39 protein-coding genes and 1 tRNA gene (1 of these 40 only partly in view) are annotated in these 57,671 nt (G+C 53.4%); 10 read left to right on the forward strand and 30 right to left on the reverse strand.

What is annotated here, in order from left to right:
- A protein-coding gene (locus tag LVD12_RS13970; RefSeq protein ID WP_237068346.1) for a hypothetical protein crosses the window boundary here: on the forward strand, nt 1-1,003 show its 3' portion. 488 nt of this gene lie to the left of the window's left edge; only the last 1,003 of its 1,491 coding nucleotides appear in the window; the start codon falls outside the window, past its left edge; the stop codon is at nt 1,001-1,003.
- A 153-nt stretch (nt 1,004-1,156) separates the two neighbouring features.
- On the opposite strand, the gene LVD12_RS16135 is transcribed toward LVD12_RS13970, so the two are convergent.
- Nucleotides 1,157-1,285, reverse strand: a complete 129-nt coding sequence (locus LVD12_RS16135) for a hypothetical protein (protein ID WP_255771929.1) — start codon at nt 1,283-1,285, stop codon at nt 1,157-1,159.
- Between the two features lie 55 nt (nt 1,286-1,340).
- Entirely contained in the window at nt 1,341-2,375 is a 1,035-nt protein-coding gene (locus tag LVD12_RS13975; RefSeq protein ID WP_237068347.1) for an isoaspartyl peptidase/L-asparaginase family protein, read from the reverse strand.
- Nucleotides 2,376-2,648: 273 nt separating this feature from the next.
- Between LVD12_RS13975 and LVD12_RS13980 the strand changes: the two genes are divergently transcribed.
- Nucleotides 2,649-3,326 (forward strand): type 1 glutamine amidotransferase domain-containing protein, encoded by a 678-nt coding sequence (locus tag LVD12_RS13980; RefSeq protein ID WP_237068348.1) that lies wholly within the window; start codon nt 2,649-2,651, stop codon nt 3,324-3,326.
- A gap of 42 nt (nt 3,327-3,368) precedes the next feature.
- Here the strand turns inward: LVD12_RS13980 and LVD12_RS13985 are convergent, their stop codons facing one another.
- The 12 genes from LVD12_RS13985 to katG form a co-directional block, all read right to left on the reverse strand.
- Complete coding sequence (locus LVD12_RS13985) at nt 3,369-4,202, reverse strand: endonuclease (RefSeq protein ID WP_237068349.1); 834 nt, start codon at nt 4,200-4,202, stop codon at nt 3,369-3,371.
- 605 nt (nt 4,203-4,807) lie between these two features.
- Entirely contained in the window at nt 4,808-5,833 is a 1,026-nt protein-coding gene (locus LVD12_RS13990) for a lipid A deacylase LpxR family protein (protein ID WP_369413391.1), read from the reverse strand.
- A gap of 146 nt (nt 5,834-5,979) precedes the next feature.
- The gene (locus tag LVD12_RS13995; RefSeq protein WP_237068351.1) at nt 5,980-7,260 is read right to left on the reverse strand and encodes a Y-family DNA polymerase; all 1,281 of its coding nucleotides are present in this window, start codon (nt 7,258-7,260) and stop codon (nt 5,980-5,982) included.
- Nucleotides 7,257-7,922, reverse strand: a complete 666-nt coding sequence (locus LVD12_RS16315) for a LexA family protein (RefSeq protein WP_439651347.1) — start codon at nt 7,920-7,922, stop codon at nt 7,257-7,259. The genes LVD12_RS13995 and LVD12_RS16315 overlap by 4 nt, the downstream gene beginning before the upstream one ends.
- 682 nt (nt 7,923-8,604) lie before the next feature.
- Complete coding sequence (locus tag LVD12_RS14005; protein ID WP_237068352.1) at nt 8,605-9,981, reverse strand: patatin-like phospholipase family protein; 1,377 nt, start codon at nt 9,979-9,981, stop codon at nt 8,605-8,607.
- 185 nt (nt 9,982-10,166) lie between these two features.
- On the reverse strand, nt 10,167-10,601 hold the full coding sequence (locus tag LVD12_RS14010; protein ID WP_237068353.1) for a potassium channel family protein: 435 nt from the start codon (nt 10,599-10,601) through the stop codon (nt 10,167-10,169).
- Between the two features lie 44 nt (nt 10,602-10,645).
- Nucleotides 10,646-12,166 (reverse strand): efflux transporter outer membrane subunit, encoded by a 1,521-nt coding sequence (locus LVD12_RS14015; RefSeq protein ID WP_255771931.1) that lies wholly within the window; start codon nt 12,164-12,166, stop codon nt 10,646-10,648.
- The gene (locus LVD12_RS14020) at nt 12,144-13,265 is read right to left on the reverse strand and encodes an HlyD family secretion protein (RefSeq protein WP_237068355.1); all 1,122 of its coding nucleotides are present in this window, start codon (nt 13,263-13,265) and stop codon (nt 12,144-12,146) included. The genes LVD12_RS14015 and LVD12_RS14020 overlap by 23 nt, the downstream gene beginning before the upstream one ends.
- Nucleotides 13,266-13,268: 3 nt before the next feature.
- On the reverse strand, nt 13,269-13,481 hold the full coding sequence (locus LVD12_RS16285; protein ID WP_369413392.1) for a DUF1656 domain-containing protein: 213 nt from the start codon (nt 13,479-13,481) through the stop codon (nt 13,269-13,271).
- Nucleotides 13,482-13,488: 7 nt separating this feature from the next.
- Nucleotides 13,489-15,723, reverse strand: a complete 2,235-nt coding sequence (locus LVD12_RS14025) for an FUSC family protein (protein WP_237068438.1) — start codon at nt 15,721-15,723, stop codon at nt 13,489-13,491.
- Nucleotides 15,724-15,811: 88 nt separating this feature from the next.
- Nucleotides 15,812-17,014, reverse strand: coding sequence for a cation:proton antiporter (locus tag LVD12_RS14030; protein WP_237068356.1), 1,203 nt, complete (start codon nt 17,012-17,014; stop codon nt 15,812-15,814).
- A gap of 302 nt (nt 17,015-17,316) precedes the next feature.
- Nucleotides 17,317-19,539, reverse strand: a complete 2,223-nt coding sequence (gene katG / locus LVD12_RS14035; RefSeq protein ID WP_237068357.1) for a catalase/peroxidase HPI — start codon at nt 19,537-19,539, stop codon at nt 17,317-17,319.
- A 469-nt stretch (nt 19,540-20,008) separates the two neighbouring features.
- Between katG and LVD12_RS14040 the strand changes: the two genes are divergently transcribed.
- The gene (locus LVD12_RS14040; RefSeq protein ID WP_237068358.1) at nt 20,009-21,184 is read left to right on the forward strand and encodes an efflux RND transporter periplasmic adaptor subunit; all 1,176 of its coding nucleotides are present in this window, start codon (nt 20,009-20,011) and stop codon (nt 21,182-21,184) included.
- A gap of 12 nt (nt 21,185-21,196) precedes the next feature.
- Nucleotides 21,197-24,334, forward strand: coding sequence for an efflux RND transporter permease subunit (locus LVD12_RS14045; RefSeq protein WP_237068359.1), 3,138 nt, complete (start codon nt 21,197-21,199; stop codon nt 24,332-24,334).
- 98 nt (nt 24,335-24,432) lie between these two features.
- Here LVD12_RS14045 and LVD12_RS14050 read toward each other — a convergent pair whose 3' ends face one another.
- Both LVD12_RS14050 and LVD12_RS14055 read right to left on the reverse strand, forming a co-directional pair.
- The gene (locus tag LVD12_RS14050) at nt 24,433-25,434 is read right to left on the reverse strand and encodes a M14 family metallopeptidase (RefSeq protein WP_237068360.1); all 1,002 of its coding nucleotides are present in this window, start codon (nt 25,432-25,434) and stop codon (nt 24,433-24,435) included.
- On the reverse strand, nt 25,424-26,869 hold the full coding sequence (locus LVD12_RS14055) for a glutamate-cysteine ligase family protein (RefSeq protein ID WP_237068361.1): 1,446 nt from the start codon (nt 26,867-26,869) through the stop codon (nt 25,424-25,426). The genes LVD12_RS14050 and LVD12_RS14055 overlap by 11 nt, the downstream gene beginning before the upstream one ends.
- Nucleotides 26,870-27,124: 255 nt before the next feature.
- Here LVD12_RS14055 and LVD12_RS14060 point away from each other — a divergent pair, with 255 nt between their 5' ends.
- Both LVD12_RS14060 and LVD12_RS14065 read left to right on the forward strand, forming a co-directional pair.
- On the forward strand, nt 27,125-27,421 hold the full coding sequence (locus LVD12_RS14060; RefSeq protein ID WP_237068362.1) for a hypothetical protein: 297 nt from the start codon (nt 27,125-27,127) through the stop codon (nt 27,419-27,421).
- A gap of 614 nt (nt 27,422-28,035) precedes the next feature.
- Nucleotides 28,036-29,310: a tyrosine-type recombinase/integrase gene (locus tag LVD12_RS14065; protein WP_237068363.1), complete on the forward strand. Its 1,275-nt coding sequence runs from the start codon at nt 28,036-28,038 to the stop codon at nt 29,308-29,310.
- A 330-nt stretch (nt 29,311-29,640) separates the two neighbouring features.
- Here LVD12_RS14065 and LVD12_RS14070 read toward each other — a convergent pair whose 3' ends face one another.
- Entirely contained in the window at nt 29,641-30,144 is a 504-nt protein-coding gene (locus LVD12_RS14070) for a hypothetical protein (RefSeq protein WP_237068364.1), read from the reverse strand.
- A 1,017-nt stretch (nt 30,145-31,161) separates the two neighbouring features.
- On the opposite strand from LVD12_RS14070, the gene LVD12_RS14075 reads away from it, so the two are divergent.
- From LVD12_RS14075 to LVD12_RS14090, 4 genes are all read left to right on the forward strand, one after another.
- Nucleotides 31,162-31,356: a hypothetical protein gene (locus LVD12_RS14075; RefSeq protein WP_237068365.1), complete on the forward strand. Its 195-nt coding sequence runs from the start codon at nt 31,162-31,164 to the stop codon at nt 31,354-31,356.
- 5 nt (nt 31,357-31,361) lie between these two features.
- Nucleotides 31,362-31,631, forward strand: coding sequence for a hypothetical protein (locus tag LVD12_RS14080; protein WP_237068366.1), 270 nt, complete (start codon nt 31,362-31,364; stop codon nt 31,629-31,631).
- Nucleotides 31,594-31,863 (forward strand): hypothetical protein, encoded by a 270-nt coding sequence (locus tag LVD12_RS14085; protein WP_237068367.1) that lies wholly within the window; start codon nt 31,594-31,596, stop codon nt 31,861-31,863. Before LVD12_RS14080 ends, LVD12_RS14085 begins: the two co-directional genes overlap by 38 nt.
- 651 nt (nt 31,864-32,514) lie before the next feature.
- A complete protein-coding gene (locus LVD12_RS14090) occupies nt 32,515-34,314 on the forward strand; it encodes an AIPR family protein (protein WP_237068368.1) in 1,800 nt (599 codons plus the stop codon).
- A 285-nt stretch (nt 34,315-34,599) separates the two neighbouring features.
- On the opposite strand, the gene LVD12_RS14095 is transcribed toward LVD12_RS14090, so the two are convergent.
- The 13 genes from LVD12_RS14095 to LVD12_RS14150 form a co-directional block, all read right to left on the reverse strand.
- On the reverse strand, nt 34,600-40,044 hold the full coding sequence (locus LVD12_RS14095) for a PDDEXK-like endonuclease domain-containing protein (RefSeq protein WP_237068369.1): 5,445 nt from the start codon (nt 40,042-40,044) through the stop codon (nt 34,600-34,602).
- A 367-nt stretch (nt 40,045-40,411) separates the two neighbouring features.
- On the reverse strand, nt 40,412-43,864 hold the full coding sequence (locus LVD12_RS14100; protein ID WP_237068370.1) for a TM0106 family RecB-like putative nuclease: 3,453 nt from the start codon (nt 43,862-43,864) through the stop codon (nt 40,412-40,414).
- 143 nt (nt 43,865-44,007) lie between these two features.
- Nucleotides 44,008-46,257 carry a VIT and vWA domain-containing protein gene (locus LVD12_RS14105; RefSeq protein WP_237068371.1) on the reverse strand — a complete coding sequence of 750 codons (2,250 nt, stop codon included), beginning with the start codon at nt 46,255-46,257 and terminating at the stop codon, nt 44,008-44,010.
- Complete coding sequence (locus LVD12_RS14110; protein WP_237068372.1) at nt 46,254-46,664, reverse strand: MerR family transcriptional regulator; 411 nt, start codon at nt 46,662-46,664, stop codon at nt 46,254-46,256. The genes LVD12_RS14105 and LVD12_RS14110 overlap by 4 nt, the downstream gene beginning before the upstream one ends.
- A gap of 617 nt (nt 46,665-47,281) precedes the next feature.
- On the reverse strand, nt 47,282-50,047 hold the full coding sequence (locus tag LVD12_RS14115) for a UvrD-helicase domain-containing protein (RefSeq protein ID WP_237068373.1): 2,766 nt from the start codon (nt 50,045-50,047) through the stop codon (nt 47,282-47,284).
- 69 nt (nt 50,048-50,116) lie between these two features.
- Nucleotides 50,117-51,058, reverse strand: coding sequence for a COG2958 family protein (locus tag LVD12_RS14120; protein ID WP_237068374.1), 942 nt, complete (start codon nt 51,056-51,058; stop codon nt 50,117-50,119).
- A gap of 48 nt (nt 51,059-51,106) precedes the next feature.
- Complete coding sequence (locus LVD12_RS16290) at nt 51,107-51,952, reverse strand: HNH endonuclease (protein WP_237068375.1); 846 nt, start codon at nt 51,950-51,952, stop codon at nt 51,107-51,109.
- The gene (locus LVD12_RS14130; RefSeq protein WP_237068376.1) at nt 51,949-52,365 is read right to left on the reverse strand and encodes an NUDIX domain-containing protein; all 417 of its coding nucleotides are present in this window, start codon (nt 52,363-52,365) and stop codon (nt 51,949-51,951) included. The genes LVD12_RS16290 and LVD12_RS14130 overlap by 4 nt, the downstream gene beginning before the upstream one ends.
- 735 nt (nt 52,366-53,100) lie before the next feature.
- Nucleotides 53,101-55,458 (reverse strand): DUF3987 domain-containing protein, encoded by a 2,358-nt coding sequence (locus LVD12_RS14135; protein ID WP_237068377.1) that lies wholly within the window; start codon nt 55,456-55,458, stop codon nt 53,101-53,103.
- Nucleotides 55,455-55,664 (reverse strand): helix-turn-helix transcriptional regulator, encoded by a 210-nt coding sequence (locus LVD12_RS16295; RefSeq protein WP_369413393.1) that lies wholly within the window; start codon nt 55,662-55,664, stop codon nt 55,455-55,457. Before LVD12_RS16295 ends, LVD12_RS14135 begins: the two co-directional genes overlap by 4 nt.
- 104 nt (nt 55,665-55,768) lie before the next feature.
- Complete coding sequence (locus LVD12_RS14140) at nt 55,769-56,131, reverse strand: hypothetical protein (protein WP_237068378.1); 363 nt, start codon at nt 56,129-56,131, stop codon at nt 55,769-55,771.
- 663 nt (nt 56,132-56,794) lie between these two features.
- Nucleotides 56,795-56,882, reverse strand: a tRNA-Ser gene (locus LVD12_RS14145).
- Between the two features lie 150 nt (nt 56,883-57,032).
- Nucleotides 57,033-57,599: a nitroreductase family protein gene (locus LVD12_RS14150; protein WP_237068379.1), complete on the reverse strand. Its 567-nt coding sequence runs from the start codon at nt 57,597-57,599 to the stop codon at nt 57,033-57,035.
- Nucleotides 57,600-57,671: the final 72 nt, after the last annotated feature.

Raw genomic sequence — 57,671 nt, forward strand, 5'->3', positions numbered from 1 at the left:
GAAGTTCCAGTACCGTTTTTACACCTGGACCAGTAACTCCAACCAGGGGGAATCCGCCCAGGTGGTGGTGGCCGGCAAATTGTCTTATCTGTTTGATGAGCACTTCAATTTTGGCGCGGGTATTGATGCGCTCCCCACCACCCGCACCACTAACGGCACCTTCCCCACCTGGTTCCGCACCGACCACCGCACCATTGCCGATGAATTCTTCCGGGGCTCCTACACCACAGGCTTGTTTGCCTGGGGGGATATCACCGAGAAGTCTGACTACCGCATCATGCTCGGCAACAATCTGAGCCAACTCGGTGTCAGCGCCAACGAATTGGATGATGACTTCGGCACTGTATCCGCTGCTGCCTGGTGGATGCCCACAACCGGCGAGTACGGACCGGGTAACGGGTTTGGCGACTACGAGTTCCATACCGAGCCCGCCACGCTGTTCGGAATTCATTACACCCGCAGCCGCGAGGACGCCCAGGGCCAGCCGGAGGTCAACAGTTTCGACAACAGCCAGATCCGGCTATCGGATGGCACCCGGATCTTCTCCCCCGACCCTTTCGATATTGGTGTCAATATCCGGCGCGCCACCTACCAGATGGCAGCCCTCAATGCGGGCGTAAAGTTCTGTGGCTACTCCCTGGACGTGGAATACTACTACCGCGAAGTTGATCGCTTCACCACCGTTCTACTGCCCAATGCGGACACCGATGCAACTCTGCCGGTGCAAAGACTGACCGACCAGGGCTTGCAGGTTCAGGCATCTACAATGCTCGTCCCCAGAACACTGCAGATGTACCTCTCCGGCTCCAAGATCAATGGGGAGTATGGCGACCCGTGGGATATGGCCTTTGGCTTCAAGTACTACCCGTTCAAACGGCGCGAAGTGCGCTGGACCACACAACTCCTGTATCTCGATGACTCACCGGTGGGTTACAACAGCGTGCCCTTTGCCTTTGGCGGAAATGGCGTTGTGCTGAATACGGAATTCGAAGTGGCCTTCTGAGTTACGCCTGGTAAGCGACACGCCACCGACAGATCACGAGTCGCGCCCCAGATGCCCAAAACATAGCCAACAAGGCTGCGCCCGGCCGGGTCGCAAAAGACCGGCCGCGGATTTGACGGGCCTCTGTCCTCAGGCCCGACCTCAGGCCCGACCTCAGGCCATGGCGATGTACATCAGTAACACGGCGGCCAGGCCAACGAGAAAGACCCAGCCCCAGAACTGGCGCAGGGAGCGTTCGATCTGGCGGGGAGACTTACGCGACTTCTTGCTCGAAGCTTTCATACCCAAACCCTTCTGTTGAAAAATCCGGTACTCAACAACACCGCCTGAGCGGCCATTACTCTTTATCGAAGATACCAACATACAGAGGCTTGTCACTGGAGCGACTGGCCCGGTACATGCCCGGCGTATTGAACGTCAGGGCAATGTTGCCGGCTGCGTCCATCACGATGACACCGCCGGTGCCGCCAACCGGGAGCAACACCTGATTGATGACCGCATCCGCTGCCTCTGCGACAGATTTGCCCTGGTACTGGACCCGCGCACAGATATCTGCAGCCACATTGAAGCGGATGAAATATTCGCCATGGCCGGTGGCCGAAACCGCACAGGAGTCGTTATCAGCGAAAGTACCGGCACCGATAACGGGTGAATCACCAATCCGCCCATAGCGCTTGGCGGTCATGCCCCCGGTTGAGGTGCCCGCCGCCAGGTTGCCCGACTTGTCCAGAGCCACGGCACCGACAGTGCCCATGCGAAACGCCACCGGAAGCGCATTCACGGCGGCCTGCTCATTGCCCTTCTGACGTGTTTCGTCCTCGATTTTCTTCTTTGCCTTTTCCAGCTGCTGGCGACGACGCTCGGTATCAAACAGACTATTCTCCACCCTCTTTACACCGCGGGAGTCGGCAAACTGCTCTGCGCCGGGACCCGCCAGCATTACATGGGGGGAATCCTCCATCACCATTCGCGCCAGGTCGATCGGGTTGCGCACAGTAGTCACCCCCGCCACGGCACCGGCACGGCGCGTCGCACCTTCCATGATGGAAGCATCCAGTTCATGGCGACCCTCATAGGTGTAAACAGCGCCGATGCCGGCATTGAACAGGGGCGAATCCTCCAGGATCCGTATCGCTGTCGTCACCGCATCCAGGCTGTCGCCGCCCTCTTCCAGTACCCGGTAACCGGCATTAACCGCTTCCGCAAGCTTCTCCCGGTAAGCACGCTCCTGATCCGCTGTCATTTTGCTCTTCTCGATGGTACCGGCGCCACCGTGGATGGCCATGGCGACCGGCCTCTCATCCGCCAGCACTGACGGGGCTGACAGCAAGGCGGCCATCAGGACGATATTCAGGGAACGAAACAGTTTCATATCATTGATATCTCTTATTATCGAATTCGGTGTCTGTTTTGGACGATATTAGTAGCACTTTGTGCCCGTTGGAGAAAGCCGGTTGCGTGCGACTGAGAGCTCGACTGTGGCCGGCTGGGGATTGGCCATTTTAATCGCCGTGATCGAAAGATTAAATTTCACGAATTTTTCCTGCGACACTACCATGGCGTCCAGCTGGCCAGAACTCCATGATGAACTCTGGTCAAAAGTAAACTTAGTCACTCCGTTTTCAACTACGCCTCTGGAGGTTGCATGAAAGTCCTGATGGTCCTGACATCTCACGATCAACTCGGCGATACCGGGAATAAGACCGGCTTCTGGCTCGAGGAGTTTGCCTCTCCCTATTATGTGTTCCGGGATGCCGGCGCCGAGATTACCCTTGCCTCTCCCGAGGGTGGCCAGCCGCCCCTGGACCCGAAGAGCGACGAGCCCGATTTCCAGACCGCGGCAACGGAGCGATTCAAGCAGGATACTGCGGCGCAACAGGCACTGGCCAATACCGTGCGCCTGAGTGAAGTGCGTGCCGATGACTTCGACGCGGTGTTCTATCCCGGTGGCCATGGTCCACTCTGGGACCTGGCCGAGAGCCAGGACTCCCGGTCGCTGATCGAAGCATTCTTTAAGGCCGGCAAACCGGTGGGTGCCGTCTGTCATGCCCCGGCTGTCTTCCGCCATACCCAGGGCGCCGACGGTAAACCGCTGGTGGCTGGCAAGCAGGTGACCGGCTTCAGCAACTCTGAAGAGGACGCGGTGGGCCTGACGGACGTGGTGCCGTTTCTGGTGGAGGAAATGCTCAAGGAAAAAGGGGGCAATTACTCCAAGGGCGATGACTGGACAAGCCACGTGGTCAAGGACGGATTACTGATCACCGGCCAGAACCCGGCGTCTTCCGATGCCACTGCGGAAGCGCTGCTGCAGATGCTGAAGTAGTAGACCGGGCCTGGCCCGGCTCCAGCGGTTGCGCCCGCGCCCCTAGCCGCAGGCAGCCCGCACAAACGGATTGTGGTTGCCCTGCACGGCAGCGATGCGCCGATCCCGCTCGCACTCGGCGGGATCGACCGGGTCGCGCTTGTCCCAGACCTCAAACAGCCGCAGTTGCGCGCCGGATATGGCGAGGCCGTAGGTGTCGGCCATATAAAAATAGGTGCGTGCGATATCACCACGCCGGTGACGGGGCGGCTCCACCGCGCGCTGCTTGAAATCCACCCGGAATTCCACCGCGCCATATTGCCCGGAGGGATACCCTCCGCCACTGCCGAACTCGGTAAAGCGGTAATTGCTGCGATCTCCGTTCAGCTCGCCAATGGTCGGCACCAGGTTGTGCATATCGGCCTCGGCCATGGCAAAAAGCGGATCATTGCGTGTGCATTCGCGGCGTCCGCCACTCTGCCAGCACTGACGCTGGTGGCCGATGACCCAGGCCGGCACCACATGCTCCCACTCAATGCGGCTCGCGCGGTTGGCATTCTTGCGCGGGCGGTAGCCACAGGTAGTCCACTCGGGCACCAGCTTTTTCCCCTGGGCGTGGAAACGGCAATTGGAATAAAAGCCGTAATGTGTTTCGGGGGATTCATACACCGTCTCGCGCAGAACCCGCTTCGCCTGACGGAAGCTGGTGATCGCTTTCCTGCTGCTGCCTGCTCCCCCCCGGGGAGGCGCCACTGCCGTTACAGCGGTACTGGCGTTACGGTGACAGTGATACTCCCCCCGCGCCCGATCATTGTGGCAACCGCTGGCATCCAGCCCGCCACCATGGGCAAAGGCAAGAAACGGCAGAAGCAGCAGAACAACAAGAAGCAGCGGCATCCTGTATCCAAAAATATTCGACTAAGATATTTAAGGATTTTGCCGCCATAACCGTGGGACCGCCAGCGCCGGAATTCACATTTGATAAAAATTTTTCGGCTAGCGCTCAAGAAATCAACATCATTGGGGACTATCGTACCCATTACTGACGCCCAAGTAATTAGGCATATGGACTATAAGAAATATTGCTGCAATAGCCGTGCACTATGTATTGCATCCCAGATTTCTTCCGTTACAAACGTGGAACTTGTCACAAAAAAGCTTTTGTTCCACGTGGAGCCGTTGTAATTCGAGCCAATTTTGTGCTGCAGGCAGCCGTGCAACTTTGCGAGCTGATATATCAAGACTGGTCCTGGGTCAAGCAAAAGGCTGTATATCCATACAGCCTTTTGCTTGACGGTGACTTGGCGCACCCCGTCCGGGTGGCGCGGAACAACCTGATGCAAAGATGGGATGCGATGTGCTCTATCGGGCTATTTCAGAGGTGGGAATAACTGAGCATTTTGCTTTCATTTCGGCGATTTAAGCTATGCGCTGGACGCATAGCCTGTTTTTTTTGCCCAGGTATTGGCTTTATTTATATGCAGATTTAAACAGGAAAAGGCTTAAAAGCGCATCGCCAGGCCCAGCCCAGAAAAACTGGCATTTACATACTGCGCCTCAAACTCCTGTGACCGCCGGGCATGGTAGATGGCCCACTGATAACGCCCGAGTCCAAACGCGAGCCCGAACCGCCACTCCCCCACACGGGGCTCCTTGTCGACGCTGTGACTTTCTTTATGAGTATTGCCGTCGAGAAAGATATCCCGATCGATAAATCGTTGCTGGTTTTCAACAAAGAAATACCAGTCGCCCCCCTGCATCCCGGGAGTAAAGGCTGGCGCGGAGATGGCCGGGGGCGCCCTATGGATACCGACCGTGGAATACAGATTGCGACCGACACGAACCCCCGCCCCGGCAATCAACTGGGTCGTCACATTACCGACACTGCCGCCAGCAGTTGCGGAGAACTCCCAGTTCAGATCCGAACTGCCGAACTCGCGAATGTACGCCCACTTCCTCAGGTAGCTGGCGACAAATGCCGGCTCATCCTGCAGCTGGTTGTGCCAGCCATTCACCTCGTACGTATCGACCAACTCATGAGTCCAGCGCTGCACCGTGTCTGCACCAGATGAGGGACCGATGATCCCGGCGCTGACATCAAAGCGCTCGACGATTTTCAGCTGACTCTCCGGCACAAAGCGCTCAGCAGCTATCGCCATCCCCAGGTAAAGCCAGCCGGCGTAGGGGCGGTCATCCTCGATCAGTTCCGTCTTGGCAATTTCGTAGGGAGTGAAGATGGCCTGGCCGAGGAAATAGCGGGGCTGGACTTCCTTCCCCGCAAAAATCCATGGCAGGTACTGTGCGGGCCAGAGGAGAGGTTTTTCCGGGGCGTAGGACAGCTGCAGGCCCTGGCTGTAGTAGGCATCGCTGGCGCCATCGAAGGAGTCATTTTCCAATTCAAGGGATAGTGAACTTCCATTCACGAGAGGGGATTGACCGGCCAACAGGAGCATCGTGCAGGCAGCCAGCAGAGTAACTCTTATTCTAAAATTTTTATTCACCCGGAAAGGGTAGGACAGCGGAATCATCCCGTGCGCAATACAGGACCATACACGCGCCAATTAACGCCGAGTCATCTCTCCCCTCCGATGCCGAAGACATGGTGTGCCGATCATGCGAGCGTGGCCCCGGAGCGGGTCCAACCGGTGAACAGGCCGCAAGCCCACGTGTCAGGCTAGGCCGTCCTCGCCACCGGCAACTGGCGGAAGTCAGTCGTATAAGCCGGGGACAGATACTCCCGCTTCATTTGCCACTCGTCCGACAGCCTGGCGCTGGCCAGCACCGCCCCACCCCGCCCGAAGCGACGATTGATGTCCGTCAGGCAGGCTGAAAGACGATCACTGCCTTCCGCGACCACACCAAAAAGGTCGTCCTGCTGTTCTCGAGCCTGCTCCAGGGCCGAGAAGCAGACAGCAGCGCGCCGGTATTCCAGCCCGGCCACGAACACCTCTTCGAGCGCGCGTCGGGCGGAGGCGGTCAGGGTCCGCACCTCCTTTGTCGCCGGGCGAAACTCTGTGTGCGCGGATAGGTGGCGCCATTCTCCCCCGGGCTCCCTGGCCTGTACGGTGACGGTAAGACGACCGGTAACGCCATCCTGCGCAGCGAGCTTCTCGCCCGCCAGTTGTATATGGTTGGCCACCGCGGCCATCACATCATCAAACTGTGTGAGCAACCGCCCGAACATCCGGCCGGAGACGATCTCCCGCTTGGCCTGATCCAGCGGCGCCAGTTCAATGCAGGAGACCCCCTGCAGTTCCCGCACCGTGCGCTCCAGCGTCACCCCAAAGGCCTTGCGAATCGTCGGTACGTGGGCCGAGGCCAGGTCCCAGGCAGTATGGATATCCAGCATGGCCAGTCTTTTCGACAGCCGGCGGCCGACACCCCACACCTCACCAGCGGGCATCTGCCGGAGCAATTGCTGTCGATGGTATTCGCTGCTGATCTGCAATACGCCGCCGGGTACCCCCAGGGTTTTCGCAAAGTGGTTGGCCGCCTTGGCGAGCGTACGGGTAGGTGCGATCCCGGCACAGCATGGCATCGAGGTCCATTTGTGCACCGCGGCAATCAGCCGCTGGCAGTGTTCCGAGAGCTGTTCACCGAAACCGTGAAAGTGCAGGAAGCTCTCATCGATACTGTACTGCTCCACCTCCGGGCAGAACTGCTCCAGTGAGGTGACAAAGCGGGTGGACATATCGTGGTACAGCTCATAGTTACTGCTGCGGGCCACCACGCCCCGGGCCCGGAACAACTGGCGCACCTCAAATACCGGCACGCCCATTTTCACCCCCATGGCCTTCACTTCCGCACAGCGGGCGATGACACAGCCATCGTTGTTGGAATACACCGCTACGGGTTTGTGCCGGATAGCGGGGTCGAAGGCCCGCTCGGAAGACACATAGAAATTGTTCACATCCACCAACGCAATCTGTGTCGGATGCAGATCCCAACGCTTCACGATGCCCCCCTGAACCGGCTGAGGCTGGCAATCACCACTCCGTCCAGGTCGTACTGCGGCGCCCGTTCGAGGACGATATCCGGGTAATCACTATTACCGGCCACCAGCCGCGCTGGACGGGTACGGTACTGCTTCACAAGGAAGCCCTCGATACAGCCGGCAATGACGATATCACCGTCGTGCAGGTCACAGCTGCGGTCCACCACCAGCAGGCTGCCGTGATGGATACCGTGGGCGATCATGGATCGCCCCTCTGCCCTGACCAGGTAGGTGGCATGGGGCCGGCGCACCAGCCAGTCATGGATCGAGTCGGGACTATGGCCGGGGTCCGGGCGACGACGGAACAGCTGGATGGAGGCGGATATGACGAGACCCGTCAGATCGCCGGATACCTGCCGGTGCGACTCTGCGGACCACTGCAACAGGGGCTCACCCTCACCCGTCCACAGCCAATCTCCCACCACAGGTTGCAAGGACTGGTCCAGCACCAGGTAGCGGCGGCGGTCACCCTCGTCCTGCACCAGCTGGCAACTGGCACGGCTGGGCCACAGCCAGTCATCCAGCACCAGTGATTTGGCCGCATAGGCCGCCGCCGGGGAGGGAAACCCGGCGGAGACAGCCACAGGCAACAATGGGACGGGAACTGGAACTACTGTATGCATAGCCAGCATTCTGCATCCAGTCTTACGCGACGGTCAAGCTAGACCGACGCATCAGAGACTGCCTTTCGGAGGTCAAGAGTTGGCCAGATGAGTCCTCCCTGACTCATGTGTTATGGAAAGAACATGCCCCCCTCACGAAGCGCCGGCCTCAGAGCCGTCCACTGGCCCTCTTCTCGCCTCCACCAGGCAAGTGAGCGACTGAATAGCTGCCATGCCCCTGCCCCGGTAAAGCCAGACATGGTGATGCCATGGGCCACTATGGAAGGCACGGGCAAGGGCCTGTCCTGCTCCAAAGTCAGATTGACATGGCGGGTGTAGGGAACTGCAGTATTGAGACAATCCGATAGCCGGCTGCTACGCATCGCACATCTCGCGCCCGGTACCATCTTGAGAGGGTGACCAGCACTGATCAGATAGGTCCGGGGGGGCTAACGGCAAGGTTCACGACTGATAAGTCCACAATGGCCTTTACCCTCTCTCCTCACTATCCTGAAGCGGGGTCTACGGCACTCAGGGCAATGGTTAAGGATCAACAAGCGGGATTCAGGCACATCAAAATGAAGGTGCAGCTGTCGCAACTTACCCAGCCACTGAAGGATCCCTCATGTCATTCGCACCGTAAAGATTGAGGGCGCTTCTTGAGCGCGGGAAGGATCATCATTTACAGCAGTTGGCGTGCCCCCTATTGGTTGGCACTCTGCTGTATGAGGTTCAAGAAGTCTCGGAACACAGGCGACTGAGATAAGATCTCCTCCCCGGCCAGAATCAAGCGATCCACCTCTTCATCCGTCAACACAAAGGACGTGCCGATATTGTTCAGAAACATCCGCTCCTCTATATCGGGTACTCGACTAAAACTCACGTCGACGAAGTGAAAAGTCACAGGCCGTTCAGGGGTGGATTTTTCCTCAACCCAGCGCTCGAACGTCTTGCGAGTAATCAGTATGGTGTCATCGCTATAGTGACTAATCTGACTGCCACTGACACTCCCGGCCACCTCAATCAACGGTGGGGATTTCTGTTCCAGTGCCCATTCACGATGTGGGTGTGAATTAGCATTCACCAGTACTACCAACACATGTTTGGCATTGAGGTGCGGCAACAAGTTCGACGGCCGGGATAGATCTTCGGTCAGTGTCAGTGCACGGTAGAAACTGCGCAAACCAAGGTTGTCCGAAATCCCACCATCCACCAGATGCAGCCACGGCCGGAGCTCCCGGTCAAGATACCCTTCAATGTTACGGGCTACGATCTTCTGCGAGGTCAACTGCTCGCTTGCCAGCGCTTCGTTGACCCAACCGGGGGGACGGAACCCGCAACTGCCGGAATAGTTCTGTACCGCTATCGGGGAAAAGATAAGGGGCACCCCAGAGGAGGCAGCAACGGCACGGGAAACGGGATACTCACCGATATCGACGCACAACAGATCGAACATCTCCTGCACAAAGGGGATGCGGACTCCCGTAGTCAGGTCAGTGCTGTTAATGACTACACGGGGCGCGCCGGGACGCTCCATTGCCGACAATGGGGCATCGCTGAACAATATACGGTCGTAATACTCTGCGGCCAGATCTCCCCGACCGAAGGTGGGGCTTGCAAGCCGACGCCAGTTGGAGGGGCTTATGGTTAACCTCAGTAACGAGCCTTGAACGTCGCTGCGGAGGAAGCGGGCCTCAAATTCTTCAAAGATCTGATGCCCATAAAGACCATAGTATGCCGCTGTAAAGCTGCCCCCGGACACCGAGGAGATCATGTCGACTTCCGTCAACATCGACCGGTCGCCTCGCGATGTATGAATCACAGTGCGATCCAGCTCTTTCAACACACCATAGGAAAATGCTGCAGCACGGGTGCCTCCCCCGGAGAAGGCCAGCAGCACAGCAATATCCTCCAAACGACCTGCCGACATCATCTCGCGTACCTCGGCATTACGTTCAGGATTCCAGCGTGCCAGGGGCTTCACTTCTGGCGCCATATAGCTACAGGCGGTGCTAACAAGCGTGAGGATGACCGCCAGATAACGAATCACGTAGCCTGAGGCCAACTCTCGCGCCCCCATATCACCCTCCTTTTTCTATTGGCTTAGATCAGCCCGGGCCATGCTATACACCTATATGGATACCCAAAATGTGCATCCAAGGGTACGCGTCTCATATCATGGTTTCGGTCATCCGCGCCCTGTCTGGAAAAGTACTGTGCTCGGCAATCGGTAGTAAAAGAACTCAGCGGAAACGCCGCAGATTACTAGTCTCCGGAACCCTTCCCGTCGTAAACACGCTGCACTGCAGCTATGACTACTGCCGTGGTCCAGCCAAATATAATGATGCCATTAGCGGCCTGGAAGGAGGCGAGCAGTCGCCAATTCTCTTCCAAGACCAGATCACCGTAACCAAGAGTGGTAAATGTCACCATGGAAAAATACATAGCCGGCTCCAGAGCCTCGAATAGCCCCAACAGCATGTAGGCCACAGCCCAGATCATCACCTCAAGCACCGACACCAGAAACATCAGCAAAACCACCGCAGAGATACGCATGGGCCTGTGGTAAAGAAACAGCGGATGATCAACCTTCAGCTTCCATAGCGAACGAGCGATCTCGATGGCAGCAACCATACCAATCGCATGCACTGCCGTAGTGACGATGATCAGCAGAGAGGCCACGAGGATCGTTACCAGCATTTAACCGCCTACCTTCTGAGTTAATTTTGGCTGATTTAACTACCCTAGGGAATTATCCGATCCCAGTAATGCGTACGTTCGCGCATCTCTTCTTTCACTTCCCATGGAAGCAACTCGACAGGCCCTCGCCCTTCACGGATTTCCCAGCCACCGCCCAGGGCCAGGTAAACCTCTACAAGACTGGCGGCCACATCACCACGAGCGACGGCCAGCAAGTCCTGCTGCTGCAGATCGGCGGTCAGCGTCGATAACACCGTATTGAAGTCGATCTGCCCGTTGCGGTACTGGGCTGTCGAGATCCGTACAGACTCCTGCGACGATCTCGCAGCCTGCTGGTAGTAAGCCAGCTGCTCTTGCGATTTGAGGTAGGCGACAATGGCATTCTCCACTTCAGCCTGCGCTTGCAGTACGGTTTCGCGGTAATCGGCAAGCAATTGCTGGAAGCGCGCATCCTGCAAGCGAACGTTGCTACGGAGACGCCCATAGTTGAAAAGCTTCCACTGAAAGTCACCAAACAGGTCCCAGGTTTCACTGGGCCCCTCAAATAGATCACCTATTTCCGCAGCCTTCGAGCCAATCGAACCGCCAATGGAGAATTCCGGGTACAGCTCCGCCCTGGCCACACCGATCTGTTCTCCCTGTGCCGCCAGCACCCTTTCCGCCGCGCGCACATCCGGCCGCTGGCGCAATAGATCCTGCGGCATGCCGACAGCCACGCCCCCCGGAGCTGAGGGAATATCTCCGAAAGTGCCCAATCGATGGTCTAGGTAGTGTGGAGGTTGCCCAAGCAGCACTGCGAGGCCATTCTTCAGTTGCTGCAGCTCACTCTCCAATGCGGGCACACTGGCCTTGGTGTTGCTGAGGAGGGTCGCCGCCTGCTCCATATCCAGAGCGCTCTTTTCACCTGCTTCAAACTTCGCCCGAGCAATCCGCAGGCTCTCCGCCTGGTAATCAATATTGTTTTTCGCGACCTCCAGGCGTTGCTGGGTTGTGCGAATCAGGATGTATGTCCGAGCAACCTGCGCCACCAACGACACCAGAACGCCATCATATTCTGCTACAGTAGCGTCCAGGCTGGCAGAGGCAGACAACACCTGACGCCGCAGACGCCCCCACATATCCAGCTCCCAACCGAGGTTCAGACCTACTTCATACTGTTCAGTGATGAGCTCGGACAGGATCGCCCCCTTGGCGCGAGAGGCAGAGCCACTCAATTGCTGCTCTTGCGGAAATTGATTGCCAATGGCAATGGCTAGTTGCTGCTGCGCTTGAAGCATTCTCAACGTTGCCGAGCGCAGCTGTAGGTTCTGGTCCAGTGCTGCGATGACTAACTCGTCCAGCAGGGGATCAGAAAACGCATTACTCCACCACAAGGGGTCGACTGCCTGTGTGGTGTCGATACTTTGATCTCCGCTGTAAATCCATGCCTCTTCAAGCGGTACCGCCGGAGGCTGATAATCCGGTCCCAGCATGCAGCCTGCATTGGTGATACAGGTAAATGACAACGCAGCAATTACCCGTCTCAGAGGTCTGGTAGTCCGCTCAGGGAGTAGGTGCCGGTGCATCTTTCGATCTTTCAGCAGAACCACTTTTTATCAAGACCGATCCGGTGATGCCGACACGCAGGATAATTTCTTCCGGTACATCCTCCAGTTGAATACGGACCGGTACTCGCTGGGCAAGGCGAATCCACTCGAATGTGGGGCTCACATTTGGCAAAAGATCTGTGCCGGCCGCACCATTTTGCTGAGAAATACCCCAGCCGATACTCTCGACATAACCTTGGATTGGCTGATCCGGATAGGCCATGAGCGTTACGATCGCCCGATCCCCGGCCGTAATTTTGGACAGGAAGGTCTCCCGAAAGAAAGCGTCCACCCAGTAACTCTCGGTATTCACCATCGCCATCTCTGCGTGGTTGGCGACCGCCTGATCCCCCAGGCGCAAGTCGACATTAGTGACATACCCCGAGACGGGTGCGGTTACCGAGGTATATTCGAGATTCAGCTCAGCCTGCTGCACAGCCGCACGAGCAGCGCGAATGCTCGGGTTTTGGGCGCCGAGTGCACCAAGTGCTGCGGTCACCTCTTCAAAGCCCGCCTCGGCTTGCTCTTGCGCCGCCAGAGCCTCTGCCACTTGCGCCTCTGCCCCCTTCTTTTGTTGCGTTGCATATTCAAAGGATGCTTTCGCCGCCTCCAGCAGCCGACGTGAGGTGGCTCGCTGCGGCAAAAGTTGCCGCTGCCGTTCAAGCTCTGCCGCGGCCTTCACGATTTCCGCATCCAGCGCCCGCACGGCGCTCCTGGCTTGCTGTACCGCCGCCCGAGCCTCCCTCACCTGCGCCTCGGCCGCCCGCACCTTTTTCTCTTCCGCGAGATAGCTGTCCCCGGTGGCGTCCAGCTGCGCCCGTGCTTGCGCAAGAGCTGCCTCAAAGGACCGCGGATCGATCTGGAAAAGCAAGTCGCCCTTTGTCACCAGCTGGTTGTTCTTGACTGCCAACTGCACCACTTGGCCAGAAACCCTGGGGGTAATCTGCACTACATCGGCGCGCACCTGGCCATCACGAGTCCAGGGATTTACCAGGTAGTGACGGAATTTAAGTACCACCAACAACATCGCAATAAGAATGACGGCTGCAGAAGTCAGATGTTTTTTAGAGATGACCACCTGTCAGATGCCCACAAATAATATTCCGATGAGAACCGTGTAAATTACGCCCATCGCCAGCATAACTGCGGGAGGGTTAGCGAAATATCGGGACAGCCGATAACGATCAAGAACATGTGCAGTACCCATTGCTGCCGTCATTCCCAAAACTGAGGCCAGCAACAGCGGCGGAAAATATATACCAGCTAATGACAGCTCGTGGGGCAACGGCAACATGAGGCTCTCAATGCGTAAACCTGGATTCCAGAAATCTATCCCAATCTACCTGATCCATGACGTCGGAAAATTCCACCAGATAACCACTGAGATGCCGTGCTTCATTAAGGATGTTCATGGACAGGGCTCTGCCCGAGAGTATAGACAACTGTATTTCTTTCCCCCGCAAGCTATGCTGAATCCCTCCCTCGATACATTCCAAGGCCTCACGCTGGGTCCTCCGTAATTCGTCAAATCCTCCGCCCGCACTCCTTCCAGACTGTGGCGCCATGCCTGTTGCGGGCTCGGCACCTGAGGGTACCGAAGAAAAAGTATCCGCCAAATCACGCATTGCCGTCTGGACCGAACCATGCCAACCGGTTAATGCGTCTTTCAGCTCTTCCGATAGCGTTCCAGTTGGCGTTTCAATCTTGTTATTATCCAGCGCCAATACTTGATCGCCAATTAACCGGATCAGATTCACCATATACATTAACTGATGCTTGCTCACACCCGGCACCTGCATCAGCAGCACATTTCTGGCACCTGTAGACAGCTGTCTCGGCATCCTATTGACTACTCGTCGGTGGTACAGCCTTCTCCAACCCGCCATCCAACGGACCCACCCTGTCTGTACACCTGGACGTCTAGACATAAGGTAGGCACTGCTACGAAAAAACTGTCGAATTTGCCTCGTAAATACGTATTCCGCTTTCTTTGAGAACGGAATATTCTCAAAAACAGACACAAATAAAAGAGCGATCATACACGCCATAAATAGTGTCAAGAAACTGGTAAAGCTGTAGGGCTGTTCATTTTGAATGCCGATGACTACCTGGCTAAAAAGAAGAATTATCACCCTTACGGGCTGTAACCTTGGTGTTGACAGCAAATAATAAATCGAAAATGTCCACCCAAATATCACAAACGCTAACCCATAAAAACTATTCAGCTTGATAATGATAAAAAAGTAGATGAAAGCTGCGAAAATCATTGCCAAGGAAAAAAAAGCGGCAATGATCGTGATAGGAACAGGCGGAAGCATGGCCAGAAAGATGAACAGGATGGCCGCCACCACCACGGTCACCTCTCCCCCAGGGAATCCTGGCAAATACAAATAGGCGAGATAGGCACCCCAGAGCCCTATTAAGATACGAGCCACATTGACCAACCTCTCCGGATCCGGCACAAATATTTCTGCGCTTCGCCCAACATCACAGTCAGAATCGAGCTGATTGGAGAAATCAGGATTCTCGATATTCCGGATACATGCGATCAGCTGTCGTGTATGAATTTCGACATCGAGAAGCTTCGATCGGATGTCGGAGAGAGCCGAGGCCTTAAAGGCGCTCAAATCCTTTGATGCTGAGGTTGAGATCAGCAACCTAGCCTGAGCGGGAACCTCGATGCCCTGCTCTCCAGCCAGCATTTTTCTTGATGAGATAAGGCGACGTTCTATCTCTGCCGTAAATTCCGGCAGATCAGGTAAAAGCTCCTGAACATCCAATCCACTCACCGATTCCAGACTATCGCTCAGGCGCAGGAGAGCGCTGGTAACCGCCGAAGTTTCCCTGCCGTATCGTCCCCACTGCTGACGGCGCTCCCAGACCTCAAAACTGTCGACGCGGGCGTCCCGAAGCAGCCCGTCCAGTTTGACACCTGCCTCCAGCACGGCAACCTTTAGCGTGCCCAGTGAGGATTTCTCGGATGGTCTTTGTAGCTGTGAAAAGCAAGCTGCGCCCAGGTTTTGCTGAGCATTGGCAAGATCAACCGCGGCATCATCGAGCGCAGGCCGGCTACGGACAGGCCAAATCAACAGGGCGATGAGACTGTAGACGACCACACCAAGTGTGGTTTCCAGGGCACGCTCAACTCCTTTGTCAAATGACGCCGAGAAGTCAGCTCCTGAAGAGGACCAGATAACAAGGCTGCTGAGTGCCGCTACCTGCCAGAAATATTGGTGCTCGGATTGCTGCATCAGGTAAGCATTCAACCCAATCCAAAGGGAAAGGCTGACCATGAAAATCCAGCGATCCTGTGGAAAGAGCACGAACAAGATCCAGACCACGAAAACGCCAAGCACGGTGCCCATCACACGCAAGGCCCCACGCGTTAGCGATTGACCCAGGTTGACCTGACTGGCGACAACCACCGCGATACCTGCCCAAAGCGGCTTCTCCCATCCAGCAGACAACGCGATTGCATAGGTAAGCGTCAACGCCAAGGCAAGCTTGATCCCCTCTCTGGCAGTGAGAGAGAGCATCACTGGTACACCCGGCAGGATATATTCGCGCGGATAGCCTGAATAAAGTGAGAGCGGATAAAGGCTACACAGTTGCTGACCGGAAGGCTCACCGTGCCCGCTCCCCACCCCCGAGCCGGCTCGCCAAAGGATTTGCCGTCAGGCCATGGGCGATCACACTAAGCAGGATCGTGATACCAACCGTCAGTGAGATTGTGTCGCCACCAGGTAGCTTCTCTCCAAGGACAATCACACCAAAGACAATACTCGCCAGGCCACGTGGCCCGAACCAGCCCATAAATAGCTTTTCGGATTTGCTTGCAATGGTTCCATGCAGGCACAGGTAGACCGGCAGCATACGCACAATAGTCAGGCTCAATACGGCATATAGCACCACCTGCCAGTTGAGCGCGTTGAGGTAGGGACCTATCACACCAGCGCCGAATGCAACCCAGGTAATGAGAGCCAGTACATCGCCAGTACTCTCCGCCTCAGCCAGAAGTCCATGCTTGTCATTGGAAATAAGCCTGCCAAATAGAAGTCCACCACTGAATGCGGCGATGAAACCACTACCACCGAGCCACTGCGCGGCACCGAAGCAACCGAGCGCCATGGCAATCACCGGAATCTGGCGCCAATCTTTGAGAATCCAGCCGCGATGCATGGCGGCACGGAGCAGATACGTCAGAGTTGCTGTCAACACTACGCCTACCAGCAAGCCGATGCCGAGCTCCTCCAGAACCAGCTTTAAGGCCAAACCACCGCTCTGATGCGCGGTCGCTTCACCGGTTGCCAGAGCGAGAAACACAAACAGAATTGGCACACAAATTCCGTCGTTGAGACCGCTTTCGGCGTTTAACCCCTGACGAATATAGGCTGGAACGATAGGATTGGAGACGACGGCTTTGCCGAGTGCGGCATCAGTCGGTGCCAGTATTGTCGCCAGTACCGCCACCTCAAAGAATGAAAGCGATGGGAACAGGATTGTGCCCACAAGGATTCCCAGGCCAATGGTCATGGGGAGCCCGATCAACAGCAGACGACGGGGCACAGCAATGGTCTGTTTCAGGACACTCAGGTCAGCCTTCGCAGCATCGGAGAATAAGACAAGCGCCAGTGTCAGCTCAGCGATGGTGCGCAGTCCGCCCGAATCAACCTCGGAGCCGAGCAGGCCCAGCCCATAAGACCCAACGGCCAAGCCAAACAGGGTGTAGACCAGTGCGCCGTTGATCGGTGTGCGATCAACACGTCCACTGATGGCACAGTACACAAATACAAAGAGTGCGAGGATGGTGAGATCGGCATAATTCATTGGGTTGATTTCTCAATCTCTCACTTCTCGGTGAGCACCTCATGGAAGGTATTACTCGATGTCAGTTTAGGCGAGAGACTGAATACCGTGATGGAGACAGTCTGGCGCTCTGACGCAGCGTGGATTATTCAGCCAAGGCACAAAGCTAAGCGGCCTAGCACGGATGAATTAGCCGTCGCCCCTCCAGATCGGCGGGAATTAGCCTGACATGAATGGCCGCGCCCAAATGAAAAAGGGGTGGCCATCTGGCCCCCCCTTTTTCACTGGCTGCATTAATGATGCAGCATGCGACTTCTTGCCGATCAGGACTGCTTCAGGTCGAAACGGTCCAGGGTCATCACCTTGGTCCAGGCCTGGACGAAGTCCTGCACGAACTTCTCCTTGTTGTCATCAGTGGCGTAGACCTCGGCCACGGCGCGCAGCTCGGAGTTGGAGCCGAAGATCAGGTCGACCGGGGTGGCGGTCCACTTCTCCTTGCCCGTGTCGCGGTCATAACCAATGTACAGGCCATTCTCCTCCGGGCTCTTGGCCCACTTGGTGGACATGTCCAGCAGGTTGACGAAGAAGTCGTTGGTCAGGGTTCCCGGACGATCGGTGAACACGCCGTGTTTTGCATCGTCATGGTTGGCCCCCAGGGCGCGCATACCACCGACCAGCACAGTCATCTCCGGCACGCTCAGTGTCAGCAGGTTGGCGCGATCCACCAGCATATCCACCGGCGTGTAGTGTGCCTCGCTGCTGTAGTAGTTGCGGAAGCCGTCAGCCTTGCGCTCCATGAAGCTGAAGGACTGCACATCGGTCTGCGCTTGGGTGGCGTCGTTGCGACCGGGCTGGAAAGGTACCCGGACATCGTGGCCGGCTTCTTTGGCCGCCTGCTCGATGGCAGCCGCACCGCCGAGAACGATCAGGTCAGCCAGGGAGACCTGCTTGCCGCCGCGCGCTTTGCGGTTGAAGTCCTTCTGGATGCCCTCCAGACGATCCAGGACCTTGTCCAGTTCCTGCGGATCATTGACTGCCCACTCGTTCTGCGGCGCCAGGCGAATGCGCGCACCATTGGCACCACCGCGCATATCGGTGCCGCGGTAGCTGGACGCGGAGGCCCAGGCAGTGCGAACCAGCTCCGGTACGGTCAGGCCGCTGTCGAGCACCTGCGCCTTGAGCGCCTTGATGTCGCGATCATTAATCAGCTTGTAATCCACCGCAGGGATCGGGTCCTGCCACACCAGCACCTCTTCCGGCACCTCGTCACCCAGGTAGCGGGCACGCGGGCCGAGGTCGCGGTGAGTGAGCTTGAACCAGGCTTTGGCGAAGGCCTGCTGGAACTCCTCCGGGTTTTTCTGGAAACGCTCGGCGATCTTGCGGTATTCCGGGTCGAAGCGCAGCGACAGGTCGGTGGTGAACATCATCGGCGCATGGCGCTTGTTCTTCACGTGTGCGTCCGGCACAAACTTCGCCTGCTCGGCATTCTCCGGCTCCCACTGGGTGGCACCGGCCGGGCTCTTGGTCTTGACCCACTCGAAACCGAACAGGTTATCCAGGAACTGGGTGCTCCAGGCGATCGGATTGGCCGACCAGGCACCTTCCAGGCCGCTGGTCACCGTATCCTCCGCATTGCCCTTGCCGCACTTGTTCTTCCAGCCGAAGCCCTGCTCTTCCATACCGGAACCGCCAGGGGCCTCTTCCAGGCAATCGCCCTTGTGGGCACCGTGGGCCTTGCCGAAAGTGTGGCCGCCGGCGATCAGCGCCACGGTTTCTTCATCGTTCATGGCCATGCGGCCGAAGGTTTCACGGATACGCTCGGCAGCCGCCTTCGGGTCCGGGTTGCCGTTGGGGCCTTCCGGGTTTACGTAGATCAGGCCCATGCGGTCGGCGGCCAGCGGCTTCTCCAGCTTATCGGCCTTGAAGCGCTTGTCGTTGCCCAGCCACTCGCGTTCGGAGCCCCAGTAGACCACGTCCGCTTCCCAGTCGTCCTCACGGCCACCGGCAAAACCGAAAGTCTCGAAACCCATGGACTCAAGGGAGACGTTACCGGCCAGCACCATCAGGTCGGCCCAGGAGATGCGGTTGCCGTACTTCTGCTTCACCGGCCACAGCAGGCGACGCGCCTTGTCCAGGTTGACATTGTCCGGCCAGCTGTTCAGCGGCTCGAAGCGCTGCTGACCACCACCGGCACCCCCACGCCCATCGTAGACACGATAGGTACCGGCACTGTGCCAGGCCATGCGGATAAAGAAGGGACCGTAGTGGCCGTAGTCGGCTGGCCACCAGTCCTGGGAGGTGGTCAGGACTTTCTCGATGTCCTGCTTGACCGCATCCAGGTCCAGTTTGCTGAAGGCTTCTGCGTAATCGAAATCCTCGTCCATGGGATTGGACTTGGCCGCATGGAGGCGCAGCGGCGCCAGATCCAGCTTGTTGGGCCACCAGTCCTGGTTGGACATGGCCGCCGCTGACGGGGATTCAGCATTGACGTTGACTGAAATGGCGGCAGCCAGGGCAACCGCCAAAGGAAGGGCTTTCTTGAACATGAGTTGCATTCCTTATAGTTAGTCTCGATCTCACTATCGAACGAGAACAGCCTATAGGGCCACGCAATCACGATGAAATTAGCCGTAGTTATCGGCCTGATAGCAGAAGCCAATCCTTTGTACAGGGGTCTCAGTTAGAATGGATCAAGCGCAGTCCCCAAACGGGAACCTTCCCACTCCGGCAGCCGGAACCTCAGGGCCTGCGGACTGCCCTGGGCTGCATTGAGTGGCGTTAAATTCCCTTTCCGGCTCTGCTGCTGTTAAACCCTTCCACAAAATTTCAGCCAAGCGCATCCAAAGTCGCCCCCCACCTCGTCCATAGACCGAACGGCAAAAAAGGCATCCGTCGCTGATCCGGCTCACTCCGGCTTCGGGCCATAGCCAACCTTGCGTAATCCGTGATCTGATCGATCCCAATTCGCGCCAATAGGAAATTGGTGAACATCTCAACTCAGGCAAGATGAGAGCAATGAAGAAGAAATACTTGAAGGCAGTGGCACCGGTCATGGTGCTGGCGCTGGGCTTTACCGCTGTACAACTAATGAGCGCCGCCAAGCCCGCTCCGGAGAAAAAGGAAGACGAAGAGCGCCGGGTTTCCCTGCTCTACGCCGAGGCCCGCGAAGACTCGGTACACCTTGCCGTGACCACCCAGGGGGAAGTGCGTCCGCACACAGAGATCGATCTGACCCCACAGGTTGCCGGGCGCATCGTCTCCATCTCCGAGCGCTTCGCTGAGGGCGCCGGGTTCGAGACCGGCGAGACCCTGATCCAGCTGGATGACGCCGACTACCGTCTGGCACTGGCCCGGGCGGAAGCGGGCGTGGCCCAGGCCGAGGTCCTGCTGCTGCAGGCAAAGGCCGCTGCGGATGTGAAGCGCAAGCAGTGGTTGTCCATCAACCCGAATAAACAACCCACCCCCCTGCAGGTCAACCAACCCCAGGTCGAGGAAGCCGAGGCGCGCCTGCGCTCCGCCAGGGCCGAACTCGCCGACGCCAAACTCAACCTGGCCCGCACACGGATCCAGCTGCCCTTTCGCGGTCGGGTGATCAGTCGCGAGGTGGGGATTGGCCAGTATGTCACCGCCAATACGCCACTGGGCCGCGTATTCGCCACCGACCGGGTGCAGGTGCGCCTGCCGCTGACCGATTCGCAACTGCAGGAACTGGACCTGCCCATGGGCTTTGTCGCCACCGCGGACAACCCCGGGCCCACCGTCACCCTGTCTGCGCAGGTCGGCCGCGAGCTGCATGAGTGGCAGGGCCGTATCGTGCGGACCCAGGCCGCCATCGACCAGCAGACCCGCCTGATTTATGCCGTGGCTGAAGTCAACGATCCGTACGGCGAGGGCGCCAGCGACGGCGTCCCCCTGGCGGTGGGTCTCTTCGTCACCGCCCAGGCAGAGGGCGTGCAGGAACACCGCGCACTGGTGCTGCCGCGCAATGCCCTGCGCAATGCGGACAAGGTGTACGTGATCGACGAAGAGAATCGCCTCGATATCCGCACCGTAGAGGTGTTGTCCACCTCCGAGCACCGGGTGGTGGTCGCTTCCGGTGTCAGTGATGGCGAGCGCGTGGTGACCTCTACCATCGCCAATGCGGTCGACGGCATGGAAGTGCAGCCCATTACCCAACTGGCCCGGAAGTAAGAGAGCGCGCACATGAATAAACTGATTGAATGGTGGGCGCGCAACAGCGTCGCTGCCAACCTGGCCATGGTGGGTATTTTCGTCGCCGGTATTCTCGGCTTCGGCATGATGGAACGGGAAATGGAACCGCAGGTTCGCTTCCCCGGCCTGGAAATCCGGGTTTCCTGGCCCGGCGCCGCGCCGCAAGAAGTGGAAGAACAGATCGCTGCCCGTATCGAGGAAGCGGTCAGTGACCTGGACAACATCGAGTGGATCCGTTCGACGTCATCCGAGGGGTTCGGCGAGGTCTACATCCTGGCGGAAACCAACGTGGATTTCGCCCGCTTCATGAATGACATCAAGATCCGTGTCGACGGTATTTCCTCATTCCCGCGTGACATCGATCCGCCCCAGGTACACCAGTGGGTAAACCGCAATGAATTCATTCGCGTCGCGGTGCACGGTGATCTGAGCGAGCGCGAACTGAAACGGCTGGCGGAGCAGCTGCGGCGCGAAGCCGCCACGCTACCTGCCATCTCGGTGGTCAACCTGTTCGGCACCCGCATGGAAGAAGTTTCCATCGAGGTCAGCGAAGCCGCGCTGCGCCGTTATGGCCTGACCTTCCAGGAGGTGGCGGATGCCATTCGTGCGAACTCCATCAACCAGTCCGCCGGCACCGTGCGCACTGAGGTAGGTGCCTACCAGCTGAAAGTGCGCAACCAGGCCGACAGCGAGCAGGAATTTGCCAACATCATCGTGCGCCAGACAGAAGACGGCGGCACCATCCGTGTCGGTGATGTGGCCAACGTCGTGGACGGGTTCGAGGACAACGAGATCCTCGCCACCCTGAACGGCGAGCCGGCGGTGCTGCTGCAGGTGATGACCACCGAGACCATGGACATCCTCACCGCCTCGGAATCCATTCGCAAATGGATCGCCGAGCGCCAGGACTCACTGCCCACCGGCGCCAGGCTGACGCTGTGGACCGATAACGCCGAGGAATTCAAGGGCCGGCTGGATACCATCGGCAACTCTGCCTTCCAGGGCCTGCTGCTGGTACTGCTGGTGCTGGTACTGAGCCTGCGCCCGAAAGTGGCCTTCTGGGTCGCCATCGGTATCGCCACTGCCTACGCCGGTGCCTTCGTATTGCTGCCGAGTGTGGGCGTGTCCCTGAACATGCTCTCCACCTTTGCCTTCCTGCTGGTGCTGGGGATCGTGGTGGACGATGCCATTGTGGTGGGCGAAAGTATCCATACCCAGTCCCACAACCCGGAATTCCAGCATGAGGGCGGCGGCCTGAAAGCAGCGGTGCTGGGTACGCAGCTGGTGGCCAAGCCGGTGATCTTTGCGGTCATCACCACTATCCTTGCCTTCCTACCGTGGATATTCATCAGCGGTTCCACCAGCGAGTTCACCCGTCACATCACCTGGGTGGTGATCCTGGCGCTGGTATTCTCCCTGATCGAGTCCCTGTTCATCCTGCCCGCGCACCTGCGCAAGCTGAAGCCACGCACGGAGCTGGGTCGTTTCGGCCGTATCCAGAAGGGCATCGCCGATCGCATCATCTACTTTGCCCAGAACCATTACCGCCGCATCGGCCAGTGGGCCGTGGATCATCGCTACCTGACGCTGAGCATCTTTCTCGCCACTCTGATGATCGGTTTCGGCATGTTCGGCAGTGGCTGGGTGAAGAAAAGCTTTATGCCGGAAATCGAGTCCGACGAGGTGATCGTCAATGTGGTCATGCCGGAGGGGGCGCCCTATAGCCGCGCCCTGGAAGTGCTGGCACAGCTGCAGGATGCGGAAAAGCGTCTCGAGCATGAGGTCAACGAGCGCACCGACGGTGAGGGCATGCTGATCGAGAACTGGTACACCCGCTCACAGCGCGACAGCGTGCTGGCCATCGTCAAACTGGCACCACCGGAGGTGCGCGACATGTCCGCCAAAGACGCCGCCCTGCGCCTGCGGGAACTGCTCGGCGATATCCCGGATGCGAAGGAAGTCTCGGTGCAGTATTCCATGGGCAACAACGGGCCCGGCTTCGAGCTGTCCATCCGCCACCCGGACCTCGACGTGCTGCGCGCGGCCACCGCTGACCTGGAAACCCAGCTGCGCACTTACGAGAGCCTGTACGACGTGCGCAACAACCTGGAGGGCGCGTCGGAGGAAATCCGCATCGATCTCAAACCCGGTGCCGCCAAACTGGGACTGACCCTGGCCGAGGTCAATCGCCAGGTGCGCCAGGCGTACTTCGGCGAAGAAGTCCAGCGCCTGCCCCGCGCCGGCCAGGATGTGAAGGTGATGGTGCGCTACCCACTGGAATCCCGCCGCTCCATCGAGAGCCTGAAGGATTTCCGCGTGCGCACCGCCGATGGCCGCGAGGTGCCCCTGCTGGCCGTGGCTGACTTGGAATACGCACCGGGCATCAAGCGTATCCAGCGCTGGAATGGCAATCGCGCGGCACGGGTCATGGCGGACCTGAAAGACGATGTGCGCAGTGAAATCATGGACGACCTCAACGAGAACTTCTTCCCCGCGTGGGAAAAGCGCTACCCCGGCATCATCCGCGGCGCCATCGGCCAGGCCGAAGGTGAAAAGCGTTTCGTCCAGGAAGTCCTCGGGCTCTACACCATGGCTTTCTTCGCCATGTACAGCCTGCTGGCCGTGGCATTCCGCAGCTACTTCCAGCCGATCCTGATCCTGATCGCCATCCCGTTTGCCTTTGTCGGCGCCATCTTCGGCCACGCCGTCACGGGCATGACCATGGCCATTTTCAGCTACTTCGGCATCGCCGCGGCGGCCGGGGTGGTGGTCAACGACAACCTGGTATTGATGGACCACAGCAACCGCCTGCGCGACCAGGGCATGGCGCCCATGAAAGCGGTCGTGGAAGCCGGTGTGGCCCGTTTCCGCCCCATCCTGCTGACCACCGTCACCACCATCGTGGGCCTGATGCCAATGATGATGGAGCGCAGCATCCAGGCCGCCTTCCTGCAGCCCATCGTGGTAGCGCTGGCATTCGGGGTTTTCGTAGCCTTCTTTGTCACCCTGCTGCTGGTCCCCGCACTCTATGGCATCGGCCTGGATCTCAGTGCCGGCGGCGCGCGGGTAAAGCAATCGCTGAAGCGTGGCTTGATGTCGGCAACCGGGCAGGTACCTGCCAACAGCTGACCGATTTTCAAAAACCGATGACTGATGAACGATGGCCGGGGCCCGCAGGGGCCCCGGCCATTTTTTTGCAGTCCAACCCGGCGGACAGCACCCCTTCCCTACTCGCCCTGATAGGGTTCCATCAGGTAACCGAGGGAATCCTCGCGGGCCACATCACCGTCCGTGGTAAACATCGAGGGAATCAGGTCCTGCCGGGCAATCACCTTACCATCTTCAAAACCCAGGTATTTTTCCGTCACCAGCCTGTCGCGGTTGTCCAGCACCGCGAGCTGCGGTCCGTCGCGGCGGGTATAGGCGAGCACCGTGCCCCGCGGCACGCACTGAAAGTTGAAGTGGTCGAAGTGGCGGATGAATGAGAAATCCCGGCTACTTTTCGAGTCAAAGGCAAAATCGAAGCGGCAGTAGTAAGGGACTTTCAGCCGCGCCACCGTGTGATAAATGCGGCCCTCATCCGCCGCTCTGCCCTTATCGCCCACCGTGTGCAGCAGGTGCTCCAGGTACCGGTACAGGTGCTCAATGCCCTCCGGTATACCGGGCAGCCCACATTCAAGCGTTACCGACGGACAGAACTTGGCGAATGCATTCGAGTTGACCTCGTGGGGCTCGGTGAAATAAATCACGATCTCGGTGAAGCCGTTCGCCAGCCGCAGGAAATCCTCAGAGGTGCGATTGACACAGGCGTAGTAGGGATTGCGGCCGGTGGTGTTGTGGATATCGATATTGGCGATCACCCGCCTACCGCGCGCATAGGTAAGCACCTCCCGCGCCATGCGCGCTTCCGCTCCCTCACCGCCACCCCAGATACGGTTGAAATCCGGTTGGCCCGGCAAGTGTCTGACGCCCTGCGCGGCGGCCTCCACGTTGCCAAAGAAAATCAGCAGTGAGCGAGGCAAGCCATCACGGTAATGACGCAGCAGACGCTGCAGCGCGAAGAAACCGGTCGTCTCATTGCCGTGCAGCAATGTGCTGATCATCAGCGGCTCAGCGGCGGCGCCCTCGAGAGAGACCAGCGTCGGCCCACCGAATAGCTCGAGCAGCCGGCTCGGATGATCGATCTCGAAAAAAGCGTCCGGCAACGCCTCGAGGAAATTAAGCTTCACATTTCCACTCATGCACCGGAATATCCCGCTTCTGGTACTCGTAATATTCCTCCAGCAAGCGCTGGAAGTCCGGGCCATGGGTATTGATGTAGGCGCGCTGCCAGTTGGAGCCGTTCTGGCCGGTCAGTACCCGCGGACGAATGATCCTTGTTACGTACTGGTAGATATCATCCCGGTCGACACCGAGGCTCTCGAGCGCCTCTTCCGCCGGACCGATCAACTCATCCAGCACCAGCCGCTGCAGGTTCCAGAGCTTACCGTCGATCCACTCGATCTCGGCATTGAGCCCGTACTTACAGGCCTGGAAGAAGTTTCGCTTCACCGCGTCGAAACCGAGCCGGTCCTCCGGCGCCTCCGGCATGCGGGCGAGGTAGGTCGCCAGCCCAAGGAAAAATGCCGTATTCGCTACAACATCCGGCATGGAGGGGCCAGATGACGGCACCCGGTGCTCGATGCGCAGATGCGGGATGCCGTCACTGCCGATGCCGATCAGCGGCCGGTTCCAGCGCCAGATGGTGCCGTTATGCAGGCGCAGGTGACAGAGTTCCTCCGGTGTACGGTCGTGGTTGTCCGGCAGCAGGACCGGGTAACCATCCAGGTTTTCCAGGAACAACTCCAGCAGCGACTCGCGGACGTAGCCATTCCCCAGGGAAACCCGCTTGGCTACCGAGCCATCCAGATTGCGGAAGCTACCGAGGTTGACCGCCTGCTCGAAGATCGGGATACGGGTCTCACTCCACAGCGCCTTGCCATAGAGGAAAGGTGAATTGGCCGCAACCGCGGCCATGAACGGCGAAGCAATGGTCGAGGCATTGAAGAACCGCTTGCCCTCCGCAAGCGCCACCTGCAGGTGCACCTGCACCGACGTCGCAGCCGCCTCGAGCATGATGTCCGGGTGGCTGGCGCGCAGCACTTCCTTGCCCTCCAGGGAAAACACCGTCGGCTGATTGCGGCGTAGCTCCATTACCCGGTTGTTCAGGGCAAAGTAACGCTTGCTGGGATAGATGTGCTCCAGCGTAAGCATGTTGGCACGGATGGTAGGCAGTGAGCCGATGGCGATGGCGCGAAGGCCCATGGACTCCGCGTGATCTGCGCAACGTCGCCAGAGCCCCGACAGGCTGCGGTTGAGATCGCTGAAAACCCGCTTTTCGATTGGCGCCGGAATACTGTTCAGCTCGAAGTTGAATCGCGAGATCTCTGGCACCACCAGTTCATCGCCGACCTCAGTCAGAAAGGTCTCGCTTTCCGGCGCCGGCACGAAATCCCCATCCGTCAGCCAGCCCTCCAGCTCGATCCCGCACATGGGTGTCTCAGGCACCTCAAACCGCTCCTGCTGAAACCAGCGGTTGAGAATATTGGTTTCTGCACGCAAGCGGCGCCGGAATTCCTGTTCGTCCGCATCGGTGAATTCAGTGGTGGCAATTTCCTGGCCCATGGCAAGCTCCCGGGAGCGGCTGATCGCGCTTCAGACATTTATAGAGCCAGCATACTGCAAAGGTGAAGGGGCGAGAGCCTTCAGCCTCAGCAGATGTCGTGTAAATAGCCTGTTCCTGATCTGGATCAAGCACCAGCGCAGGCTGAATCTTGGCTCAGGAGCTCAACTATAAGGTCCTGACGGCAAACTTCTGGCATGTCACCCTCTCCCGCCGGATATGCTAGTTTTTGGAAAATCTGGAACGGAGCAGATCGAATGGACGTCAGAATTTTGGCCTGCGTAGTCCCGTTGGCGCCTTTCATTTTGGTGGGGACCTTAATGTTCGCGGGTCTTTTTACTCACTCATTGAGTCCTTCAATGTATCTGGGAATAGCGGGTTACTGCATCGGATTGCTCGGCATCGCCGGCATTGTTATGGCCAGCATGGAAAGCACTTACAGCGACGCGAGAAAAGCGAGGATTGCCATTCTTTTATTGCTTTGTGGGATTGCTGCAGCAGCCATTGGTGCAATTGTCCTCATGTCGTCTCGAACAACATCATGGTGGCGGTAGGCGTTCTGGCGAACCTGCTTTGTCCCGTTATAGTTGGATTGGACTCAATCAGAAGGCTTAGGCTGGCCCTGGATGCCGACTCTGGGGTAAGTGCTGCCTGACAGATGGAAAGGAGCTGGCTGATAGATGCCCGAAACAACGAAGGGCCCCAAGATCAAGCCACTTTCCGGGGTAACAAATGTGGTCACATTGCTACAGTGCGGTATCGCTTGGCCACAAGAAAAACGAATTTCTGGAATTGGCTGCCAGGCAGAGAGGAGCTCAAAGCACGCTTTTGCGTGTTTGCCCCTGCGGGCTCGGCTTTACCTCGGTCTCAACTCGCAACAAGAGGTGATCGAACCGCGAGGGCTCTCACCCGTCCGCAGCACCGCTAAACGAAAAAGCCCGGCATGTAGCCGGGCTTTTTCGTTTAGTGGCGGTGAGGGAGTCCGCTTTCTTCCAACTTCAGACTGTCCCAGCCAGTCTCATCCAGACTCACAAATCCTTATTTTTCAATAGCTTATCATATTTCCTTGTCTCACCCCACCTTGCCACCTACAATACAATCTTAAATTTTATGTTGGGTTTATCGTTGGGTAAATCCTAGATCTCGAGACCCCAAATCAGGAGGGGCAATGCCAAAACGAGCCCGAGAGCTGACCGCCTTGGAAGTACGCCGCATTACTAACCCTGGACTTCACGCTGTTGGGGGAGTCCCAGGTCTCCAGCTTCAGGTACAGGCCAGCGGGGCAGCCAGCTGGATATTGAGAACCACTGTTGGCACTAAGCGGCGTGACATCGGGCTTGGTCCCTTCCCGGAGGTCACCTTGGCAGCCGCGAGAGAGGAAGCCCGCAAGCATCGAAAAGCCATCAGGGAGGGGCGAGACCCTGTCGAAGAACGCAAGGAGGTCCGCGAGCGACTAATAGCTTCTCAAGCAAAACCAATCACATTCCGGGAGGCTGCGCTCGCCTGCCACGCGATCAAAGTACATGAATTTCGCAACGCAAAGCACGGCAAGCAGTGGCTGCGCACCCTCGAGAATCATGTGTTTGACGCAATCGGCGAACGTCCAGTGGCCGACATCGGCCACGACGAACTGGTGGCCATTCTGGGCCCCATCTGGACCACAAAAACGGAGACAGCCAGTCGCGTCAGACAGCGCATGGAAAACGTTTTCGACTACGCGATAGCCGCCAACTTGCGGCAGGCGGAAAATCCAGCGCGGAATAAACTGCTGAAACCACTACTTCCAAAAGCAGATAAACTTAAGAAAAAGACAGGCAGAGCCCACCACCCTGCATTGGCAATAGATGACATGCCCCGATTTATGGCTGCCATTGCAAGACAACAGGGTCGAGCAGCACGCGCATTAGAATTTGCAATCTTGACCGCGGCACGACCGTCAGAGGTCATAGGCTCAAAAGTCGACCGGAAGCCAGGCGCCAGCTGGTGTGAAATAGACACTGAAAAAGCCCTCTGGACGATCCCTGGAACGCGGATGAAAGCGGGGCTAGACCACAGTGTTCCCCTCTCCCCTCTCGCGCTCCAGCTGCTTCAGGATCGGCATGGTACAGGCGAACAGGTATTCCCTGGCAGCCGCGGTGGAACGATGAGCAATGCTTCGATGGGCGCGGTGATCCGGCGAGCCCACGAGGCAGACATTGCCGCTGGAGGTACGGGCTTCCTCGACAAAAAGCAAGGGCGCATCGCCACGCCTCATGGATTCCGCAGTACCTTTAAGGACTGGGCTTTGCAAGATGACCGTTACCCTGATCATTGGTCAGAAATAGCACTAGCACACGTGAATGATGACAAAACTCGTGCCGCATATGCGCGCGGTGAACTCGTTAAGGAGCGCAGAAAAATGATGGAAGAGTGGGCGAATTTTTGCTGTAAGAAATTTATGTAACTGATGGATTGAGAGTAACTCATGGAGACGGAACCTCGGCAGTACCTCAGACCAGGTCGGCCCCCAGTTCTTTCTACACCAGAATAACCGGTAAAGCCTCCATCAGGTTCCCCGGCCTGATCGAGTAGGGCGCCAATGCCAGAGGATATTAGGCCTGTCGTCCCTCTAGTCCCTATTAAAGTAGCTATAGTGGCTTTTTCTTTCGTGCCCCTTGGAGTACAAGCAAAACTCCCGTTTCAAGTTATTTATTCAGGAGCAGCCATACCACGACTGGCAAAAGCCTTACTATGAGCGCAGGGCAGGTAATTCATCATGACCTACCCTTCATATCTAACCATAAGATTCAATATACCTTCCAATCTCTTCAACTCCACCAACTAAACAGCGGGTATCTCTTTCTCCGTAAAGGCCTTTTTTTATCGTTTTAGCAATTGAATCTGCACTCCTTGTCATTGGCGAAAACCCATATTTCATTGCAAATGAACGCGACAACTCATTGACCGACTCAATTCCCAAATGGGATATATTAAATTCCAGAGCCTTGGAAACTAGAAATTTAAGAAAAGATTTTCCATTACCCTTTCTCGTCTCAACAAAACCTAACCTGGCGATTACCAATGTATCCTTCGGCCAAAATTTTGATTCTGGCTTATAACGCAAATAAATATCAAATTTCGCTCTATCGGCTATTACAGAAAAACCAAGTCCAGCTCTAGCCGGCGGTGTTTTATAATTAAATCTGTTCAATAAATACTTATTTACATCAACAATAAACGCATCCATTTCACATTTCTTTATTCTTTCTAAATCACCTGCTTCCCGCTCAACAATCATTGACCTATCCTTTATTACGTCCAAGTGCAGAGGATATAAAAAAAACCCGATGGACATGTTTTATTTAAACCAATACAGCGCATAAATTCGAAATATTCAGGCTCATCAATCAAACAACACTTAACTAGTTTGATCACGACCAAACATGCAGTGTCAAGAAAAAAATAAAAAAACATGAAAATAATCAACCAGCGGTTGTCAATACTCCTAACTTTCAACCTGTGGTTGAGAAAAATGGAGTGATGGAACCTCTATTGAGCCAATGAATCTTTAAGAAAATTGATAGCTAACGATCAATCGATGTACACGCGCAAATTTTCCGAAAATCGAATATTCGTAACGCACTAAACTCAGTAGCATCAAAGGTTGTATAACATCATTGTGTTCACACCTATAAGAATCAATTGAAGTGATCTAAGCCTTAACAACCCCCGCCGACTGGCGAAAGGAGCGGTCAAAAAGCTAAGGAATTTCCGCCAATTCGCCAATCCGCCACCCCAGGCACCGACAGAATCTGCACTCTTGAACTGCGCCAGCCGGGTGCCACCACGTCGCTATCTGTGTACTTTTTCTCCACTGCGAGTACTGTAGTTGCCGGCCTATAGAACCTCCATGAAGAGCTCAATCAATCATCCACTGAAGGAATTTTTGGGCTCCGAAGATGCATTAGATTGTGAGAGCCCCTTACACACCAACGGCTATAGAACATTATGGAAAGGCCAAGAATTACGCAGCTTCACTACATTCAACGTATCATTGAAAATATTGATACCGGCGGAATTCAGGCGAAACCCTACACGTGTATATTACAGTCAACATCGCGCCCTCGCGTAGGAATAACGGCAGAGCCAGAGGCGCCGCCCACCGATAGTGACGGGGGCTTTTCGATCCTATGGGATCGAAAACGGGGGCCGGAAGGCGACCCCCCAGCACCCCCTGCGGCGCAGGGCGGGGGGTACACAACAAGTGTCCCGTTCACAAAATTACGACCCTAACGCCCCTAAAGGCGATCAAAAAATGAGCAATAAGCTCCAAGACCAAATGCAAGCCTCTGGCGCCAAAGCCTCTGGCGCCCGCGCCTCTGGCCAGAAAGCCGACATCAAGCGCACCACTCAGTCCAAGAAGCTGGATGCCCCGAAGACCACCAAGGCCAAGTCCAACATCGGCCATGGCTACCAGGACGACCCGAACCGTCCCCGCGCCAAGAAGTGATTCCCATGGGCAAGATGTACCTCACCACCGATGTCGTTCAGCACCTTGAGCGCATGGACAAGCAGCTGGCCGAGCAGGGCGAGGTTCTGGAAAAGGCCAACGCCAAGATCCGCATCCTGACCAATGTCCTGACCGCGACCCGCAAGGACTGCTCTCTGAGCATCGCTAAACTCGCCGAGCGCATGACCCGCTTGGAGCAGACTGTCACCGATCTTGCCGAGCGCCTTACGGCTCTGGATGGCTACCTATCCCCAGAGCAGCCCTGCCCCCGCTGACTTCGAGGAAGAGGTCAGCGTCCACACCGAGTCCTACGAGCGTGAATTCGATGCAGGCGTAGCCGAGGGCTATGTAGCTGGCCTACGCAAGGCCTACGACGACAAGCCCGAACAGGCTCCGCTCCGCGAGCGCTTGGAAATTAAGCTCGATGACCTAGTGGGCCGCACCACCAACACTGACGTTGAGCGCGGTGAGGTTTATGTCTACGAGAACAGCGACAGGTTCTACTGAGAAGGGTCGCTCTCTAGATCCCATTCATGGCTCCCAGCACAAATGAGATCTAAGCCAGGATCCACTAACGCAAGCGGATGGCGCAGAAGAGCAAGGCCAGGGGCGCGTGTGAATCCGGTCTGCAGTCGTCAAGAGGGCTTCGATAAGCCCGTCACCATCGACGTGGTTCCGGTGTGTGGCAAGAGCTTCACTCATCGGGATATGTCGAGCTACAGCTACTGTCTAAAGCTCATCCAAGATGGCCTCGTGAAAGCTGGAATAATCGCCGATGACACCCAGCGTCGTGTCCTCAAGCTGACCATTCACTCCGCCCCCTCATGGCCCCGGCCGATTCCCCACCGTTTAGCAGATGGTCTCTAGATCACCGGCCAACACACAACACAACAATAACTGGCGCGAAAATATAAGTAAGGAGTTGCAAAAATATCCCTATCATCTGTACTTGAGGATATCCATATACAAACGGTCGTAGATAATCATCAAAAAATCACCTGTAAATCAGCGATTTTTAGGTATCGCCTAACCTGAATTGAATTGACACATTAATCTGCTGGCGTGATTTTTCAATTAAGGTCAACTTGCCATGCCCCTTTTAATTAAACGTTTCCTAGGTAAGAAGGCCAAGATCCTGTAAACAGAGAGAGGTTAGTAGTGAAAAAAAATTCTGATTTATACAAAGATATCGAGCGCGAAATAGATTTGTACCAAAAAGACTACCAATATGAAACGATCGACCAGGCCTTTACTTTCTGGTTTATAAATGCTCAATCAACTGATGATCTCGCCGTCTGCGAGAGAGCAATAACTGAGATACACAATGATGGTGGCGCTGACGCAATATTAATCGACGACTCCGCAGAGACAGTCACCATATTCCAGACAAAATTTCGAGCGACAAGAAATAAGTTACGTTCTGAGAAAAAAGATGATGTTTTAGGGTTCTTTGATATCGAGAATGAGCTATTTCAGCAGGATGACGACGACTTCAGAGAGTGGCTAAAACCCTTGTCAAACCGCTCAAAAAAATTATTAAAAGATGCTAGAAATCGCGTGACCACCAAGAAATATAAATTAATATTGGTTTATGTGACAACTGCCAACGTATCAAGCGCGATATTGGCTGCAGTTAGCAGGAGAAAAAAGAATAAACAAGGATGCAAAATAGAGCGAATGGTCTATACGCATGAAGATATCACCAGAATCTATCAGGATTTTGTGACTGGAGTTGCTCCCCCCGTCCCAGAAGTAGAGCTAAAGCTCGATCATCAGCCTAGAGTACTGAACCGAGGCAATCTACATCGAACCGACAACAAGAATAATAGGGACACCTATGTTGTAGTAATATCAGGAAGAGATTTAGGTGAAATTTATAATAAATATGGCAATCGTCTATTTTCAAGGAATGTAAGGGGGTATATTGGTAAAAACACTGAAGTATATGCCGCAATCAAGGAAACACTGGACACCGAGCCTGATAACTTTTTCTATTTCAATAATGGTGTAACCATTATTGGAGAAGATGCTTCATTCACCTCAAAAGATAAAGAAGATGTCATAAGAATACTTAATCCCCAGGTAGTTAATGGGCAGCAAACAATCCGAGCTCTTAACAACTATCTATCTAGCGCGGAACGCTCCAGCGTTTTAGTCAGAATAATAAAAGTCACGAGATCAGCACACGAAAAAAAGGAAGACTTAAAGCAGTTCCTCCAAGGACTGGTGGCAGGAACAAATAGACAAAGCTCTATCACCAATGCCGATCTAGTTTCAAATGATGAAATACAGATAAGATTGGAGAGGGAGCTCAAGAAATACAACTATTTGTATATCAGAAAACGTCAAACAATGAAGGAGGCAAGGGAGGGGATTTTATTCACCCCAAAATTCAATATTAAAAAAGAGGATCTCGCCAAAGCTGTTGCAGGCTGCGAATTGGACCCCACCGTGGCTCGATCTGGCATCAAAGCGCTTTTCAATGAAGTCAATTATCCAGAAGTTTTCCCCCAGAAAGACTCTCTCTATTTTCTTGTAAGATATTGGACATTCAGGCGCGTGACAGATTGCTCGAAAGGTAGTCCTGAGTGGGGATATGCTAAATGGGTCGTACTTAGCTTTGTTTGGAAAAGCATAAAGAATTTTGTTGACCTTAAAGAGAATCGCAACGCCTATAGAAAAATCTGTGAAAATAATGATAAAGATATAGAAATTTTTAAGCGTGCAATCAAAATGGTATTTACGTCCACAATGGGATACTTTAGAGAGAATCGAGGAAAAGGAACCAGCGCCCAGGATATATCAAATTTTTTCCGATCGAAACAAGGAAGGCAATTGGAGTTTGCAAAATATTGGAGAACTCTTGACAAATCTCACCATGAAAAATTCAACAAGAATATTAAACATATTTCAAACCGAGTGAAAGAGCTAAAAAAATCAATGCTGAACAAATATTGACAGAAAACGGATCTCATGAAGCTCAAAAATAAATACGCAAATAAATAGATCCCGTTTGAATCGACATTATTCTCTACGACCACAACCACTTGTGTAAATTAACTCCAAAATTAGAGACAACTCAATTCTTATTATGATGTAAAACCGTAATCATCTAATAAGAAGGTCACCCCAACAGTTGATATCTAATTCTATGTTGGAAAGTAGCTTCCTATGCTCCTTGACTTTCACTATTCTCTTCGGCCGATTAATTCACCGAAGTAACTACCCGGCTTTTAGTTAAGCTCAAACATAGGGAAATTTCATACTTAGGACCTCCTGCAGCTTCTCACCTAGCTCGTGTGTTAAGAGGCCAAGACCAAAGAATCTGAGTACTGCATGCATATGTTCGGGCGAGCCATATCGCAATTCATTGGAAACCAGCCCATTGGCTACACGCAGGATCTCACTTGGCGGGATCTCATCAAAATTTCTTGATCCTTTGTCCCGCACAGATACTGGTTCGGAGCCCTTTTCTCGAACGATTGTATAAAGAAGACCACCCTTACCCCATTCGTCTTCCTTCAGAACATGACCACTGTTCACAAGACGCTGAAGCGCCTTGTTCATTATCTTTCTAGCCGCAATTGATAACCGCATAGCTTCAAAATTTTGAAGATAAATCTCATATGCGCGTTTAGCCAACATCGGGCCTTCCACGCGTATAATCTCCATTAGGCCTTCCGCAACTTTCTCTACATCAACGTTTGCACTACGAGGGTCAGCGCTTAAAGAGCCTCTGTATTCTCGGTACGGATGCGTAGCTGCGGAGCCGCCCTGGTCACTAGCATCTACTACCAGCTCATCAGGATTGACATATTCCCGTGTTGACTTTGAGCTCCCACCATGCACGCTGCGTACATGTGGGGATAGATCTTCAGGGCCATTCAAAGAATTTAGAGAGTCTGACTTTTTCGTCAATTCCGCCGATTCCGCCGATTGCGCCGATTGCGCCGATTGCGCCGTTTCCGCCGTTTCCGCCGTTTCCGCCGTTTCCGCCGCTTCCGCTGTTTCCGCTGTTTCCGCCGTTTCCGCCGTTTCCGCCGTTTCTGCCGCTTCCAGAGTTTTCGAAGTTTCTGAGGTCCCCGGAGAGTCCAGAGTACCAGGGGAACCAGACGGATCTCCTATTTTACGATCTACAGGTTTACGACTCAGATTCTTGGGCTCTTTGGTCCCTGCATTCTCAACTACTCCCAGCCCACTTGCTTCTAATCGATCAGCAGGAGGCGGTGGCGTCGCAGCAGTTGAATCAAGGCCTCCAGGTCGAATGCCAAGCCTATCTAACTCATCCCAGACTACCTGCATGGCAGTTTCTGGGTCGCGATAAAAATCACCACCCCTAATGCGAACAAACTGCCAGCCAGCACGTTCAAGGTCACGCTGACGAGCCATATCTTGCTCGTAACGGTCCGGTCCATGCCATTGATCACCATCACACTCTACAGCCAACCTGCCCTGCATACCCTCAACAACTAAGTCAATTCGATAACGATGATTTGTTGGATTACCCACACAAACCTGGGTCCGAACAAAAAAACCCCTTGCTGTAATGAGCTGGTAAACAGAACGTTCAAACTCTGAATCAAAACGTTGTCCAGGCTCTGGTGTAGTCTCCCTTTTTGGCTCTAGCATATATTTAAGCAAACGATAACGCATACACTGCGTACTAAGCACATCCAATGTTGCAGTATGGAATAACCATAATTGGTCCTGAGCCCTGCTTACTGCGACATTAAATCTCTGTCGCGCCGAACTTGTTGAAAGGACACCGATTCTAGATTCCCCTGGCGCCGCTACCATACTGAGGAATATGATATTGCGCTCATCGCCCTGAAATGCGTAGGCATCACCACATATCAGTTGACGCTCCTCGATTTCCTCTGGCTCTAATTTCTCAAGCATTATCTTTTCAATTAGCTTTGCCTGCGTCTCACCTTGAAGACTGATAACACCCATGGTCTTCCCTTGGTAGCGGGGATCTGAAATACAGCCAATTATTTGCGCAACCACGGCTTCGGCTTCTGGAACATTCTGGGCATGCTGCGAGCCTCCACTACGGTAACCATCGGGAACATGGCGCAATACAAGGGGTTCTAGCCGATTTGCGGGGTATGCTCGCATAGGATCAAGCGGCGTCCCATTACTCGCATAACAAAGATCGTTAGAAAACTGGATAATTTCTGGCATACACCGGAAATGCTCTCGGAGCACGATATTTTGACTAAATCGAATTTTCGCATTCGCATATAGACTACTTTGTGGCGAGAGTGCGTGATGGTGGGGGATACCTTCTAAATAATGCTCTTGAATCCCAACAATTGCATCATCAGAAATACCGATTCCATAAGGACTAATTTGCTGATCATCGCCAACCACAACCATTTTCTTAGCTATATAGAAAAGAAATAGGCTCTCAATACCTAGCTGACTAGCCTCATCGACAATAACAAGGTCGTAACGACCTGGAGTTGGATCTGTCATTTCTGCGACTAGGTAACGAGGCATCACCCAGATTGGAATAGCATCACGGCAAGCATTCATATATTGTCTTGCTTGACTTCTCAGACGTGCCATTTTTGCTGACTTTCCGGTGCCTTTACCCATGGCTTTGACGGCTTCGCGCCAGCTCCTTAATGCCGCAGATTCTTTCGGCGTAAGACGATTGAAAAAATGCGCCCAGGCACGAAGACTAGCAACTTCTGCGATCAACTCTCCCAAACTCGACTCTATATTTTGCCGTCGCATCCAGAGTTTTTGCTGATAACCAAGATTCGATCGCTTCTCTAGCCAATTATTTGCTAATGCCCAATTCCAAGCTGAAACCCAATCGGATAGCCGATTTCTCCAATCGATGTCATCGATGCTCTTAGAAATCTCGTCGAGCAGGTAGGGTGCAAACTCCCTCAATCGGCATTCAATACTTTCCCGAATTTTCTGCTCTTCTCGGAGACGTTCAATTTTTGTAACTTGGGAATAGCAACAACTGTAAGCAGTAATATCCCTTAGCTGAACCGCCTGCAAAATTTCAGATGTCACTTCATGCGCATCATGAAGATCTACAATAGACATGAGCATCTTGGCACAGCTGTTAACCTCCTCTTTAGCAGCAGTATAGTCAGACTCTTTTTCGGCTATATCGATCAACTCTATCCATTTAGTGGCTTCACCACTTATCCAATCAGGCTCTGGGATACGATGCACTAAAGAAGCCATTCTATGTGCGGTGTCTTGACAACTTGTCGCTAGGGCAATGCAACCTGAGAGGTCAGCACACTGCTCTTCAAGATCGGCGAGCAGAAGATCTCGATTGACATTTGGCGAGAGGGGCCCCAACTGCGACCATATAGACTGAAGCTCAGTTAAAATGCTGCGCAGTCTCAGCTCATTACACAAAGACTGTAACTGCTCAATACTTTCAGCCCCACTACCCTGAACCAGGACATCAGTCTTGAGATAAAGCAGGGGCTTGAGTACAGAAGGAGTGATAAAGCCAAAACGATTCCACCCCCCCCCCTTCTTTAGATATTCGATCGCTTTCTGAGAATCTGCCTTGCATTTAACCTCATTTACGTTTGGGGGAAGAAAAATTTCAATTCCGGCAAGGCCAGCACTTAACTCGCGTGCCTCCGAGAGGAGCTCCTTTGTGCGAAGCTGCATTGCCTCCCAACGAGCAAACCTACCAGAGAACAAATCCTTAAAGACCCGTTCTAACCATTCAGGCGATGAGCGAACTAGTGAGGCACGATTTTCCTCTAAAACTCTAAGCCTCTCACGTAGCGATATTCTCTTTTCTTGAGAAAGCATACGGATCCCTAAATATGCAGGGTGAGAGCGCATGGATTTCTGCTCATCAATATTTTTCAGTGCTGTTGCTTCGGCGGCAACCATCTTGGAAAAAACTGAAGGTTCTGGAAGATCTGAAGATTCCGGTAGCCTTTTGTGCCCTTCGGAAATATCGTCTGCTTTATAGCGTGTTAAAATATCAAACCACGTTAATATTTCTTCGCCATTTATAGGGGGCTGTACACTGGCGTCAAAGGGTATCCGGAGCCAATCAAACTTATTTGATTCTCGAGAGACTCGCTCCGCGATAGCTGATGCTGTACCTTGATATTCCCCATTGGCAATTTGGTGAGGACAAGTTTCATCTTCACGCAGACTGCGGATCTCATTATCGATCTCAGCCAGTTTTCTTCGTTGGATGTCGATTTCGGCATCAATCTCTGCAATTCTTGGCGAATAGGAACCTGGCGTATATGCAGCTTGTCGGGTAGTGATTCCCTGAACTGCCGCATTCAATTCTGCAAAAGCATCACCACCCTGACCTAAGAGGCTAACGCATAGTGGCTGAATATCTTCCGGCAACTTCCCTTTTAGCACCTGCAGAGCACGTGCGGTTTCAGCAGTGATAAGAACTCGCTTGCCGGATGCCAAGAGATGGCAGATCAGATTGGCAATGGTATGGCTTTTTCCTGTCCCTGGTGGGCCTTGGACGAGCACACCACGCTGACGATCTATGGCTCTTACAATTTCTCTCTGTTCTTTGTTTGCAGGGAGTGGAAAATAGATCTCTTGACTCTTAACACCTTCAGCAACAGTCGAGTCTAAGATTTCACCATCTGGAGTACGTTGATCCTGAGGAGGATCCCCGATATCTTCAATCAGGCCAAGCCAACCTTCGGGCACGTCTTCCGGCTGATGAGAAAGATAGTCAATCATCTCGTCATAAATACGAATCATCCCCGTTTGATTACGCTTACGTAGAATCAGGGCAGGAGCAAAGCTAATCACAGGTTTTTTGGGGTGAGAAGAAAGGCAGCGCAAATCATCCGACCAAATTGCATCTGCATTTAATGCACCAGCCCAATGCTTTAATGCACCATACATCAGTGCTTTGTCCCAGATTTCGTCACCCATACTATCGAGCTGTAGCTTTACAGCATTATATTGCGAGCGATCTGGACGGATTTCTGCTTCGAGCATATCGTCTTCAATTTTTACTCGAGCTCCATCACCCGGCGGGACTAGTCTTATCACGCCTCTACTTGCTTCGAATTTCAATTCTACGCTCGCCGTTACTACATGACGGCGGATAGGGACCACTTTCGCTCCAACTTGCGCGCCCCAGTCAAGTAGCCCCAACCCAATAGCTAGCTCAAACAACTCACCCTGCTTTATAATTTGTGTATGCAATCTAAATAGACGAGCGTACAGGTCTTGTATTTTTTGTTTACGCCGATATTCGCTAGACCAAGCCTCCCATCGTGGACGATATCGATCATAGGCTGCCTGTACTTCCGGATGATCTCTTAGGGAGATTTCAACCAGCTGTGGTGACTCATCTACATCCAAATCGGCAGATCCATCGGGTATCCAAATAGTGTTTTTAAGTGCAGGAATCTCTTCACTGGCACGCCTTAGAGCATTAGGTTCAATCCAGGGAAGAATTTCTTCTGGGGGGCTGGGTGCTTCATCGAATTTTTGCTTTTTCACCTCGAGCCAGGGTTCGCCAGGATCAAAGCTGTCAAGCCAAGCAGGGCTACTACAATCCGCTTCTTGTGGCATATCACCAAACCAGATTACTTCTTCGTACTTGGTAACATCACGGACTGTTGTAGTTCGTAAACCAACAAATTCTTTAAGATATTGCGCTAGTCGCAAAGGGGCTGGGAAGGTTTGCGCCTGATTCATAACCAATTAGTCTCTAAGTCTTTAATCCGTCAGTAGGCGGATTAGAAACTGCTATTAATCCAACGAAAAGAACAGCAGATTTCAGCTTCTGGGTCAGCCCCTAGCCAATATCACATGACATAAACGGCTGAAATTAATAAATAGTCATTTTTGACCATAAATACTGGCCAAATTATGATCAGCTCGATGGTTTTTTGATTACCCGGACTTGTCAAATTTTGAGACTCGCCTCACGCTTCTACAGGCATTCAATCTACACAAGCATTGTAAATTTGTCATCGGACCAACTTGGTAGCCTAGTCGTTTTGAGGCTAACATTACGGTCCTGGGCTGACCTGATTGGGATCCCCACAACGCAATAGTGGCCTCAGTGGGTTCGCGTAATTAACTGCCACAAATTCAGACGCCTCATATCTGCCAGATTGCGAGCAGTGGCCAACCCCAGCCTTGGACTTGCGACAATAACAACCAGTGTTTCGGCTCGTGAAATCGCTACATTCAGGCGATGCTTGTCCAGTAGAAAAGCGAGGCCCCGCGATGATTCCTCCGGGTCACTGGCACACATACTGAGAAAGATCACGGGCGCCTCCTGCCCCTGAAACTTGTCAACACTGCCGACCCTGGCCTCTGAGCCGAGAGCCTGCTGCAGTTTGTTGACCTGGTGGTTATACGGAGCAACAAAGAGAATATCCGCGAGGGCAAGCTCCCTAATACTGCCCTCCTTATCGTAGTAAGTACGGCCAACCAGCTCCCTGGCATTTATAGTAATTGCCGCAACCTCTTCGTCGCTAGCCTGTGTATTGCCTTCATGCTCGACCGGCAGGTAGACGACTCCCGCCTCACAATCCAGCAGACCGCCATAGTCGCTTGGCACTTCTATCACCTGTCTGGCATTGTCTGGATCCGCCTGCAGCCGCCCACCATAAAAAGCCTCGGAGACCACCTCATTGACTGCGGGATGCATGCGGTAAGTCGTACCGAGAAACACCCCGAAGCTGTCGTCAATAGTCTCTTTCTCCCCCAGCAGATAGTCGAGCACGGACAGACCTGCAAGCCCTGGGTGACTTCCCTGAATGGGCTGGCCCAGCTGCATCTGATCGCCCAGCAAGACAAGATTTTTTGCAGCGCCGCTGATGGCAACCAGATTAGCCAGGCTGACTTGTCCTGCCTCATCCACGAACAGGTAATCAAAGCAGCCTTGTAACTCTTCCCGGGCGAAGCCCCAAGCAGTGGTACCAATCACGGCCCCGGGCTGAATAACCGAATCGAGCTTGTTGTTAGTCGTTACCGAAATTTCCAGCTGTTCTAGTCGCGGATCAGTGTTCTTCGTACAGGCAAACGATGCTTCCACCCCTTGTTTGCGGCAGTACTCCGCTGTGCCGATCAACAAGTTATTGATGGCCTTGTGACTATTGGAACAAATGCCGACTGTCCTTCCCTGCCGTACCAACTCGGAGATGACATGCTTACCGGTGTAGGTCTTGCCTGCGCCCGGGGGCCCCTGAATAGTCAGATAACTGTTCTGCAGATTGGAGACCGCCTGGATGATCTGCGCCAGCGGCGAAACTGATGACTTATCATTTACGATCTGAGCGCCGGACGTATGCCCGGCAATCCGTGGCATCGCCCGCGTCAGGAAATCACCAATAGCGCATTCACTCCATTCGCCGCGCTCATATGCAGCGATCTGGCGGTCCAGCGCTGATTCAATCGGGCCAGGGTTTACATATTCATCCGGTATGAGCGTGACCGTATTCGGTGGCTCTTGTGTACTGGAAATAACGATCAGTCCTGCCTGCAAATCGCTCGCCGATTTCTCATAGTTCACCCGCACGGGCTTGCCCTTTTCGCTCTCTTCCCCAGCAAGATAAAAAGTCTTGGCCGCGCCCTTGAACTCCTGACGTGGGTCGAAGCGGTACTCGTAGGCCTGCTTGCGGGCATTGGGCTTTGGCTTGAATGGTGGACGCTCAGTCCGCTCACAGAGAGCGAGACAATCGATATCATCCACCAACTCCTCGTCGGAGAGCCCGAGACGGTCAAACAGTCGCCAGAACACGGGCTTGGCCTCACGACGATGAAACTCCAGCAACCAGGCTAGGGTTTCCGTAACTACAGACTGCGGTACTACCGGTGCCACGATCGACTCGGCAGTCTCTGTGTCCAATTGGCCCTCGTCTTCGCGTTGCTGCTCTGCCTGCGCCAGCAAGCGATCTCGGCGCTGGGTGCGCTCCGTCACTTCCTCGCTTGGCTCCACCTCCAGAAGCTCGGAAGTGCCGACATACGCGATAGCGTGCGCACGTTGCTCTTCGCGCAGCCAGTCCACCAGCTCCTGGGTCGAGTCGCAGTCATCGATGTTGTAGTCGCGAATACTGTTCAGAATCTGCGAGGTCTGCCAGGTATCGCCATCGCGCCTCTGGCGCCACTGCTCGTACACCACCACTGAGTCTCCGCCTGTGCCGACCTCCGTTTGCCGCTTGCTGCGGTAAAGATGCTCGACACTTTTAATGGAATAATTGCGCTCCCCCAGAAGCAGGCCATGACGCACAATCTTGTACAGGTCAACAAAAACCTCATTGCGCAGTAGCTGATCCACCTCATGCTCACACACCCCATAGCGCCCCATCAGGCGTCGGCAGGCCGCAATTTCATAGTTGGCATAATGATAAATATGCATGCGCGGATCCCGCTGCCAACGTTCGTAGACCCAGCGTATAAAGCCCTCAAAGGCGCGCTTCTCCTGCTCGGCATCATGGGCCCAGAAGTCCCTGAAGCAGCGCACATTATGGTCATCAAAATAGGTCGCGCCCCACAGATACTCGAGCCCCCCCTCCTCCAGTGGAAAGCCTTCGATATCGAAGAACACGTCCAACGGAGACGCCGGTGGCAATAGGGCGAGACCTAGAGGCTGATTGGCCGGCGGAAAGAGGATCTCGAACTTAGGGGTCTCACAACCCTCACTGGCCCGCTGTATCCGTGCCTGAGCCTGGAGGCGCAAAAGCACTCCATCGGCAATGCCTGATACGCGGGAAAGGGAGGAATCTGCCAGCGCCGACAGAGTATATATACCTGCCGCTTGCAACTTATTGACCTGAGCCCGGGTGATATTGGCTATCCGGCTTAGATGATCCTGCTGCTCGAGAACGGACTCCGCATAGCCGACCCATCGGCCCCAACTGAAAGAGTCTGCCGGATCGGGCATTGCGTCGACACAGAAGTTTGCCTCCGCCGACAGGAATTGCGCTTTTTGTGCCTGGTAATAATGGAAGCATTCGCCAATAGGAAAGCTCTGCGGCTCACCGGAACCCGGGGCTACGGATACACACTCCGGCAAGCGTTTTTGCCAGACAGTCAACATATCGGCGTAGGCACACAGTTGAATCAGGTGAGACGGTTTCACCGTGCCGGAGAGTTTGGCGTCCCACACGGTGTAGTGATAATTCCCCAACGCAGAAGCCCCGTCGACCCGAACCAGGAAATCGGCATATCCGCGAAAAGGCCTTTTCTGCAGGGCTGCCTGGTAAATTACATCCGCACCGCCCTCCATCGCGGCCTTTGTCTGTGCCAGCTGTTCGGCAAACGTCTGGGCTTGGGAGATGACGGTGATGCGCCTTCCACTATCCATCAATGCGTGAAAACAGGCTGCTTCATGCTCCCTTCCTCGATGCTCCAGTACCGTAAACAGTGGATCTGAGCCGTCTGGTTCAATTCCACACCCCGGATTTTCGACAATCAGCCGCTCCATCCAGGCCGCAAATGGGGAGTCGATAAAGCGGCACAGATCAGAGGGCGAATAGATCAGAGTGTCATTGTCTCTATACATTCCACAGCTCCCCCAGCTAGTTCGATGACAGGAATCTTGAGGTGCATTGGGGCAAGGTCTGCACCCTCTTGCACACCGGGTCGTCATAGCCACCCCGACAAAGATGGCAATGAAGACCACGGCGATTAGATAACCCAACAGCACTAGAGCCCAAAGCCAGCCATGACCTGATCAAGCTTCTCTGAACTCAACAGAATCGGAGAGTTATCCTGCAGTGCCCGTAATCTTTCGACTGCTGTAATGGACTCCACGGTTTTTGGACGAGCCTGAATCAAGCGTATTAATATTGTCGCGAACAATTGCTCTTCGGATAATTGGCCTTTGGCTTGGCTGAACAACAGAAGCATTTCCAAGCGCAACCCGTGTCCAAGTCGCAGTGCCTCCCCGAAGTCTTGAAGAATCTCGATAACGCCCTGCTCACTGGGTTCCGCAGCCAACCTCTCAATCAGATCGTCAATTGGTAAGTTGGCGGGGTCGATCTGGAACCTTCCCTGATCTTGGCTCCGAGAATAAGAGCGAGAGAAAAGCGAACGATCTACCCCAGAAGGGGCTATCCGTTTGTGTCGTCCTGATATTTCCATCGACTGATACTCTCTCACACAGAACATTTCGAGAGCGGGCGCTATGCTGCTACGGACAGTCGACAGTCCACCCCAACCAGCTGCCCGCATCTGCGGCACTTCACGCAGCACCGGCACAGATCCCGCCTTATCCGCGGCCGCGCGACTATCGACAGCCACAACACTGGTCCAGGGTGTGAGCAGCTGATAGTCCAGTGCGATGGGCAGACCGTGCTCACGGCGGTCGATGGTGTCGAGTTTACGGGCCGCGGCGAAGCGGGCCAGCGTCGCGGGCACATTGGTAACCGCCACGTCGACCTTTGTTCCAATCGCCGCTTCGACCTCCTCAATCGTCCCGCCCTTGCCTTCGAGCGCAACCCGCACGGTTCCTTGTGGCTGTTGGTCAAACCAGTAATACAGGCTCACCGTATCGCCGTCATAGAGTGGCTGAGTCAGGGGTAGGGATTCGAGTGGAGACTGCGGCCAGTGCACTGTGATCTCGTTGGCGCGGCCGGAGCGAATCCGCTCAAAATGTCGGGTAATCCGCTCTGGCATGTCTTCATTGGGGGTCACAAATTCCGCGGAGCCACCGGTTACGGTGGAGAGACTTCTCAGCACCCCCTCGGACACCGCACTGCCGACGCCAACACAGAAAACCCGATGGGGAATGTCCCTGGCCGGCTCAACGATGGCGTCTTCAGCGTAGACTTCGCCATCTGTAATCAACAGCACATCACCCGGACCAATATCCGCGAGCGACTCGTATGCCGCCTGCAGTGCCGATGCCAACTCCGTTCCGCCCAGATCGGCCTGCAGTGAGCGCCCCAACCGCCGAATGCGGTTCTTTACCTTAGCATCCACCGCCACCTGCCCGGGAAACAACAGCTCGTAGTGGCTGCCAAACAGGATGATGTTGATGTGATCCTCGGGGTGCAGCGCCTTGCCGATATTCGACAGGGCAATGCCCGCCTGGCGAATGGAGTCGCCACCCATCGAGCCGGAGCAGTCCACGACAATGGCAAGGTTACGTGAAATCGCGGTTTTTTCGATAGGAATGGATGGTCGGTAATTCAGCATCGCCACATAACCATCACCATCGCGCGCTACCGTGGCGGCACATCGGCGGTCACTGTGCTGGCGAAAGGTCACTACCAGGTCCCGGTCCATATCTGCGGCGCCGTCTTGCAGACCGATCTGCAGGCCGGCCGCCTCCATGCGGGTGGTAATGTCGTGGGTGGGCGAGGTCACCGCGGCATCAGCAAGCAATCCTGCGACTACTATCGATAGTTGGAACTGACAGCGGTAAGTAGAATCGGCATCCAGTGTCTGATGCGGCTGCATTCCGAGCGCATTAGGATCGCCGTACTTGGGCGCAATCGTGGTGGGTAGACGCAGATCGACCCGATCATCGTTCCAGCGCAATGCTAGAGCATAGCGGTAGGTGATACGGGCATTCTCGCCAGACTGCAGGTTGCCCAGCGACAGGGAGTAGAGCCCTGCACGGAGCTGTTGCAGCAGGATGGCCGAGTCTCCGTCGGCAATGGCATCCTCATAGCGGCTCTCTGCCTCCGTACTCTCCGCCACCATTCCGGAGATCTCTCGATCGCCGATCCTGGCCTCCACGCCCATGAGCACGGCTTCCGCCGGCACTGGGAAGGTATAGGAAACCTCAATATCCGCCACTTCCCGGTTGGCATAATCCTGAGCGATGACCACCTCAGCCAACAGCCCCTGAATATCTACCGCGACCTCTACAGCCTGCAGGGGTACCGGTTTACCATCACGGGCTACAAGCCCCTGGGCATGCCCATCTATGTTTGGCCACTGATTCATTTCACGTCCTCCAGGTTTGCCACCGCGTCCATGACGTACTCCGTCAACTTCCTTATTTGCGCCGGGGAAAGTCCGGCCAGAACCGGGTTGATCCGCAACTCCACCCCATCGGCCAAGAGGATGTGGCTCCAGACTTCCACATCGCCAGGCTTGCGTTTCGGAGGGGGAGGCTCCACCCCGGCATCGCCGGCCAGCAACTCAGCAATCCGCTCGAGAGACAGACCGGCGGCCTGCCACTTACGGATCTCGAGTAGCTGCTCAAGATGTCGCTGAAGGTAATGAGCACCTCGCTTCTCACCCATGGGGCGTTCCAGTAACCCGCGCTGGATGTAGTAGCGCACTGTGCGTTTGGGCGTGTCGGTCAGAGCTGACAGCTCATCCAATGTGAATATGCGGGTCTCGTTCATGTCTTATTTATAGCACCACTTTTATAACACCACCAATGTCAGTAAAATCTGATCTCGGATTGCTGGTAGGGTACCGCCGAAGAGGGTTTCTGGAATATGAATGGAACTGTATGAAGGAGGACAAACGCGCCAAAAGGTCAACTAGCTGATCGATTCAAGCAGCAGGACGCTTAGGAGCCACCAAAACCGCTGCCCCAAACCTCATAGGGCGCTCATCAACCATAGAGAACGTTGTACCAGGTACTAGCAAAAATTGTGGATATTTCAATAGGAGCAGATTGATAACTTGGAAAGACTGAGGCCTTGCGCCTAAAGCCTCCAACATAGAAGTATCGAAGATTATCCAATGGAGCCTCGGTAAAACACCACTTTTAGCAATGCGCATGCATAGCCCTTTCTCCGCGGATCACCCAGTAATTTGACTATCCCTACTAGAAAAAACAAAAAGTCATATCAAACTCAGACACAGATTTTTGCTAAGCCAAACCGCTGATGATAAACCTGATCTACCCACCCTCGATGGGAGGACGATCTCGAAAAGTTGAGCTGGATGAGTTTTTCATGGATACATGAAAGAAAAATAAAACAGAAAAAAAAATGCGTAAGAGCATTGAGTCTCAATGGACTCGAAAGGCTTCCTTATTACTAATATTTTCGGTATATCGGCAAGATGGATACGAAGAGCAACCCAAAAAACTAGCGCCTGACGCAGCGGATCTTTGCACCAAATGAGACTTTCTACAGTCCGGGCACGGCCTCAAAGGCTCACCTGAAGCTGTCTCGAATCTTAGGCTGTTACTTGCAATCTCTACAAGATTTCCGATAAAAAGTGATGGCCTTTTCTCATTTGTTAATAAAAAAGCTCCCCTACTCGCACGAGTTAACGCAACATAAAACAGCCGCCTTTCCTCCGCAAAGGGATAATTCTCAGGATCCTTAAATACCAATTTCACAAGCTCATCATCCTCGATACGACTTGGAAAGCCATACGTGCCCTCAGATATATCGAGAAGAATACAATAGTCTGCTTCGAGACCTTTGGCGCGATGAAATGTTAAATGAGTAACAGAAATATGACTATATGTGGGAGAGTAGCCCTTGAAAGGATCACTATGATTGTAACGGAATAAAACGAGAACACTTAGCTTCTCTGCCCCTTTACCCCTCCACTTATTTTCATTTCTCATTGCAAAGCGGTTCAAACGTTCGAGAACCTGCCGGCAGCTCTCCGCCATTAGCAACCGCTGATTATCGTAACCAACAGGCACCACTCGAATTGAACTAGGAATTGCCTCTCGAGAAGATTTAACTACCTTCTTGACTTGCTCAGGGTTTTTTTGAACAAAAGCAGCTGCCGCATCGGCTATCGCCTGATTACACCTATATGTTTTTTGAAGCTTACCTATCCATCCTGATCCAAAATATTTTTCAAACTGAGTAAAAATTTTGATATCGGACCCAGCGAATCTGTAAATTGACTGCCAATCATCACCAACAGCGAACAACTTGCAACTAGCATCTTGCGATCTTAGAGCCGAAAGTAACTTTGCTCGCGATGCGGAAATATCCTGAAACTCATCAACCAAGATCAATTTATATGGACTCAAATATCGACGCTTACTAACGAACTCTATCGCATCGACAATCATAGACTCGAAATCTATCTGCCCACTAACATTTAACTTTTTTCTGTAAGCCTCCACTATTGGCCATAGAACTTCCACAAAACGTCTGGCACGCTCAGCGTCGGCCACCAACTTAGCGCGCGCCTTTAAATCACCAAGAGAGATATCACCGGAACGAACATGCTTCACACAAACTGACATTAGAGTCTGAAACTTGCCTATAATTACAGGCCCCAATTTTTTTTCGACTTCTTCAATACTTCTCATCTTATAGCTCAACCCACGAAGATTAAGCTCGGCCTTTAGCACGTCAATAAGTGAGTCACTTTCAGCCATAGCGCTAGTCGTTTCAAAATATTTCAGACCGGCCCTTTTATAGCACCCTCTTTTCAGGTTCGCATTTCTTACATAATTTTTGAAAAATTTTGGAGCATTTCCGTTTTTATCTATCGCAAGATGCTCATGCCAAGTATCGATGTCAGGATAATAAAAGTCCGGATGAAGAGTCTTAAAATCACCATTATCATCCTTAACCTGAACGGATCGCTCATATTCGAAATTAATCGAATTCATCCACAACCAATTCGCGATCTTTTGCTCCTGAAGTGAGCGGACAAATACACCAGAAAGCGTAGCTACACATCGATCATTTGCATTTGAGCTGTCAGAAATATAATCTTGGTATTCTTGAAACGAACTAAATGTAGCCACCGGTCGATCAGCCTTAGGGTATAGCGCAAGTAAATCTGCCCAGGCTGCTTGAAAAGACTGACTTTCTTTACATTTAAGCGATATTAATTCCCCGATCACTTGACGAGCGCCGTATGCGTGGCGACTCCAATTTGCCACCTGAGGAGCCCGACCTCGAACATCAGTAATGATTCTCCTGCCCAAGCTATGAAAGGTCATTACTTGGCGGTCCAATCCATCGCCCTTTATATTCAGCTCATTCTGGATTCTCTCAGAAAGTTCTTGGGCGGCTTTTTTGTTAAACGCCAAAACCAAAATTTGATCAAGTGAATATATTCCTTTCTCAATTACATAGGCTATCTTGCCTACTATTGTCGCTGTTTTTCCTGAGCCAGCGGCAGCAATTAATAAATTATTGTCATCCATCCTCACGCATGCTTCACGCTGCTCATCTGACAAACCAAAATCTGATATTTTTGCAAAGAGATTGGAGTACTGAGAAATCTCATTTTTTACAAACCGATCATTTAAACGTGCAAGAGATTCAGAATCATCTACCAAGAGAAGAGAATCAACAATGATTTTTTGCAAACGCTCACTCAGCATTTCCAGCCTAAATAGGGGGTGGCGAATTGCCATCCGAGCACCCGATGGAATTGCCTTTAATTCAGCCTCTATATCTGATCGAGCTATATAACAAGAAACACCGGATCTAATTAAAGAGAGTCTAGACCTTAATTCGAGTAAAGCACCGATTGCTAACTCAAACTCACTTGCAAGATAATCATTAACAAATTGGGTTAGGTCGTTTTTAAAATCAACTGCCAATCTACTGTCTTTCAAGTTTATTTCTTCATAACTATTTCCAGTGAAAATAATTATTGAAACCGAACGTGAAATTACGACCCTGGAAATATCTTTACAATATATCCTCTTGATACCCTTTCGCCACAAAACAATATAGCTAGGCTTACCTGGATCGATGGTGACCGAGACCTCGTTAAAAGTCCCAAACAAAAGGTCAAAAAAACCATCCCTTGGCTTATATACCCTCTTCAATCCTGTCATTATTTATTATAATCTTGATTTATTTCGACTCAGCGTACTTTTAATTGCCAACAAAAAATATTTAAGATATTAAATTCGATTCCAGTCTTTAGGCCTTATTCTTCCTGTCTGAAGATAAGTCGAAACCAGATCGATATACTCTTTAAAGTCTTCATTTTCTATCAATATTCTATTGACAGATTGCCAGTCTATTTCATCTCTAGGTCTAGCGGGCAAGATCATGTCACTTTCGCTAGGGTTCTCTGGATTGAGCAGGATAATGCCGATACCATGCAGTGCCGATAACATCCGAAGCTCTTGCTCTACACCCTGACCAGAAATTGAAGTAGCAACTAGATATCCCTCATTGGCCCAACTTGAGTTACTAACGGCCTGAAAAAATGACTTTCTTGCATTGGAGCCAGACAGTTCTTTTTTTACTTCAAAAGACCAAAGTCGGACGCTCTGCCCAGCTCCTTGTTTGACACAGCTGCGAACAATTTCATCCCACTCTTTGTCAACTGGCTGCATCGCAACGATATCAGGATGCAGCCATTGATTACCGCCCGCACCTCTACTATTTCTTGATCGTTTTTCATCAATACGCTGGCAATAGAGGCCCAGCTCTGAATTTAGATAATCAACTAATACTGGATAAAGCCTCTGCTCAGTATAAGGATTATCATCCGTAAACTGAAAGCCCCTTTCATCTGCACCATTGCCTTCTGATACTTTAACTTTTGCACCCACATCAAAATCGGGGTCGTACCAATATACACGGGGGCGGGGTTTATCCTGCCAGCAGACATGTTTGTCCGCACCAAGTATTTGAGTCTTCTGAGATCCTATCTCCGCAACCAGCTGCTTAATAAATTCTTCATCGTCTGAAAATCGCGGGTTATTTCTTTTTTTCTGGTAATCTTCGCGATACTTTTCGTAAAGCTTAAAAGCAATCTCTCTAGCGGTTAGCTTCTGTCTAGGAAACTCTCGCAATATAGAAACAACTTTCTTTGACTGGGATGATTTAGCCATTTATTTAACTTAGTTTAATAATTTTAAACTCTGACATCACAAAATTAATTACCCCAAAATTTTGGATTCTATTGAAACTATCTTTTTCTTAAGTTTTTCATTTATATCTACACCGCGAACTCCATTATGAATATTTCTATGGCAATTTGGACATATTGCCGCTACACCCTCAGGAGAATCTGGTCCACCATCAGAAACCCGATGCAAGTGATGAACCTCCAAGTAAGGATCATTAGTTTTTGTCATGAAGGGGGCGTCCTTCTCACAGCACTCGCAAACACCTTCAGCACGCATTAGCGCATAACGCTTCACAGCTTGATTTCGAACAAATAAGCGAGCTCTTACAGATTTTGACCGTACTGAGTCCGATGATCCAGATTTAGCAAGACTCCGCAGCTCTTGCAAAGATATATTTCTTGGGATAGTTATTGGTTTTTTTGTAGTATCTTCCTCACTTATAGGTAAGGTCTTTATTAACTCCAGTGGCTCAGGGGCCAGCTCAAAAATAATGGCCTCCCGGTTATAGCCTTCGCGATCTGGACGAGTAGAGAAATGATGACCGATATACGAAAACTCGCCTCTATATCGACAAAATCCTTTACGTGCTTGCTCAAAAAGTAACACATGCCTTTCCTCCTCCAGATGATTTCGGAGAGCAAGATTCCCTCTTGTAAAGGTCATATTTCCCACCTGCCCCTCTCCTGTGTATAAGAAACGTCCATCCCTGGTAAATTCATCAGCATATCCATGTTGCTCTCCTCCGGGACCAGTAAAGAGGAACATAATCGGATAGGCAGCACACTTGCACATTCCTCCCTGTCGATTGCCTCCAAATTGATCATGCAGATCTCGGCGACGGTTATATTCTTCACCAATCACATATGGAATCTTCACTGATAGTCCTCCAGATGGATCACAAACTCCTGGTCGGAAGGAGCAAGCGACAACTCATTCATTTCTTCTAGGGAACAAAAACGGATTGCTGCATGTTCATGGAGTACTGGATTGCCTCTTGTTTCCACTCCTATGAAATTTATGCGGAATGGCGAATCTCGCTCCTGGGCTGTAAACAATGTTTCACCAATGAAAGTGACTTCAAGCTCCAATTCCTCAAGGAGCTCCCGGCGAATCGCACTAGCAAAATCTTCACCTGGGTCAACCTTTCCCCCCGGGAACTCCCAGAAACCACCATGTTGCTTGCCATCTGGACGCAGGCATATCAAGTAGCGGCCCTCCTTAACAACTACTGCGGCCACAACCTCTATGATCAAATTTTCACCGGTCATAGTCTGGAATTTATTTAACATTATTATTGAGACTACCATACTGGATATTTTTCGATCCATCACAAAATTTCACAAGGTACATCACTGATATACTGATCTGGACCTTGCTAAGATTTAAAACTCATTCCGCTTTTGGTGCTCATCATCGTGGGGCACTGTAGAGGTTTTTATGTATGCGCAAGCTCTCTGGACTACCTTCCCGTAAGGCTTGGGAAAGATAGACTGAACCACGCATTTGCTTCACGACGGCCCGCTTGCTGCTTCTTATGATCTACCGCTTCGCCCTCCATACCCTGTAGCCAAGCATCTCTATAGCCTATCAATGCATCATGCCTGGCTCTTCCATTTGGCCATTGGAAAGGAAGACGCTGCTTAAGTAGCTCCAGGTCCTCTTTTAGTAGTTCTAGTCCGAAGGCGTGCAAATCATCCACGGAGGACAGCACTCTTTCTGAATCTCTGGAGTCTGTCTCACCCCTTTCCCGCACTAGGTTTGGTGGTCTCCATGCTTCGGCAGAGAGATGTTCGCAAGCTGATTCTGCGACATTTAATTTAAGCATTTCTGAAATCTCTTTAGCGTCTTGGTTCGATGGCGGATTTGGCGGAGTCGCGGAAAGTCGCATCGAGAGTAATGCTACCCAAGAATCGCACTGGCGGATCGTGGCGGATTTCCTACATTGTCGTGAACGCAATTAAGGCTCAATTACCCTTTACGGCTTGGTTTTTCTAACACTCCGCCGATTCCGCCAATTCCGCCGATCATTCCTTCCTAACGGCAGGAGAAAGCGCATAGATTTTTGGATTATTCTTCCTATTAACAGCGGCAACAGTAAGGATTCCATTTTTCACCAATACCTCGAATGACTGCCTCACTTGCCTAACACTCTTCCGCAGTCCAAGGGTTCTAGGGCTCAACCGCTGAATAGTATCGACATCAACTTCTCCTCCCTGCTGTGAAATCCAATCAATGACGTCTGTCAACCACTTCTGGTGTTTATTAGCAGCCCCGATTTGTGCAATTCTGAGTGACTGACGCAAATAAAATTGCCCCAGAACGATGGAACCTCTTATGCATGTTTCGTCAATTTTCTCCCACCCATTAAATACGGAAATCACTCCGGCAATACGCGCAACATTCTCAGCAATTTTTGCTGCAAATGGCTTTATCTGTTCAAGATCCCTCCCTGGGGCTAGCATTCGTTCTACCTCATTATAAAATTGACCCCAAATCTCGAACGCAGCGGTATTAAACTCGATTGTATCTAGCTCTAGGCCTCCGCATTCATCGACCTTGAGGGGCTGCTCAAGGAGCCCCTTTACACGCAGCTGAAACTTCTTAATTGCCGGATCTTCTGACTCGCCGCTTACCAAAATCCCAGGATCTAAAAGTCTAGTTCCAGCTAATGACCGGACTTCAGCAACTAAAAACCTTGCTAAGATTCCCTGCTCCTGGAGTAACGGGTCAGACAATGTGCCCTTGGCGACAATCGGCTGGGTCTGCAGATGAATCGAAAGGCGGCGGTTGTAGAGGGTAAAAGTTTCGCCTAATCCGCCGCGCGTCCTTACAATCGGAGCACCATCCCAGAATTTCGACAAACCAGCTATTGTCTTCGTAGCGTTTTCTTTGTTCATCGCATAACCGCCGAAGAACTGCCCACCTTCATCATTAAACATGCCCATCGATGGCCGTCCTTCATGAAAGGCTTTTTGAAGCCCTTCAAGGGTAGGCTCCTGGCAAATAATGTCTGGGGACAGCGGCTTTTTGGGCATTTTGATTTGTTTCAGGGCAGAAGCGAGCTCACTCTGGTCCTTTATTTTACTAATGGCCTTTTTTTTAAGGCTTTCATACACTTCTAGCTCGTCGGAATACTCCTGCAATCTTTCGCGATAGACTTTCTGTATTTCCTGGTGCCACTCAGTTATGGGTTTCAAAGCAACGCGGTCACAAGAACTTTTCCTGTCTCCGCTCTCCGCGACGGTAAGACAGAATAGAGATAGAGGCACTTCAGAGCCAAGGTGCTTTAAATTTGATTTCTCTTGGCATACGCTCGCGGCAACGGACAGTACGCTTTGCGCTGCGATCGCCTTCGGAGCCTGGCTTCTCTCGGCTATTGCTCTGGCTGCGTCACCCAAAAGAGGACCAAGTCCATCAAGCGGATAATCAGCAAGCGGCTCAATTTCGGGAATAGTGACAATCCCCTCAAGGGACTCACTACACTCATACCCAAAAGTTAGATTATTTTTTCTGGTGTTCTCAGGACGACAGCGGGGATGTGCCATACCAGAGGAAACGGCACTATGAAGTGTCTTCTCCACCTCTGGTTCTTTGAGCCCCGAAGAGAGTGCTGCAGACCGCATTAAGGTGACGGCATTCTCATGCTTGACTTCTCCGCCAGCGATGAGCTGCCCGATACTGAACGCTTCACGATTTAGCGTTTCATTGCGCTCGCCTGCTGAGGCCGACGCGATCTTCTCGCAGGCATCATTGATAGCCGACTCACCGTACTTCGAAACAGCCTGAGCGATAGCTTGCGCCTCCATCACCATGGCGGTGTTAGACTGCTTCCTCGTGACTGGGACAATCAGGTCGATCAACCAGCCCGGCGGAGTCGGCAGCGGCCCCTCACTCGCCACTTTCACCTGGTACCTCGCCCCGGATGGGTGGATACTCGGAGGTGCCACTATATAACCACCTTCAGCCTTTATATCAAAACAGCCCGCGATCCCAGTCCGGCCTTTGATTTGCATCCCAGGTGGACAGGCAAAATAGTAGTGACGACCTCTTCCTGTAAGGATTACAGGACACTCTGGCAGAGTACCGTTTTCAACTACTAACCGATCGAACACCTCAACATTGTCGACGTCGACAACAAAGAATTTTGCTCCCGTACGCAACCCAATGTTGTAATTAGGGTTTTGGGCCCACCACTCTGAGATTTGTTGAGTGTCAGTTGTGGCATCTTTAAAGCCGTGGCTGGTTACAGGTTTCTTGCCGCAAGGCGCTAGCGGGAAAATAGAGAAGCCACGCTGCGCGAGGTCGTGTGCAGCGTCGGCAAGATTTTCTGGCTTCTCAGCCATCCCCAAGAAAGAAGCCTGAACAATTTCCGTCCCGGTCACTTCTTCTGCCCCCCTCGCCGCTCATCAATGAAGAGGAGAATGTCCTCCACTCGCCAGGCCGCCACTTGGGGCCCCAGCTTGATTGGAGCTGGAGCCCACCCCTCAGCGACCCATCGCCACCATGTGGAGCGAGAGATCCCGAGATGGGCGGCGACCTGCTTATCGCGGAGAAAGCCGGAATCCGGCATGGAGTCTATACAAGCCATAATGCCTCCTGAGGCGCGTTGAATTAGGCTTGTATTGAACCGGACGCCGGGTCCATGCGGTCCTAATTAGCACAGCTGACGTGCTAATTAGGATGTAAAGGCAACTACGTGGTTAAGACTGCAGCGCGCTCAAGATATTTGGCGATTGTTTCAGACCCCACAGGAAGCTCGACACCAGCAGCTGCGGCAGCTTCGACAAGCAAGCCTGCATCTTTATAAGGTTTCCCAGTCAAGCCTTTCAGGCCTATTTCAGAGATGGCGGCAACCAGTTTCAACAGGTTGTTGCGCTCCCTGGTGCTGACGGAGTCAATGGCCTTTTCGGTACCATCATCCCCTTCCGTCATGACTTCTTCTTCATGCTCCCAATCTTCTTGAGGATCATGGATAGTAGGCTCAGCCAAATTCGGAGTATCGTGTCGCTGATCATCCCTATCAGCCGATTGCACCTGTGGAAGTAATTGAGACATACTTTCCCAATCGATCCTGGTGCGATCAAGAAATTCCCAAAGCTCACGCCTCCGCGCAGCTTCCCAATCCGAGCCAAACTGCCCGATTTCACTTGACCGCGAGAAGCTCCCATAAAGCGCGGGCTGTGGACTAGAACCGAGCAGCTCCGCCGCTGCCAGGCTTTGGGAAGAGTGACTACTACAAGGCAGGTAGCGAGAGCGCTGAGCAGAGCATGAAGGACAACGAGTATCGGAGTGGGTGAACATTGAATAAAAACCTCTTATTTGTTCACTGCGGAATAAATAGATCTGGGATAGCCAGCTGTTAGGAGAAAAAGTGGCCACGCGCCTATGAAGGCCCTCTTTTAGGTTCCGCGCAAAGGATTAAGGCACAATGCCCTACGGGGCTGTCGCAGGCCGACTTATTTCGTCCCATCAAAGGAGATCATGGTTGGCATGGATATGGGACATCAACCCCCAAAACAAACTTATCTTGCAGAAAGTGTGACCGCTGAGCCCACAGGGAGGGGAGCCAGAGAGTGACACCAATTGGCACACAGTTGGGAGCTGAACGCTTGAGAATTGGCTACAGGCACAAAAAAACCCAACCACTCTCACGAATGTTGGGTTTTTTGTTGGGTAGATCGATTTTATGCTCGTAAGCTATTGATTCTACTCATGGTTTGGCGGTGAGGGAGGGATTCGAACCCTCGATGCCTTGCGACATACACACTTTCCAGGCGTGCTCCTTCGACCACTCGGACACCTCACCGAAACTGATTGTCACGTTTTGGGCTCTCTCAGGGGACCCGGCACGTCTGCCTCTGCATTCCCGCTCGGGGAAAATTGCTTTGCTAATCAGGAACATACGTCCCGTTCAGCGAGGGCGCACTTTACAGAAAGCCGGCCCCGGGCGCAACCCTTAGGGGGCCTTCCAGTGTGAAAAAAAGTCGCTGGTGGCCAGTTCCCGGGCCTGGCGGGGGGACTTGGCGGGGGTGCCAAGGTAGATGAAGCCGTCGATGTGCTCGTTTTCGGCCAGCCCCAGTCCTTCAGCCACCACCGGATTGTAGGCAAGCGGCCCTGTGCGCCAGTAGGCCCCGATGCCCTGGGCGAAGGCAGCGGTCAGCATGGCCTGTACTGCCCCGGCGGTAGAGAGGTGCTGTTCGATATGAGGCACCTTGGGGTGGTCCTGAAGGCGGGTAATGGCGACGAGGATCAGGGGGGCACGCAGTGGCATGGCCAGGGTCTTGTCCCGCTTGGCGTCTCCCAGAGGGCCGTTGTTCTCAGCCTCAGCAGCCCGCAGGAATAGCTGGCCCAGCTTGTGGAGTTCCTCCCCCTCCACCTGCAGGAAACGCCACGGGCGCAGTGCACCGTGGTCAGCGGTGCGCAAAGCGGCACGGAAGATGTTTTCCCGCTGTGCCTCACTGGGCGCCGGGTCGGTCAGCTTGCCCACGGATACGCGGTTGTGAAGGGCCTCAAGAGCGTCCATGTATCTCCCCTTAAACTAAGCGTCAGCCTGTCATATTGGAACCGCATTCTACTGCAAGGGCACAATGACCTC

This window comes from Microbulbifer guangxiensis, from assembly GCF_021729075.1.
GTDB classification, from domain to species: Bacteria; Pseudomonadota; Gammaproteobacteria; order Pseudomonadales; family Cellvibrionaceae; genus Microbulbifer; species Microbulbifer guangxiensis.

What these genes read in the sequence shown, in the direction of transcription:
- LVD12_RS16135 (WP_255771929.1), bottom strand. Translation starts at nt 1,285, where the DNA reads ATGAAAGCTTCGAGCAAGAAGTCGCGTAAGTCTCCCCGCCAGATCGAA.
- LVD12_RS13975 (WP_237068347.1), bottom strand. Translation starts at nt 2,375, where the DNA reads ATGAAACTGTTTCGTTCCCTGAATATCGTCCTGATGGCCGCCTTGCTG.
- LVD12_RS13980 (WP_237068348.1), top strand. Translation starts at nt 2,649, where the DNA reads ATGAAAGTCCTGATGGTCCTGACATCTCACGATCAACTCGGCGATACC.
- LVD12_RS13985 (WP_237068349.1), bottom strand. Translation starts at nt 4,202, where the DNA reads ATGCCGCTGCTTCTTGTTGTTCTGCTGCTTCTGCCGTTTCTTGCCTTT.
- LVD12_RS13990 (WP_369413391.1), bottom strand. Translation starts at nt 5,833, where the DNA reads ATGATTCCGCTGTCCTACCCTTTCCGGGTGAATAAAAATTTTAGAATA.
- LVD12_RS16315 (WP_439651347.1), bottom strand. Translation starts at nt 7,922, where the DNA reads ATGCATACAGTAGTTCCAGTTCCCGTCCCATTGTTGCCTGTGGCTGTC.
- LVD12_RS14005 (WP_237068352.1), bottom strand. Translation starts at nt 9,981, where the DNA reads ATGGGGGCGCGAGAGTTGGCCTCAGGCTACGTGATTCGTTATCTGGCG.
- LVD12_RS14010 (WP_237068353.1), bottom strand. Translation starts at nt 10,601, where the DNA reads ATGCTGGTAACGATCCTCGTGGCCTCTCTGCTGATCATCGTCACTACG.
- LVD12_RS14015 (WP_255771931.1), bottom strand. Translation starts at nt 12,166, where the DNA reads ATGCACCGGCACCTACTCCCTGAGCGGACTACCAGACCTCTGAGACGG.
- LVD12_RS16285 (WP_369413392.1), bottom strand. Translation starts at nt 13,481, where the DNA reads ATGTTGCCGTTGCCCCACGAGCTGTCATTAGCTGGTATATATTTTCCG.
- LVD12_RS14025 (WP_237068438.1), bottom strand. Translation starts at nt 15,723, where the DNA reads ATGCTCTCTCTCACTGCCAGAGAGGGGATCAAGCTTGCCTTGGCGTTG.
- LVD12_RS14030 (WP_237068356.1), bottom strand. Translation starts at nt 17,014, where the DNA reads ATGAATTATGCCGATCTCACCATCCTCGCACTCTTTGTATTTGTGTAC.
- katG (WP_237068357.1), bottom strand. Translation starts at nt 19,539, where the DNA reads ATGTTCAAGAAAGCCCTTCCTTTGGCGGTTGCCCTGGCTGCCGCCATT.
- LVD12_RS14040 (WP_237068358.1), top strand. Translation starts at nt 20,009, where the DNA reads ATGAAGAAGAAATACTTGAAGGCAGTGGCACCGGTCATGGTGCTGGCG.
- LVD12_RS14045 (WP_237068359.1), top strand. Translation starts at nt 21,197, where the DNA reads ATGAATAAACTGATTGAATGGTGGGCGCGCAACAGCGTCGCTGCCAAC.
- LVD12_RS14055 (WP_237068361.1), bottom strand. Translation starts at nt 26,869, where the DNA reads ATGGGCCAGGAAATTGCCACCACTGAATTCACCGATGCGGACGAACAG.
- LVD12_RS14060 (WP_237068362.1), top strand. Translation starts at nt 27,125, where the DNA reads ATGGACGTCAGAATTTTGGCCTGCGTAGTCCCGTTGGCGCCTTTCATT.
- LVD12_RS14065 (WP_237068363.1), top strand. Translation starts at nt 28,036, where the DNA reads ATGCCAAAACGAGCCCGAGAGCTGACCGCCTTGGAAGTACGCCGCATT.
- LVD12_RS14070 (WP_237068364.1), bottom strand. Translation starts at nt 30,144, where the DNA reads ATGATTGTTGAGCGGGAAGCAGGTGATTTAGAAAGAATAAAGAAATGT.
- LVD12_RS14075 (WP_237068365.1), top strand. Translation starts at nt 31,162, where the DNA reads ATGAGCAATAAGCTCCAAGACCAAATGCAAGCCTCTGGCGCCAAAGCC.
- LVD12_RS14080 (WP_237068366.1), top strand. Translation starts at nt 31,362, where the DNA reads ATGGGCAAGATGTACCTCACCACCGATGTCGTTCAGCACCTTGAGCGC.
- LVD12_RS14085 (WP_237068367.1), top strand. Translation starts at nt 31,594, where the DNA reads ATGGCTACCTATCCCCAGAGCAGCCCTGCCCCCGCTGACTTCGAGGAA.
- LVD12_RS14095 (WP_237068369.1), bottom strand. Translation starts at nt 40,044, where the DNA reads ATGAATCAGGCGCAAACCTTCCCAGCCCCTTTGCGACTAGCGCAATAT.
- LVD12_RS14100 (WP_237068370.1), bottom strand. Translation starts at nt 43,864, where the DNA reads ATGTATAGAGACAATGACACTCTGATCTATTCGCCCTCTGATCTGTGC.
- LVD12_RS14105 (WP_237068371.1), bottom strand. Translation starts at nt 46,257, where the DNA reads ATGAATCAGTGGCCAAACATAGATGGGCATGCCCAGGGGCTTGTAGCC.
- LVD12_RS14110 (WP_237068372.1), bottom strand. Translation starts at nt 46,664, where the DNA reads ATGAACGAGACCCGCATATTCACATTGGATGAGCTGTCAGCTCTGACC.
- LVD12_RS14115 (WP_237068373.1), bottom strand. Translation starts at nt 50,047, where the DNA reads ATGACAGGATTGAAGAGGGTATATAAGCCAAGGGATGGTTTTTTTGAC.
- LVD12_RS14120 (WP_237068374.1), bottom strand. Translation starts at nt 51,058, where the DNA reads ATGGCTAAATCATCCCAGTCAAAGAAAGTTGTTTCTATATTGCGAGAG.
- LVD12_RS14130 (WP_237068376.1), bottom strand. Translation starts at nt 52,365, where the DNA reads ATGTTAAATAAATTCCAGACTATGACCGGTGAAAATTTGATCATAGAG.
- LVD12_RS16295 (WP_369413393.1), bottom strand. Translation starts at nt 55,664, where the DNA reads ATGGCTTGTATAGACTCCATGCCGGATTCCGGCTTTCTCCGCGATAAG.
- LVD12_RS14140 (WP_237068378.1), bottom strand. Translation starts at nt 56,131, where the DNA reads ATGTCTCAATTACTTCCACAGGTGCAATCGGCTGATAGGGATGATCAG.
- LVD12_RS14150 (WP_237068379.1), bottom strand. Translation starts at nt 57,599, where the DNA reads ATGGACGCTCTTGAGGCCCTTCACAACCGCGTATCCGTGGGCAAGCTG.